This is a genomic window from Deltaproteobacteria bacterium (assembly GCA_029210625.1).
In the GTDB taxonomy this organism is placed as follows: domain Bacteria; phylum Myxococcota; class Myxococcia; order SLRQ01; family SLRQ01; genus JARGFU01.
Genome location: JARGFU010000017.1, coordinates 113,423 through 160,298, shown reverse-complemented (window position 1 = coordinate 160,298; position 46,876 = coordinate 113,423). Strand labels below are relative to the sequence as shown.

Below are 46,876 nucleotides of genomic sequence, written 5' to 3'. Positions count from 1 at the left end.
CGCGACCGGGTTGACCAACGGCCAGGACTACTGGTTCGAGGTCTTCAGCCGCGACAGCAACGGCAACTGGGCCGCCGGCGCCGCGACCGGTCCCCACCAGCCCTCCCTGGTCGACTCCGACGCGCCCTGCGCCGCCGCCGACCTGCGGATCACCATCCACAGCGAGACCAGCGTGCGGCTGGAGTTCACCGCGCCCTACGAGGACTGCTCGGGCAGCGCGGGCAACGTCTCGGCCTACATGATCCGCTACTCCCCGGCCCCCATCGACGCTGGCAACTGGGACTCGGCCCTGGTCTGGAACGACGCCTGGGACAACGGCGGCGGCGGCCTCTCGGCGGCGGGCGCCAACCAGCAGATCAACATCTCCGGCCTCGACTCCAACTCGCGCTTCTGGTTCCAGGTCAAGGCCCTCGACGACTGGCCCAACGCGGGGCCGCTGGCGGGCCTGTTGGCCACCGGTGGGATCTGCCAGACCGACTCCAACTGCGAGTCCACCCACCTCCACACCGGCTGGAACATCGCCGGTAACGAGGACCAGCTGCAGACCACCAACACCTGCCTCGGCGTCTTCGGCGTGACCTCCTGCATGTACTGGGTCTCCACCGGCGTGGGTGACTGGTCGGGCACCTACGCCGACACCACCGGCTCCGGCATCGTCGAGGAGGGCCGGGGCTACTGGCTCGGCGCGGCCGGCAACGAGGACCTGATCCCGCCCGGCGACGCCACCCCCTGGGGCGTCTCCTCGGTGGTGGAGGTGTCGCTGCAGCAGGGAATGAACCTCATCTCGAACCCCTTCCCCGACGCGGTGCCGATGACCAGCCTCCAGATCGTCCAGAACCCGGGCGGCGGCGAGACCGTCAACACCTGGGAGAACGCCGTCCTCGCCGGCTGGATCTACCCCTCCCTCTACGCCTACGACGGCTCCAACTACTACACCGAGCTCTGGGACTCCGGCGGGTGCATGCACTCCCGGCACGGGTACTGGTTCAAGCTCGCCGTCGACGACGCCAACACCTACGCCCTGCGCATCACCAAGCCCTAGGTCGTCGGGGGGGGATTGCGGGCCCGTCCCCCTGTCCCCCCCCGTCCATCTCCGCTACCGTCAGGGGCTGATGTCCGCGCGCCTGCCCACCGGGCCGAGCCCCACCCCGCCTCCCGCTGTGGCCGATCCGGCCGGAGCCTCGGCGAGGATCCGCCGGCGAGCCCACCTGATCACCGCCGGCATCCTCGGCGGCACGGGCGCCTTCATCTGGCTGATCTGGGCCCACCCCATGGTCCTTCTCTACGGCGCCCTCCTGGTGGTCGCCGTCATGGCCTACGCCGCCGTCTACCTGATGGTCACCGCCCGGCTGGAGGACGACGAGTTCCCCCCGGACAACACCCTGGAGCCTCACGATGCGCTCGAGCACCCAGCCCTGGATCCCCCTGACGCTCCTCTTCGCCCTGCTGACGAGCGCGGCGATCCCCCGGCGAGCTGAAGCCGAGAACCCGAACTGGCCGAACCCCTCGGCCACCCGCGCCGAGATGCTCGATCCGGCGAACTGGCCCGACGATCCGAGCTACGGCTTCCACCTCACCGACATGGGCTCGGACCGCGGCCAGTGGAACCTCTGGTCCTTCGTCCCCCCGCAGGTGGACGGCCAGCTCCTCCCCGAGGACCAGGCCCTGGGCGTCGGCCTCCATGCCGACCGGGCCTGGCAGCTCACGACCGGCGACTGGGCGGTCACGGTCGCGGTGATGGACTCGGGCTTCATCTGGAACGAGCGGGACCTGGCGAACAAGTGGCGCCTGAACGCCGGGGAGCTCCCCGTGCCCGAGGGCGCGAGCGTGCACGACGCCAACGGTGACGGCCGCTTCAACGTGCAGGACTACACCAGCGCCACCGGCCACGAGCAGCCGAACGCCGCGACCATCACCGACAGCCGGGTGAGCGATCAGAACGGCAACGGCTTCCTGGACCCGCAGGACCTGATCCTCATCTTCTCGAACGGCGACGACGCGGACGGCAACGGCTACGTCGACGACATCTGTGGCTGGGACTTCCTCTGGGACGACAACGACGCCTACGACGACGTCGGCAACGGCGGGCAGGGCTACAGCCACGGCAACGGCGAGGCCAAGGACTCGTGCGCCGAGGGCAACAACGGCCTGGGCGGCATCGGGGTCTGCCCCGGCTGCTCGGTGATCCCCCTGCGCTCCTCGGACTCCTTCGTCGCCGACTCGAACCACTTCGCCGAGGCCACCCTCTACGCGGTGGACAACGGGGTCAGCGTGATCCAGGAGGCCCTCGGCTCGATCAACGGCACCTCCTTCATGCAGGCCGCCATCGACTACGCCTACGAGCGGGGCGTGCTCGTCGTGGCCTCGGCCGCCGACGAGACCAGCTACCACCACAACTACCCGGGCTCGGCGGAGAAGACCCTCTACGTCCACGCGACGGTCTTCGACTCGAACCCGGGCTCCTGGGTCGACGCCACCACCTTCCTGAACTTCAACAACTGCACCAACTACGGCGGCCACCTGGCCCTCTCCACCCCGGGCGAGGGCTGCTCCTCCGAGGCCACCGGCAAGAGCGCCGGCCACGCGGGCCTGCTCTACTCCATGGCGCGGCAGGTGGCCCTCGATCCGCCCCTCTCGGCGAACGAGGCCTACCAGCTGATGACCCTCTCCGCGGACGACATCGACGTCGCCGGCTCGGAGAGCGACGCCACCAAGTACCCCTCCCGGGAGGGCTGGGACCACCACTTCGGCTACGGCCGCAACAACGCCCGCACCACGGTGGAGTGGATCCGCGACGGCCTGATCCCCCCCGAGGCCTACCTCGCGTCCCCCCGCTGGTTCGAGACCCTCACCGGCGAGGAGGACCTCTCGGTGGAGGGCTACGCGGACGCCCGCCGGGGAGACGGGACCTTCGAGGTGATCCTCGAGCTGGCCGCCGGCGTCGCCCCCGCCGAGGCCGAGTTCAGCGAGGTGGGGCGCCTCTCGGGGCAGAGCGCGGCCCTCGACGGCCACCTCTTCACGGTGCCCGCCGCCACCCTCGCCGCCCTCGACCTGCCCCAGGGCGACGGCACGGGGGCCCACGACTTCTCGGCCACCCTGCGCCTGACGGTCACCACCCAGAACGGGGGCCAGCCGGTGAGGGGCGAGTACCGCAAGAGCTTCTTCGTCATGCGCGACCCCGACCTGCTCCCGGGCTACCCGCGCTTCCTCGGCCCCTCCATGGAGGCCTCCCCCCGGCTGGTCGACCTCGACGGCGACCAGGCCGACGAGCTGCTCTACATCACCTCCGACGGCACCATCCACCTGGAGGGCGGCGACGGCCAGGCCTGGCCCGGCTGGCCGGTGAAGGTCTCCACGCTCCTCGGCGCGGCGGCCCACCCCACCGCCCCGGGCTTCGCGGCGATGGCCGACCTGCCCAGCGCCTCGGTGGTCTCCGCCCCCTCCGTCGGTGACCTCGACGGCGACGGCACCCTCGAGATCGTCGTGACGACCCTCGACGGTGAGGTCCACGTCTACGACCTGCAGGGCCAGGAGCGCGGTGGGTTCCCGGTGCGGATGAATCCCATCTTCTCGGAGTTCACCGGCACCCGCGAGGCAGCGGACAGCACCCCCACCCAGCCCATCGAGGAGATCTTCGTCCTCGACTTCGGCATCTTCGGCTCGGCCGTGCTCCACGACCTCGACGGTAACGGCGATCTCGAGATCGTCGCCGGCGCGATGGACGGCTACCTCTACGTCTGGGACCAGGACGGCAGCGACCACCCCGGCTTCCCGCTGGAGGTCACCGACGGCGACGGCGCTCGCTACCAGGGCACCCTCGAGCGGCGCCGCGAGCGGATCATCGGCACGCCGGCGGTGGGTGATCTCGACGGCGACGGGAGCCCCGAGATCGTCGTGGGCACCGGCGAGGTCTACCAGGGCGGCTTCGGCAACGCCGCCCGGGCCTACGCCATCCACGCCGACGGCAACGACCACCCCGGCGGCCCCTTCCTGCCGGGCTGGCCGGTGGGCCTCTGCTGCTACGCCGACGTGCTGCCCTACGTGGGGCGGGGCGCCACGGCCTCTCCCGTGCTGGCCGACCTCGACGGCACCCCCGGCCTGGAGGTGATCCTCCACGGCGCCCTCTCCCCCTTCAACGTCTTCACCTACGAGGGCGTCTCGATCCTCTCCGGCACCAGCTTCGTCGACGGCACGGGCAACAGCACGGGCAACCTCGCCCTGATCCCGTTGAACTCGGGCTCCCTCGGCGACCTCACCGGTGACGACTTCCCCGAGTACATCAACGGCTGCATCTCGGTGGAGGCCGCGGCGGGGATGAGCGGCGGCGAGCGCGCCCCCTTCGACCACATGGTCTGCGCCTGGAGCCTCGACACCGGTGAGTTCCTCCCGGGCTTCCCGGCGGTGGTGGAGGACTACCAGTTCCTCCACAACTACGCGGTGGGCGACCTCGACGCGGACGGCTTCGCCGAGAGCGTCAGCGGCAGCGGCGGCTACCTGGTCCACGCCTTCGATCAGAACGGCGCCGAGCCCGCGGGCTGGCCCAAGAACACCGGCGGCTGGATCTTCGCCACCCCGGCCCTCGGCGATCTCGACGGCGACGGCGCCCTCGACGTGGTGGTGGGCACGCGCGACGGCTGGCTCTTCGCCTGGCGCACCGCCGGCTCGGCCGACAGCATCCAGTGGGAGGGCCGTCACCACGACGCCCGCTCCACCAGCAACTTCGAGATCCCCCTGCCCACCCGCAAGGGCCTGGAGACCGGCGGCGGCGGCGACGGCGGCGGCGACGAGAAGTGTGGGTGTGATTCGACGGGCGACCAGCTGCCCGGTGCCGTCGCGGCCCTGCTCCTCGTGCTCTTCGCCTGGCGGCCTCGGCAACGGGTGTAGCCGTCGGCTGTGAGCTGCGAGCTTCGAGCTGTGAGCAATAATTGCTCCGGTCGGTGAAGTCGGGTGCCGTGGGCCTCGGCTCACAGCTCGCAGCTCATGGCTCGTAGCCGCGCCCGAAGGGCGCTCAGTCGTCCAGGCCGTGCTTCTTCAAGAGCTCCTTGAAGTGCTTGCGGTCGATGCCCGCCTCCCGGGCCGCCCCGGAGATGTTCCCGCGGTTCCGGCGCAGGACGTCCTCGAGGTACTCGCGCTCGAAGGCGTCGACCATCTCCTGCTTCGCCTCCTTGAAGGCGGCGGGCTTGCCCCCCTCCCCCACCGCCGCCGCGGCGCCGAGGCCCCGGGCCGAGGTGGTGTCCAGACCCGGATCGGTGTCGAGCTCGCCGTCACCCAGGTCGTGGAGGAAGCGGGAGATGTCGACCTCGGGTCCCCGCGCGAGGTGGAAGGCCCGCTCGATCAGGTTGCGCAGCTCGCGCACGTTGCCCGGCCAGCGGTGGGTGCGCAGCACCTTGAGGTTCGCCTCGGAGAGGAGGAGGGCGACCTTCTCCTCGTCGGCGCCGAGCTTCTCGAGGAAGGAGCGCGCGAGGAGGTCGAGATCGTCCAGGCGTGAGCGCAGGGGCGGCACCACGATCTTCACCACCGCCAGGCGATAGTAGAGGTCCTCGCGGAAGGCCCCCTTCTTCACCTCGGCCCGCAGGGAGCGGTTGGTGGCCGCCACCACCCGGACGTCCACCGGCACGTAGGCGTCGCCGCCGACCTTCTGCACCTGCCGGGCCTCGAGGACGCGCAGCAGCTTGGGCTGGAGGGAGAGATCGAGCTCCCCGATCTCGTCGAGGAAGACGGTGCCGCCGGAGGCGCGCTCGAAGACGCCCGCCCGGGTCTGGGTGGCGCCGGTGAAGGAGCCCTTCACGTGACCGAAGAGCGCCGACTCGATGAGATCCTCGGGGATCGACGAGCAGTCGAAGACCTCGAGGGGACCGTCGCGGCGGTCGGAGTGGGCGTGGATGGCGTGGGCGACCAGCTCCTTGCCGGTGCCGGTCTCCCCCTCGATGATCACCGTGGCCTCGGTGGGGGCCACGTCTCCCAGGAGGGTGAAGATCTCCCGCATCTTCCGGTCCTGGCCCAGCAGCCGGCCGAAGGCGGCCTCGGCCGAGGGCTGGATGCTCACCTGCTCCTCGGCGGGGACGAAGCGCAGGCGGGTGCGCCCCACCCGGAGCTCGGCGCCGAAGCCCACCCGGATCTCCGTGATCCGGGCCTCACCGTAGAAGGTGCCGTTGGTCGAGCCCAGATCCTCGAGCACCGCCTCGTTGCCCTCGCGCCGCACCGAGAGGTGCTGGCGAGAGACGGCGGGATCCGAGAGCACCAGCGCGCACTCGGGGTCGCTGCCGACGGCCACCGCCCGCTCCCCGACCTCCACGGATCGCCCCTTGTCCGCCCCGCTGCTCACCACAAGGCGAGCCACGGAGGGGTTCATCCGGGTGTGGGGTGAGCTGTCGGCGAGGATCTCCGTCGGTCCCCGGGCGCTGCGGTCACTCATGGGCGGGGCGAAGATAGCACGAGATCCACGAAGACTCGCGTCTCCTGCCCGGGGCGGACCTCCACCTCGAGCTGCCGGGGCGGCAGGGGCGCGGCCTCGACCTCGAGCCGGTGTGCCCCCACCGGGAGCTCGAGCGCGACGCCCCGCGGCCCGGTCTCCACGATCCGGCCGCCCACCCGCGCGGTGGCCGGTGGGTAGCTCTCGAGCCGCAGCGTCCCCGTCCCCCCCTTCTCGGGGAGGGTCAGGAGGAGCCGCTCTTCCCCGGGGGCCTCGCCGCCCGGCGGCGAGAGCGGGATCTCGATGTCCGCCCGGGCCATCTGCAGGCCCCGCTTGCGCGCCAGGATCCGGTGGCGCCCCGGCTCGAGGGTCAGGGTGTGGGGGCTCTTGCCGACGGCCTTGCCGTTCACGTTGAGGGTCGCCTTGCTCGGCCGGGTCCGGATCCTCACGGTGGCCTGGCGGGGAGGCAACGCGGCCTCCAGCACCGTGATCACCTCGTCGGCCGGCGCCGGCGCGCTGCCGGTGAAGGCGCGGCGCCCCGCCTTCCGCAGCACCACCTGCTGCCCCTCGTCACCGGCCTCCCACTGCAGCAGGGCCGGGGTGGCGCGCGCTCGCGTCGCGTCCCCGAGCACGACGGTCGCGCCGGCGGGGCGGGAGTCGATCAGGAGGTAGCGGGGCGCCGTCGCCGCCGGCAGGCTCACCGCACCTCCCACCGGCAGGCGCGCCGCCGCCTCCGAGCGGCCCCAGGGCCAGAGGAGGGCCAGCCCCAGGAGGAAGGCCAGGCCCGCCACCCCCAGGGTAGCCAGCCCCCGGGCCCAGGGGGGCAGGGGCGGGAGGATCCGGGTCAGCCCGCTGGAGGCCGCGGGGGGGGAGGCCTCCAGGCGGCGCGCCGGCTGCACCGAGACGGTCGCGGGCCGCGCCGGGCCCTCCGGGCCGTGGGCGCCGGGCGTCGGCGCGAGGGGAAGGTCGTCGTCCCAGTCTCCCGCGCGGCCCACGCCGTCGGTGCCGGGCGCGGAGTCGAGCCCCCCCACGGGCAGCGCCTGCAGGTCGATCACCCGGGTGGCGCCGGGCTCGCCGGGCTTCGACGAGGGGCGCCCGTAGACGCGCTCCATCAAGGCGGCCAGGTCCCCCGCGCTCATCACCAGGCTGGTCTCGAAGGAGAGGCGGGCCAGGGCCTTGTCGAGCTCGGCGGCGCTCTGGAAGCGGTCGCCGGCCCCGGGCGCCAGGGCGCGGTGGACGATGCTCACCAGCCGCTCGGGCAGATCGGCGCACAGGCGCTCGATGGGGACCATCTCCACGTTGCGCATCTGGTTGAGGGTGGAGAAGTCGTTGCTGCCCTGGAAGAGGCGCTCGCCGGCGAGCATCTCGTAGAGCAGGATGCCTACGTTGAAGAGGTCCGAGCGCTGATCGAGGTGCTCGCCCCGCGCCTGCTCCGGGGACATGTAGCCGTACTTGCCCTTGAGGAAGCCCACCTGGGTCTGCTGGGTCCGGCTGCGCGCCTTGGCGATGCCGAAGTCGGTGAGCTTCACCTCCCCCTCGAAGGAGAGGAGCACGTTCTGGGGCGAGACGTCCCGGTGGATGATCCGCAGCGAGCGCCCCTCGGCGTCGAGCTTGCGGTGGGCGTAGTCGAGGCCGGCGCAGACCTGCCGGGCGATGTAGATGGCCTCCCCCAGGCCGATGGAGAGCCCCTGCCGGGTGGCGTCGTGGAGGAGGTCGCCGAGGTCGTGCCCGTGGACCAGCTCCATCACGATGAAGTACTCGCCCGAGGCCGTGGTCCCCAGATCGAAGACGTGGACGATGTTGCCGTGGTGCAGCTCGGCGGCGAGCTTCGCCTCCTCGATGAACATCCGGACGAACTCGGGATCGGAGGTGAAGTTCGGGAGGATCTTCTTGACCACCACCGGCTTCTCGAAGCCGCCGGCGCCGATGCTGCGGGCCCGGTAGATCTCGGCCATCCCTCCGGTGGCCAGCAGATCGAGTATCTCGTAGCGCTTGGACATGGTCGCTGCAGGAGCAGTCTATCCCGATCCGAAGGTGAACCTCTGGTAGGCTCGGTCTGCGATGGCCGGCTCGGACGAGGGAGGCTCGAGGGCGAAGGAGGGCGCCCGGGTTCAGCGAGGTGTTCGCACGACCCTCGCCATGGCGAAGGAGCGCCTCGCGCGGGGTGACGCCCGGAGCGCCGAGGCCCTCTGCCGCGAGGCCCACGGGGAGCACGGCTCCGACGCCGAGCTGCTCGCCACCCTCGGCCGGGCCCTGACCGAGCAGGGGCGCTTCGCCGAGGCGGCGCCCTTCCTGGCGCAGGCGATCTCCCTGGACCGCAAGAACGCCGGCGCCCATCGCGATCTCGGCGAGGCCCTGCTCCACGGCGGGCGGGCCGAGGTGGCCCTGGTCATGCTCCAGCGCGCCTTCCGCCTCTCGGATCGCCCGCTGCCCGGCCTCGACGCCCTCATCCAGCGGGCGAGGGAGACGACCGAGCGCGAGGGGCTCACGGTGATCGTCGATCCCACGGACGAGGCGGGCGAGCGCACGCTCATCCTGCGCTCCACCGATCCCTCGCTGCGGGCGCTGAAGACCGATCCGGGTGAGCCCGAGCCCGACGAGACCCAGGTCCTCGACGGGCTGCCCACCTTCGGGGCGAGCGGCGCCGAGCCGGACCTGACCGATCCCGCCGGGCTGAGCCTGGCCGCTCGCCTGGAGGAAGAGGAGGAGGCGCCCGCCCCCACCGCCCCGGACACCCCCCGGGCCCTGACCGAGGACGAGGAGAAGAGCGTCCTCTACCTCGGGCCGGCCCCGGGGCTCGGGCACCGCCGCCAGCGGCCAGCGCCCGAGGCCGCCCCGCCGGTGCTGGAGGGCGAGCCCGACCTGCCGCTGCTGGGGGCCCAGGCGGCGGCCGAGGCGAAGCCGGCCCCGGGGCTACCTCACTTCGAGTTCTCCGAGCTCTCGGACGGGAGCGAGGACGACGCCGCCGCGGGCGAGGTCCTGGCCGGCCTCGCGGCGGCGATGCCCGAGGCGCACGCCCGGGGCGGAGGCCAGCTGGACGTCGGCGTGGACGACGTGCTCAACGCCGTCCTCGGCGGCCGCCTCCTGGCCGGGCCCGGCCGCGGCGTCACCGGGAGGGGCAGGCCCGACCGCCGGCGCCTCGCCCTCGGCGCCACCCTCGCCCTCCTGCTCGGGCTGGGCCTGGGCGCCCTCGTCCGTCTCGGCGACGGGGGGAGCGGCGCGCTGCCAGTGGAGGGCAGCCCCGGCGCGCGCCTCGCGAGGGACACCCGGGTGGAGCTCTCGCGCCTCGCCGACGCGCTGGCCCCGAGCGAGGACGAGGCGGACCGGCTCCTGCGGGCTCAGGCCCTCGCGCTGCGCCTGGCCCACCACGGCGGCACCTCCGAGGACGCGGCGGCGGCGCTGGGCCTGCTCGAGCGCCTCTCCCCCGAGGCCGGCGGCTCGCCGCTGGCCCTCGCCACCCTCGCCGAGCTGCAGGCGGCCGAGGGCCGCCTCTCCTCCGAGCTGCGGGAGCGCCTGGCCCGGCTCACCCCCCGGGGAGCGACCCTCATCGAGGCCCTGGGCCGGGTGGCCGCCGACCCGGCCGGCGAGCAGCCGCCCCGGGCGAGGGCGCTGGCCCACCGGAGCCTGGCGCGCCTGGCCCTCGCCCGCGGGGACCTCCCCGCGGCGGCCCGGGAGCTCTCGGCCACCCTGGCCCTGGCGCCGGAAGACGCGGGCACCCACCGCAGCCTGCTGCGCCTGGCCGGCCAGGCCGGGGCCGCCCGGGAGGTGAGCGCCGCCCTGGCCGCCCTGCGCCGGATCGATCCCTCGGACCTCCAGGCCCACGCCGACGAGCTGCTCTGGTACCTCGCTCGGGGGGAGGAGGAGCTCGCCGCCGGGCGCGCCGCCCTGGCCTCGGCGCTGGCCGCCGTGAACGATCCGGTGCTGGTCGGCCGCACCGAGCTGGTGCTCGCGGTGGCCTCCCTGCGCGAGGGGGAGCTCGCGGAGGGCGGCAAGCACCGGGAGGCGGCCGGCGCTCACCCCGAGGCGGCGCACCTCGCCCGCCTGCTGGGTATCCTCGCGGCGGGGAGCGGCGCCGCGCCCGACCGCGAGGCGGCGACGATCACGCTGGCCCTCGGCCGGATCGTGCCCACCCCGGGCGAGGTCTGGCCCTTCCGCCTCGAGAGCGAGCGCCTCGGCGCCCTCCCCGGCGCGGGGGCTCCGGACACCGAGCTCGACCTCCTCGAGCGGCGGGCGCGTGAGCTGGATCTGCTGACCCGCCTCGCGGCGTCGGCCGGTCCGGGGGACACCCCCGGGCCGGAGGTGCAGGCGCTCGCCGAGGGCGGCCCCGAGGACCGGCTCCTCGCCGCCCACCTCCACCTGCGCAGGGGCGAGCACGAGGCGGCGCTGGCGGTGCTGCCCGCGCCCCGGGAGCTGCCGGAGGGCGAGTCGAGCCCGGCCGCGCTGGCCAGCCAGCTGGTGCGGGGCCTCGCCCTCGAGCGCGCGGGCCAGCCGGAGGCCGCCGAGGTCGCCCTCGATGCCCTGGAGCGGGCCGGTCACCACTCCCTGCCCGCCCTCGAGGTCCTCGCTCGCCTGCGCCTCGCGCGGGGAGAGGCCGAGGGCTGCCTGGAGACCCTGGACACCGCCTTGATCTTCGCCCCGCGGCGCCGCGACCTGGGGCTCCTGCGCGTCGTCGCCCTGCACCGGACGGGCCGCCCGGACGCAGCCACCAAGGCGATGAGCAGCCTGCGCGCGCTGCAGGGGCCACCCCTGGCCGAGGCGATGGACGCCCTCCCGGCGCGGGAGCGAGCGACCCTCGATCTCTACCTGGCCCTGAGCGAGCCCGAGCCGCCGCCGGGCGAGGTGGAGAAGCTCCTGCGCGCCGCGCTGAAGGCCGACCCCGAGCTGGTCGACGTCCACTTCCACCTCGGCCGCCTCCTGGCCCGCCTCGATCGCAAGGCCCCCGCCCGCCGCTCGATCGCCCGCTACCTGAAGCTCGCCGGCGAGGGCTTCTACGCCGAGACGGCGCGGGCGCTCCAGGCCGAGCTGCGCTGAAGGTTCAGGCGGCCTCGTCCTCCCGGTCCTCCGGCCGGGTGAGGAAGCACATCGCCGCCTCGACCACCGCGCTGTCCCGCAGGATGCGCCGGTGTCCGAGGCCGTGGGTGATCTTCAGCTCGGCGCCGGGCCAGGCGGCGACCACCTCCATGCCCTCGGCCAGCGGCACCTCCTCGTCTCCCGAGTCGTGGATGACCAGGAGGTTGGCCGCGATCCGGGGCGCGAGGCGCTCGATGCGGGCGTCGTCGAAGTCGACGCCGAAGGACTCCTCGATCCGCGAGCGCGCCCCCGCGGCGACCCGCGGGCTGAAGCCGAGGAGTTCGGCGGCGCGCTGGAGGTAGGCGCCGGGGTTCGAGGGCGGCGCGAGGAAGACGAGGCGCCGGGCCTCCAGCCCCCGGGCGAGGGCCAGGGAGGCCGCCGCGCAGCCCAGGGAGTGCGCGACCACCCCCTCGATCGGACCGACGAGCTCCACGACCTTCTCGATGGCCTGCGCCAGCTCCGGCAGGGCCGAGCGATCTCCGTCCGCGGCCCCGTGCCCCGGCGCGTCGAAGGCGACCACCCGGTAGCCCGACTCGAGCAGGGGAGCGACCATGCTCCCGAGCTGGGAGCCCCGCCCGGACCAGCCGTGCACCAGCAGGATGGTCGGTCCCCGCCCCCAGAGGTAGACCGGCAGCTGCCGGGTCTCGTCGAAGCTCACCACGAGGCGCCGCGCCCCCCGCAGCCAGCCGAGCTCCCGCTCGGGGGTGCGGTGGCGGATGGGGGTGAGGAAGAGGCGCTGCAGCACCCTCGCGCCGAGCGGAGGCGAGACCGTGGAGAGGACCCGGGCGCCGGTCTGCATCATACGAACGGTCGTGCTATTTGCTGGCATGAGGTCACCCTCTGCTGGAGTTCGGGCGTGAAGATCGGTTCAAGCCGGCCGGGCGCGGCCGAGCTGCTCCTCGAACATCCGCCGGGCCCGCTGCCGGGCCTCCGCCGGATCGAAGAGCCGGTGATGGTGGTGGTAGGCGACCATGTTGGCCCAGAGCTCGTAGGCGAACTGCTTGGGCTCGAGGTCGGCGCGGAAGTCACCCTGCTCCACCGCGAGGCGGGCGGCGCGGGCGAGGGAGCCGTAGAGATCCCCGAGGTGGACGAGGAGCCGGTCTCTCACCGGTCCCGGGCGGTCGTCGAGCTCGGTCGCCGCGGCGATGATCGGGCAGCCTCCGCTGAAGGCCTGCTCCGGCCAGCGCAGCCAGCGCTCGAAGAGCGCCTCGATCCGCGGCACGCCGCGGGGCGCGCGGAAGGCCGGCCGCAGCACCACCTCGACGAAGCTCTCGGCGGCCGCGTCGAGGACCGCGCACTGCAGCTCCTCCTTGGAGCCGAAGTGGGCGAAGAGGCCGCTCTTGGACATCCCCACCCGGCTGGCCAGGCTGCCGATGGTCAGGCCCTCGAGGCCCACCTCGCTCACCAGGTCCAGGCCGCTGCCGAGGATGACCTGCCGTGTCTCTTCGCCCTTGCTCATGGCCCCCACAGAATAGAACGACCGTTCGTATCTGTCGAGCAACCACCGCTCCCGGCCTCCAGGAGGCCCTTCCTGGCACTTCAGGGCCGGATGGCGAAGCGCTTGCGCACCTGCTGCAGGTGCCGCGCGGCCCGGCTCTTCGCGGCGAGGTTGATCTGCTTCACGAAGTTCTTCTCGGCCGCGATGACCTTCGCCTCGCCGCAGACCACGGCGGCTTGCTCGAACTTGCGGTCCGACATCGTCTTCCCGGCGTGGCGGCCGCTCACGTAGACCAGCTCGTAGTCCTTGCCCCAGGTGGGATCGTTCTTGCGCATCCAGCTACCGACGCAGGCGTGGTACTTGTTCGCGACGGCGTTCATCCGGTCGACGATCTTCTGATCCGGCGGCCCCACGAGCTTCCAGGCGCCGTCGTAGTCCTTGGCGGGCTGGAAGGCGGGCTTCCTCGGGAGCGCGAGCTTCGCGGGCTTCTCCACCACCAGCTGATCGGGCGTGGCCTGGACCTCGGCGCCGTCGTAGCGCGCGAGCTGCAGCTTCCCGTTCCGGTCCCCGAGGACCAGGAGGGGCTCGCCCGCCAGCACCTTCTGCTCCCCGCTCGGGAAGGCGGCCGCGGCGTAGACGAAGAGGCGATCGGGGGCCTTGGGGAAGAGGTAGGCGTGGCTCATCCGCCCGAAGAAGGGGTAGTGGTCGGAGACCACCCGCTCCCCGATCGTCTCGAGGGTCTCGGGGATGGGCTTGAGGGTCTGCATGGGATCGACCTTGAGGTCCTTGCGCATCACCAGCAGGTCGTAGCTCGACGCCTCTGCCTTCGGCGCCGCGGCGAGCCAGACCGCGTACTTGCCGTCGAGGGTGCCGAAGGTGCGCCGGGTCTCGTCGCAGATCATCTGGCTGTAGGGCTTCACCGAGTCCATCGGACCGTAGAGGCGGAACGCGACCTTCTCCCGGTTCCGGAAGAGCGAGAGCTCGACCTGGGGCAGGGGCTCGGTCGTCTGGAAGTAGAAGTCCGGCGCCCGCGCCACGCTCCGGCCGGTGCAGGCGTTCCGCCGGGAGGGCCAGCGCTCCCCCGGCCGGGTGGTGCCCGAGATCAGCATCGGCTCGGCCAGCCCACCCAGCTCCTTCACCTCGGCCTCGCCGAAGAGCAGCGGCCGCTGGTCGTCGCCGGCCTGCAGGGTCAGGGTCCGCGGCTCCTCCTCGACGTGGGTCCAGAGCGAGTAGCTGCCCGGCGCCAGGGAGTACTGGGTGTTGTACATCGTGTTGTTGCGCCGGTAGGACTCCTCCTGCACGCAGCCCGTCGGCGAGGCGACCATCAGGGGCGCGCCCGGGACGACGAGGCGGTAGAGCCCCTGGGTCTTCACCTCGATCCGGGCGAGCGGCCGCACGGTGGTGGTGCCGGTCTTGGCGCAGCCGAACTCCAGCTCCCGGGCCATGGCACCGGGGGTGGGCGGCAGCTCGACGAACTGGGGGTTCGTCGTCGCGCTCTCGTCGAAGACGATCTGCGGAGTCTTGCCGAAGGCCTCGAAGACCTCTCGCTTGATCCGCTGGGGCTGCTCGATGCGCACCGGGGACGAGGCCCCGATCGCCGACGAGTGGTAGAAGACCTTGTAGGTGCCCGCCGGCCACTCGGGGAAGAGGAAGTTGCCCTGGTTGCTGCAGGCGTAGGCCCCGTTCGGGAAGACCACCACCACGCTGGGCGTGGTGAAGTAGAGGTTCAGGTCGGTGAACTTCTCCGTGAGCTCGAAGGTGAAGGCCGGCTCCTTCGTCGTGAAGTAGTTGCCGCACTTCGAGAAGCCCGCGTCCGACATGTAGACGCGGTCCATCTTCACCTTGATGACCTCGGAGACGTAGGGGTGGGGCGTGAAGCCGTTGGCGATCCGCACGAGGGGCTCGGCCCGGGCGGGCGCGGGCGCGAGGAGCGCGCCCAGGAGAGCGAGAGTGACGAGAGAGACGATCGCGTGACGGCTTCGACGCATGGCTTCCTCCAGCCGGTTGGGGAGCCGGGAGGATAGCGCAGCCCGCCGGCGGGATCGCCCCGCGGTGGGCGCCTACTGCACGTAGCCCAGGGCGCGCAGGGCCTCCTCGGTGTCGGCGTCGACCTTGGCGGCGCCGGCCTCGAAGCTGGGCCCGCCGGCCCGCAGCTTCTTCATCAGGGCCGTGAGCTCCGCCACCACCTTCGGGTTCGCCTTCGCGATGTTCTTCGTCTCGCCCGGATCCTTCTCCAGGTCGTAGAGCTCCACCCGGCCCCGCTCGATGGGGTAGGCCGCGTAGATGTCGGTCCGGGTCTTGCGGTGGAGGACGAGCTTGTAGCGAGGCGTCACCACGCCCTCGAGCTGGTTGCCGGTGTGCTGCAGGTAGGCCGCGCCGCCGGCCTTCACCTTGCCCTCGATCACCGGCCACAGATCCTCGCCGCGCAGCGAGCCGGGGGCCTCCAGGCCGAGGCGGCCGAGGACCGTGGGCACGATGTCGACGGTGTCGACGATGGTCTCGACCTGCGCGCCCGCGGGTCCGCCCGGGATGCGCAGGATCAGCGGGATGCGGGTCGTCGGCTCGAAGAGGCCCCCGTGGCAGAACCACAGGCCGTGCTCGCCGAGGGACTCGCCGTGGTCAGCGGTGAAGACCACCAGGGTGTCCTCCCACTGCCCGTTGGCCTTCAGGCGGTCGAAGATCTTCCCCATCCACCGGTCGAGCCAGGTCACGGAGCCCTTGTAGGCCCCCACCACGTAGTCGGCGTCGGCGATGTCGCCGATCCAGCGCTTCACGTAGACGTTGTCGATGTGGTCCTTCGGGAAGAGGGGCCAGATCTTCTGCAGGCTCCCGGGCAGGCCCGCCTTCGGATCCTTGTCCTTCGGATAGTAGAGGCGGTCGTGGCCCTCGGGCGCGTGGTAGGGGGTGTGGTTGTCGGTGAGGTGCACGAAGAGGAAGAAGGGCTCCTCGGCCTTCGCCTTGCGGCGGTCGAGGAAGTCGAGGACCCAGGGGACGGTCTTCTCCGCCTTGCGGATGTGGTCCCCGCGGGCGAGCTCGTCGATGCCCTGGGTCACGCCGGTCACGTCGGGGTTCAGCCAGGGCATGTTGACGATCCCCGCCGTGTGGTAGCCGGCCTTCTTCAGCCGCTCGGGCAGGGTCACGATCTCCGAGGAGATCTTCGACTGGTTGTCGTAGGCCCGGTGGTCCCGCGGGTAGAGGGAGGTCAGCATCGCCGCGTGGGAGGGCGTGGTGGTCGTGATGTTGGTGTAGGCCCGGCGGAAGTTCACGCCCTGCGAGGCCAGCTCGTCCAGGCGGGGGGTCTTCACCTCCCGGTTGCCGTTCACCCCGAGCATGTCGCCGCGGAGGGTGTCGGCCGAGATGAGGATGACGTTGAGGCGCCTCGCCTCGCCCGCCGGCTTCCCCTCCCCTGCCCTCGCGTGCAGGGGGAGGAAGAGGGCCATCAGCGTGAAGAGCGTGGTGATCGTTCGCATCGTTCTCTCGTTCCTCATTCCACCGTCGAGAAGATAGGGCTGGTCCAGACCACCTCCGCCTCACCCGCGCTCTGGCCCACGATGGCCCGCAGGTAGTGGAAGTGCTTGCCGGGCGCGAGGCCCTCGTCCTTCCAGTCCAGGTCGAAGGTGGGCGTGGAGGTCGTCGTCTCCCAGACCACCTGGCCGTCGCGCACCAGCTGCAGCAGGACCGGCGCCCGGCGGGCCCGCAGCGCGATGCGCACCGGCGCCGAGGCCGGGACCGTCCCGACCTCGCCCGGCGCCAGCCCGCCCACCTGCAGGTAGGCCTCCATCCGCACCCCGGAGGTCGCCACCGTCCGGCGGGCGAAGAGCCCGTCCCAGAGCGCGCCGCGATCCTCGGGGTCGGCCTCGACCCCGAGGCGCACGCCGGTCAGCCCCAGGGCCCAGGAGTCGGCCCGGCGGGCGATGCCGTGGTGCCAGAGCAGGCCGTGACCGTCCGAGCCGCCGAGGAAGCCGAAGACGTGCCCGGCCTTCAGGCCGTCGAGGGCGAAGAAGCCCTCGAGCTCTCCCCGCGGCGCGATGGGGCTCGTGTCCTTCCCCTCGAAGGCGCCGTGGGCGGAGACAACCTCGAAGTGCCGCTGGATCTCGGGCTGGTAGCCCTCCCAGTCGGTGCCCGTCCAGGCGGTGTGGTGGGGCGCGGTGAAGGCCTTCTCCTTCGCCAGCTTCGCGTTGAGGTCGGCGGTGGTCGGGGCCACGCCCTTCGAGCCGAAGACGGTCTCCGGGGGCGCGCCCCGGAAGTAGACGTTGCGGTGCCCGAAGCCCGTGGGCACCGGCGGGGTGGTCCACTCGTAGCCGTGGAGGGCCGCGAACTGCGGCAGGCGATCGAAGACATCGGTGAGCCAGGAGATCTCGTCGTGCTCCGAGAGCGCCATCTGGCTGCCCACCACGTAGTCGTGATCGGTGAGCACGGCGAAGTCGAGGCCGCGGGTGTGAGCTCGGGCGAGGACCTCGTCGGGCGCGCCGGTGCCGTCGCTGATGGCCGAGTGCATGTGCACGTCGCCGAAGAGGACCGGGCCGGGCTGCCAGGCGGGGGGGCTGGCGGTGGGCCGGGTGTAGGGCCAGGCGGAGCGCGGCGAGCGCGCGAGCCCGGTCTCCAGCTTCGGGGCGCCGCCGGGCGGGACGAGCAGGCGCTCGAGCACCACCTCGTGCCGGGCCCGCCGCAGGATCAGCACGCTGCCGTCGGGCGCGGCGGCGATGGCCATCCGGCGGCCCCGGGCACCCCAGCCCCGGCGGGTGAGATCGAGGATCGGCCGGCGGCCGCCCTCGTCGAAGCGGTGGAGGAAGGCACCCTGGGAGGGGCGGCTCACGGCCACGACCCTCCCGGAGGGCAGGGTCACCGCCGCGGGGAACTCGGCGCCCTGGCTCTCCCCCTCGTTCACCACGCCGCCGAGGGCGTCCTCGCCGGCGAGGGTCGTCGGGCCCTCCGGCCCGAGCGCGACCAGCCGCGTCGTCTTCACCAGCCCCGGCGGGACCGTCTGGTGGAAGACCATCCACGCCTCGCCGCCGGGCCCGGCGAAGAGGTGGGGCGCCGCCTCGATCCCCGGGTCGGCCAGGAGCTGCTCCGGCGCGGCCTCACCGCGCCGCAGCCAGATCTCGTAGGTGGGATCCCGGGAGCGCAGGTCGCGGTGATCGACCCAGCGGTCCCAGGCCAGCAGGACCTCGTCGCCGCGGACCAGGAGGGAGGGCCGGCGGTCGAGGGGGCCCGCGGAGGCGAAGCTCGCCGGGCCCCGCGCCTTGCCCTGCTCGTCGTAGCGCCGCCAGGCGATGCGCTCGCCGGCCTCCCAGGCCACCACCGGGCCGCCCTCTCCATCCACGGCGATCACCGGATCGCAGTGACGATCGTCGCTGGCCTCCAGGCCGGTCGAGACGGTGATGCGAGGCCTCGCCCGGTTCGGGGCGATGCGGCGCAGGTAGACCTCACGCCGGTGCTTGCCCCGCTCGGCCTTCGCGATCCCGCACCAGGTGAGCCAGACGGCCCCCTCCGGCCCGGTGGCCAGGCGCGGGTGCCAGGCCCGCTGGCCCTTCGTCGCCTTGGGGCTGACGACCTCGGTGGGAGCGAACTTCCCCTCGGGGGTGCGGGTGCGGAGGACGATGATCTCCTCGCCCTCCCCTCGACGGCGCACCACGGCCAGGGTTGCCCTCCCCCGCTCGTCGACGACCAGATCGCCCTCGTCGATCTCCTCCCCGGGGCGGACCACCCGCACCTCGTCCCTCTTCACGCCGTCGACGGCCTCGCCGCCGGGCACGAGCCGGGCGGGACCGCCCGCCTTCGCCGCGGCGATGGCCTCGCTCGGCGTGGGCGCGTGGGGATCGGCCGGGTCGGCCGGGTCGGCGGCCCGGGCCTCGGGCGGGCGGGCCAGCGCGAACCCGGCGAAGAGGAGCAGGCCTCCGATCGACAGCGACGATGCGGCCCTCATCCTGCGGGCCTCAGGATCCGGCCGTCCTTGGCCACTCGCACGCCGCGCTCGCCGAAGTCCTCCCGGGAGAGCTTGCGGATCAGCTGGGCGGCCTCGCCGTGCTCGTCGAGGACGGGCACGCCCTTGCCCTCCTGGCGGGTCGAGAAGATCCGGCCGCCCTCGAAGCGGCCGTCCGAGGCCAGCTCGACCTCCAGGACGTAGCCCAGCGCCAGGGGCCCCGACAGGTTGAAGCGACCGTAGGTGGCGAAGTTGCCCAGGGAGTAGGCGATGAGGCGGTCCTGGTAGAGCTCCATCCCCCGGGGCACGTGCGGCCCGTGCCCGAGGACCAGATCGGCGCCGGCGTCGATCACCGCCCGGGCGAACTTGCGCAGGTCACCGCGGTTCTCTCCGTAGAAGCTCTCCCCACCCTCGGGGACGTGGAGCGCCTTCTTGCCCTCGGCCCCGCCGTGGAAGGAGACGATCACCAGATCGTGGCCGCGCTGGGCTCGCTTCACCAGCGCCTGGGCTGTCTGGTGATCGTTCACGTTGTTGGTCGCGCCCGAGGTGTGGAAGGCGATCATCGCCACCCGCAGGCCCCCGGCGTCGGCGGTGGCGATGCTCCCCGGCGGCCCCGACCAGGCGATGCCCAGCCCGTCGAGGGTGGCCTCGGTCTCGCGGCGGCACTCCTCCCCGAAGTCCCCGCTGTGGTTGTTGGCCGTCGAGGCCAGGTCGGCGCCGGCGGCCTTCAGGAACTTGCCGTAGCGGGTGGGGGTCCGGAAGGCGTAGCAGTTGCCCCCCTTGGCGCACTTCCGGGTCTCGCCCGAGTCGCAGAGGGGGCCCTCGAGGTTGATGAAGGTGAGGTCCGCGTCGCGCATCAGGGCCTCGACGGCCGTGAGCATCCGGGCCCCGTCCTCGGGGGGGAGGTGACCCGCCGGGAAGTCGGTGCCGAGCATGACGTCCCCCACCGCCCGCAGGCGCAGCTTCATCGGCAGGGGCGAGTCGAGGGCCCCGGCGGCCGGCCCGCCCGGCGCGGCGGCGGCCGGTGGCAGGGTGGGCGCGGCGGCCTCCTCGGCCTTCAGCTCGGCGCGGAGCTTCTGCTGGCCGCGGGCCTCGCCCAGGTAGCGCTCGAGCTCCGGGTGGTCCGGCGCCAGGCGCTCGACCACCTCCCAGCTCTCGACGGTGGCGTCCCAGTCCCGGGAGAGCCAGTGGGCCCAGCCCAGCTCCCAGTGGCAGTCGACGCTCTCGGGGGCGGCCGTGACGCAGCGCTGCAGGGCGGCCTTCGCGGCGTCCGGATCCTTGGCGCGCAGGGCGGCCTTGCCTGCGGCCAGGTCGGCGGAGGGGTTCAGGGCGAGCAGGGCGAGGAGGATCGAGGTCATGGGAGGCCGTAGGAGATCACGAGCGGCGCCGGATGCGAAGGGGAGCGGAGGGAAGGTGCGCCCGGTGGGACGAACCGTCGACCGGGAGATTCCATTCGGGGCCGATCGGGATTCCCGGGGCAGGGGTGTCGTTCGAAGCCCTCGAAAGGGTGTAGAACCTCCCATCGTGAAGACCCGACGCACCCTGCCCCTGCTCGCCCTGTCCCTCCTCCTCGCGACCGGCTGCGCGACCCGCAGCGCGATCACCGAGCTGAAGCTCGACGATCCCACCCGGGTGGGGCTGGCGGTCCCACCCCCGGACGCCGATCCCGCGAAGTGGCTGGCCCCCCCGGCCGCCGGCCCCTCCGAGGCCCGGGCGCGGCTGGTCTCCCCGGCCACCGGCATCAGCGAGGCCCCCGAGGTGGAGGTGCGCCGGGCGAGCAGCGGCTCCCTCACCCTCCTCTGCCGCCCCTGCGATCGCGGCTGGATCGACGTCGTCGACGACCGGGGGCTGATGTCCTTCCCCGGCAGCCTCGATCAGCTCGAGGAGAAGGAGGGCCAGCTGCACCTGCCCCTGCGGGTGGTCACCGCCCGGGAGCTCAAGGGGGCCCCCGAGGGCGACCTGGCCCTGGAGAAGAAGACCTACGCCGACCTGGTCGCCATCTTCCCGCGGGAGGCCGTCCGGGGGGCCACCGAGCGGGTGGTCCACACCCGCCCCCGCTCCTGGACCACCACCGGGGTCCTCTCCGGCTCGGGCCTCCTGGTCGGAGGCGCGGGGGTGCTGATGCTGGCCACCGAGCAGGAGGGGCGGCGCTGGCCCGGCGGCGTCCTCCTCGGGGCGGGCCTCTCGATGATCGTCGGCGCCGCCGTCGAGGCCCTCCTGCCGCGGCGCAGCGAGGCCGTCCGGGAAGTGAGCTTTTGAGCTTCCCCGCCGGCTCGGTCACGGTGGTCCTCCACCAGACGCGCTCGCCGGTGAACGTGGGCTCGGCCGCCCGCGCCTGCGCCAACTTCGGCCTCACCCGGATCCTGCTGGCCGACCCCTCCGGCTTCGACCTGGCCCACGCCCGGCGGGTGGCCGCCGGCGCCGCCGAGGTCCTGGAGCAGGCCATGGTCTCGCCGGCCCTCGAGGAGGCCTGGGGCAACTTCAGCCGGGTGGTGGCGACCACCGCCCGCGTGCGCCACGGGGATCGCAGCGTCGGCCCCACCGAGGCGGCCCGCTACATCCTCGAGCAGCAGGCCGCGGGTGAGCGCGTCGCCCTCCTCTTCGGCAACGAGAGCAGCGGGCTGCCCGGCTGGGCGATCCGCAAGGCGCACCTGGTCTCCCGGATCGAGACCCACGAGGCCGCGCCCGCCCTCAACCTGGCCCAGGCCGTGCTCCTCCACGGCTGGGAGCTGGCCCGCCTGCGGGCGGAGGCCGAGGCCCCCGCCCCTCCGCCGGAGGCGAGCGAGGCCGGGACCGAGCCCCTCGACCCCCGGGTCCTCGAGCGCATCCGCACCGAGGCCCGGGCCCTCCTGCTGGAGGTCGACTTCCTCGATCCCCAGAGCCCCGACCGCATCCTGAACGAGCTGGAGCGGGTGCTGCTCCACGGCCACCCCAACCAGCGGGAGGGGGGGATGATCGTCTCCCTCCTGCGCCGCCTGCAGTACCGGATCGGCGCTGGTTGACGATTCGTACGGGAGTAGGGACCCGGCGGGGCGGGGGTGCGCGGCACCCCCGTAAAAAAGAACCGCCCCTGCACCATGCAGAGGCGGCCAGGTTGATCCGGGGCGGGTCGCGGGCTACCCCGGCTCGATCTGTTTGACTCTTCGAACCGCCCACCCTCCCCCGATGGGGGCTGGCGGCCGCTTCGCACCCCAGGCTCTTTCAACAAGCGGGCCAAGCGCCGCGAGGCGTCCGAGCGCGCGATCCGCGGGCGCTGCGGCGCACCGGGCGTCCGGGGGTGGGGTCCGGCTGGGGAGTCGAAGCCTCAGACCCGGGGAGGCCTCCCCTCAGCCGGTCAGCGGAAGGCCTCGCCGGTGAGGAGGTTCTCCACCAGCTCGATCAGATCCATCCCCTTGAAGGGCTTCTCGACGTAGGCGTCGGCGCCGGCGGCCTCGGCGTCCTGGTGATCGCGGGCGCTCGCCCTGGCGGTGAGCATGCAGACCCGGGTGTGGCCCAGGGCGGGATCGGCATTGATCAGGCGGCAGACCGCGATGCCGTCCAGGCTCGGGAGGACGATGTCCAGCAGGACCAGGTCGGGCAGCATCCGCTTCGCCGCCGGTACGGCCTCGGCGCCGTTCGCCACGACCCTCAGCTCGACGTTGCGACCGCGGATCTCGCCCCCCAGCATGCTGGAGACCAGCTCCTGGATCACAGGCTCGTCCTCCACCAGGAGGATCCGGTAGCTCTCGGTGTCCATACTAGGGAGAGTGTAACCCCGCACGGCCGATGGGCTCCACGTCCGTTCGTCGCACCCAGCCCTCGAGGCCGTTGGCCAGCTGCACCCGCAGGTAGGGGCCGTCGGCCTCCAGCGCGCGCACCACCAGCCCCTGGTGGATCTCGAAGGCCGTCTCGAAGCGGGGCGCCGGCCCCTTGCGCACGCTCACCGCGGGCGCGGTGACCACCGCCCGGTGCACGGTCTCGCGGTACCAGTAGAGATCGGCCAGCGCCGCGCCCAGGAGGAGGGAGGCCACCCCCCCCAGGACGGCGGCGGTGGTGGCCAGGCCGCGCAGCCGCTGGAGGCGCCGCAGGAGCAGCCCGCCGAAGAGGAGCACCCAGGCCCCGGCGAAGCCCCAGGCGATGGGCGCCACCGGCAGGCGCCGGGCCAGGCGCTCGAAGAAGGGCGGCCCCTCGTCGGCGCCCACCACCTCGTCGACGTTCCGCTCCAGCGCCGCCTCCAGGTTGGCCCGGGCGTCCTCGTGCCCCGGGTCCGCCCGCAGCGCCCGCTCGAAGGCCAGGACGGCGACCCCCAGATCCCCCGCCTTCAGGGCGGCGGTGCCGAGGTTGTAGTGCACGTCGGCGCTGCCGAAGCCCGCCTCGACCAGCAGGGTGTAGAGGCGGGCGGCCTCCGCCGGAGCGCCGGAGAGGAAGGTGTCGTTGGCGCGCCGGAAGAGCAGCTCGGCCTCGGCCGGTGTCCGGGGAGAGGTGGCCGCCGCCGCCCCGCCGCCCGGGGCCTCGGCCGGCGCCTCGCCCTGTGCCCACGCCAGGGGCTGGACCGCCAGGAGGGCAGCGGCGAGCGGCGCCGCGAGCGCGGCCCGATTCCGGAGGGTCATCGCGCCACCTCCCCCGAGGGGCCGTCGGCGAGGGCCGCCAGCACCTCGGCGGCCTTCTCCAGCAGGCTGTCCACCTGCTCGGCGGTGGGCTCGCCAGGCGAGTAGCGGGCCGTCTCGGCGCGCTCGAGGACGGTGCAGAGGGCGTCGACCGCCTCGGGCTCGAAGCCCAGCTCCAGCAGCCGCGAGGAGAGCTCGGGGCGGGGCATGCCGCGGGCGGGGATGCGGCTCTTCTCCGCGACGTAGTCGAGGAGCGCCCGCTCGGTCTCGGCGAAGGCCTCACCCCAGGCCCCCTTCTTCCGGAGCTTGCGGGCGGCCTTCAGCTTGGCGCGGGCCAGCCCCTGGGCCTTGCGCCCCGGGTCCGCCCCGGCGCGGCGCTGGAGGTGGTCCCGGACGCGATCGCCCAGGAGGAAGGCCAGGAAGAGCCCGAGGGGCAGCGCGAGCACCCAGGCGAAGACCGGCCCGTGCCAGGGCTCGGGCTGGACGCGCCGCAGATCGGAGGAGTAGCGGATGGTGCGCAGGCCCTCGGGGTCGAGGAGGTTGGTGGGCCCCTTGGGGGCGCCGTTCCCGGCGGCGGCTCCGCCGGCCAGGGCCGCCTGACCCCCGGCGCCGGCGCTCACCTCGATCTCGATGGGATCGCTGCGGCGCACGAAGTACTGCCCCCGCTCGGGATCGAAGTGGGCCAGCGAGAGGCGGGGGATGCGCAGGGTGCCGCTGCGCTGCGGCACCAGCACCACCTCGGAGACCTTGGTGCCGCCGAAGCGCGTGCCCTGGATCTTCGGCGTCACCTTCTCGGTGGGCTCGTAGACCTTGAAGCCGTCGACCTCCTCCAGGGTGGGCAGCACCAGGGAGTCGAGGTTGCCCTCGCCGCTGGCCCGCAGCCGCAGGGTGAGGGTCTGGCCGAGGGGGACCCGGTCGGCGGAGGCCGAGGCGTCGAAGCTCCACTCCCCGACGTTCATCGAGGGGAAGCCCTCGGGGCGGCCCTCGGTGGGGAGGGGCAGCACCTCGATCTCGATGGGCTTCGAGCGGCGGGTCACCGTCCGGCCGCTGCGCAGGAAGCCGAGGCCGGTGGCGATCTCCACCTCCACCGGGTCGATGGTCACCTTGCCGGTCTGCACCGGGAAGAGCGCCTTGCGGCGGATGAGGTACGAGCGGTAGGGGACGCCCTTGATGTACTTCACGGTGGGCGTGATCCGCTTGGGGCTCGCGAGGTCCTCGACCCAGAACCCGTCGAGCTTGGGCAGGTTGAAGGTGGGGAAGTCCGCGATGTCGAAGCGGGTCAGCACCTGCACGTAGAAGGTGATCTGCTCCCCGAGGAGCACCTTCTTCTTGTCCACGGTGGCCCGCAGGACGATGTCGTCGTCGCCTGCCGCGACGCCTCCCCCCCGGAGCATGTCGAAGGGGTTGAATCCCGCGAAGGGATCGTAGGGGTCGGGCTGGCCGCTCCCGCCGCCGCCGAAGCCCGGCCCGAAGGGGCTGGCGCCGCCGCCCGGGGGCTGCGCCGGTGGCTTCGGCCCCTGCCCCACCTTCAGCACGGTCACCACCAGGGAGCGGGTGTTGTAGGTCTTGCCGTCGTAGACGAGCACCCCCGGGGTGATCGTGAGCGCGCCGGTCTTCGTCGGCCGCAGCACCAGGGTGTGGACCTCGGTCTGCTGCAGGCTCTGTCCGCCGGAGCCGAAGCTGAAGCTCATCTGGCTCGACTTGGTCGAGGAGATCCGCTCGAAGCCCTCGTGGCCCGGCAGGGTGATCTGCGAGATCTTGTTGCGATCCTCGACGGTGAGGGTGACCTCGAGGGTGAGGGTCTCGCCCACCTCGAGCTTGTCCCGGCTCACGCTGGCCGAGAAGGACGCGCCCTTCGCCTCGGCGAGGCCGGGCCAGAGCAGCCCGGCGACGATCACGCCCGAGAGCAGGCTCGTGAGCAGGCGCCGCATCACCAGTCCTTCCCCCCGGGCAGGGGCTCCTCTTCCTCGTACTCGCCGACCCGGAAGAGCTGCATCTGGAGGGGCTTCTCGCCCCGGGAGAGAGCGTCGAGGATCCGCTCGGCCTCCTCGGAGGCGATGGCCCCCTTCGCCGGCGCCTTCTGGTCGCCCCCCTCCTCGCCGGCCTGGGCCTCCTTCACCTCCATGGGCTCCCCCTCCTGCTCCTCGGGGTCGGGGCGCGGGCTCTCGCCCTGCTGCTCCTCCTGCTGCTGCTGGCGGGCGCTCTCCTCCTGACCGCCGCCCTGCTCGGGCTGGCCCTTCTCCTGCTGCTCGCCCTCCCCCTGCTGCTCTTGCTGCTGCTGGTCGCCCTGCTCGCCTTCCTGCTGCTCCCGGCTCTGGTCGTCCTGGCCCTCTTGCTCGGCGTCCTGCTCCTGCTCCTTCGACTGGCCCTCGGACTCGTCCTGCTGCTCCCCCTGCGAGTCCTGCTCGTCCTGCTGCTCCTGGCCCTCGCCCTCCTGCTCCTCCTTCTGCTCGGCCTGCTCCTTCTCCTGCTGCTGGTCGGACTCGTCCTGGGACTGCTCGCTCTCTTGCTGCTCCTTCTGGTCGGAGGACTCGTCTTGCTTCTCGGGCGGCTGCTCCTCCTTTTTCAGGGCGCGCAGCGCGAGCTCGAGGTTGTGCCGGGCGGCGGCGTTGGCCGGATCGATCTGCAGGCTGCGGATGAAGGCGTCGGCGGCCCCCTTCGGATCACCGGTGGTGAGCAGCCCCGTGCCGAGGTTGTAGAAGTCGGTGGCCTTCAGGCCGTCGTCGGCGCCGGCGAGGGCCGCCTGCAGCTCCTTGCGGGCCGAGTCCATCTCCCCCTTGGCCGCCAGCGCCGTGCCCTTGTTGAACTGCACCCGCGCCCGCGCCTCGCCCTCCTCGGGGCGGGAGAGCCGGCCGAGGGCGTCGTCGTAGGCCTTCACCGCGTCGTCGTAGTCGCCCCGGGCGTAGGCCTGGTTGCCGGCCTCCACCGCGGGGTCCTCCGACTCGAGGAGGCGCCAGCCGCCGAGGAGCGGCGCCGACGCCAGCAGGAGGAAGGGCAGCAGCGCGGCGGCCTTCGCCCCCCTCGCCGCCGGCTTCGCGGCCTGCCCGCCGCGAGCGGCCACCGGCGGCCGCGGGCGGCTGCCCGGGCGGATGATCATGGAGAGGACGAGGAAGAGGAACGCCGGCACCAGGAAGACGGCGCTCTGATCCTCGTAGCGGGTCGTCAGCCGCGCCTCGAACTCGGTCTTCTCCATCTCCTCCATCCGCTCGATGACCTGGTCGATGCCCGCGCCGGCCGTCCCCGCCGCGACATAGACCCCCTTGCCGGCCTCGGCCAGCGCCTTCAGCCCCTCCTCGTCCAGGCGGGAGAGGATCGTGTTGCCGGCGTCGTCCTTCTTGTAGCCGATGATATCGCCGTGCTTGGAGACGATGGGGATGGGCTCGCCGCCGGGCGAGCCGATGCCCACCGTGAAGATCCGCGCGCCCGTCTCCGCCAGCGTCTTCGCCGCCTCCAGGGCCCGGCCGCTGTGGTCCTCGCCGTCGGTCAGGAGGATCACCACCTTCCCCCTCGCCCCCTCCCGGGAGGAGAGGAGCTGGGCCGCCGCGCCGAGGGCCGCCGAGAGGTTGGTGCCCTGGGTGGGCATCTGGGAGGCGTCCACCGCCCGGAGGAAGAGCTTGGCCGCGGCGTAGTCCGTGGTCATCGGGCACTGCACGAAGGCCGTGCCGGCGAAGATCACCAGGCCGAAGCGATCCCCGTCGAGGTGGTCGATGAGGTCGGTGAGCTCCAGCCGGGCCCGGTCGAGGCGGGAGGGCTTCACGTCCCGGGCGAGCATCGAGCGGGAGACGTCGAGGGCCACCACCACGTCGATGCCCACCTTGCGGGCCAGCTCGCTGCCGCTGCCGCACTGCGGCTGCATGAGGGCCAGGGAGATCAGCACCCCGGAGAAGAGCCCGGAGCCCAGGCGCAGGTAGCGCCGGGCCGGGGAGTAGCCGGGCAGCACCCTGGGCATCAGGCGCGTCGGGATGATCCGCCGCACCCGCGCGGCGTGGCCCACCGCCGCCAGGAAGAGGGCGATGCCGCCGAAGACGACGGCGGCCAGCAGCAGGCCGTACTCCGGGTGGAGCAGGCGCGCCTTGTAGCCCAGCAGGGTGAAGGTCCAGCCGTCGAGCATGGTCGTCTAGGGGAAGGTGCGCAGCCGGGTGGCCGCGAGGAGGTAGGAGAAGAAGAGCAGGAGCACCGCCGGCAGGGCCAGGAGGGGGAAGACCTCGGTGTAGTTCACGTACACCCCGCCCTCCATCAGCTTGCTCTTCTCGAGGTCGTCGAGGATGGCCTGGAAGTTCTCCTCCAGGGACTTCTTGTCGGTGGCCCGGTAGTAGCTGCCGCCGGTGGCCGCCGCGATCTCCTTGAGCAGCTCGGGGTTCACCGGGATGCGGACGTTCTGGTAGGCGACCCGCCCCCAGGCGTCGCGGCCCGCGGGATAGGGCACCTCGCCCCCCTTGCCCACCATGATCGGGTAGACCCGGATGCCCAGCTCGGCGGCGATGGCCGCGGCCTGGGTCGGGGAGATGTTGCCCGCGTTCGAGTCACCGTCGGTGACCAGGATGATGACCTTGCTCTTGGCCTCGGAGCTCCGCAGCCGGTTCACCGCCGTCGCCAGGGCGTTGCCGATGGCGGTCCCGTCCTGGATGACGCCCATCCGCACCGCGTCGAGGACGTCGAGGAGCACGGGATAGTCGAGGGTGAGGGGCGCCTGGGTGAAGGCCTCACCGGCGAAGACCACCAGGCCGATCCGGTCGTTCACCCGCTTCTCGATGAAGTCGGCCATCACCCGCTTGGCGACCGCGAGGCGGTTCACCGGCTTGAAGTCGGCGGCCTTCATCGAGGTGGAGACGTCGAGGACCAGCACCACGTCGATGCCCTCGACGCTGACGTCCTCGTTCTTCGAGCTGCGCACCTGCGGCCGGGCCAGGGCCCCCACCACGAGCAGGAGGGCCAGGGCCTTGAAGAGGGCCGGCAGCCCGCGCAGCAGCGAGGCCAGGGTGGGACGGGTGTTCGCGTAGAGGGCCGCCGAGGGCAGGCGCAGCACCGGCCGGCTCTTGCGGCCGCGGGCGACCCAGAGCCAGACGAAGGGCAGGAGCGCCAGGAGCAGCAGCGCCCAGGGGCGGGCGAACTGGAAGGAGGAGATCCACATGGCGTCAGGCGGCCGCCCCCTTCCCGGCGCTCGCCCCACCGGTGTGGGCCACGAGGTTCGCCTCGGCGGCCCGGGCGGCCGCGGTGGTGGTGTGGATCACCTCGACCGCCTGGGAGAGCGCGTCGGAGCACTCGGCGTCGGTGGGCGGGTAGCGGGCGAACTTCGCCATGTCGGCCAGGGCCAGCCACTCCTCGAACTCGGCGCTCTTCAGGCCGGGGGTGGGCCGATCCCGCAGGGCCGCGCGCAGCTCCTCGGTGGTGCACTCCAGGGCGTCGAAGCCGAAGCGCTCGCCGAGGTAGGCCCGCAGGATCTCGGAGAGAGCGAAGAAGTAGAGCCGCTGCTTCCCGGCGGCGACCAGCCCCTCCTGCTGCAGGGCCTCGAGGGCCGCGAGGGCCCGCTGATCGAGGGGGAGCGGGGGCGCCACCGGCGCCGGCCGGGCGCGCCGCCGGGCGAGGTAGCCGGCGACGAGCCGCCAGAGCACGAGGGCCAGCAGCACCGTCCCGAGGGCGACGCCCCCCACCCAGAGGAGGGTGTGGTCGGCCATCCAGACCGCGACCGGGGGGGCCAGGGCCTTGGCCTCGGCGCCCTCCTCGGCGGTGGCGGTCTTCACCGTGAGCTTCGGGCCGGCCACCGCCAGCTCCGCCGGCCCCTCGGCGGTCTCCACCTGGAGCGAGATGGGCGGGATCGGGCCGCTCTCCAGGGTGTAGATGCCCAGGTCCAGCTCGAAGCGCTCGACCACCAGGCCGCCGGCATCCGGGGTAGCCGGCTCCACCTCGCGGCGGACGGCGTTCAGGACGTAGGGGTCGAGGGTGAGCTGGGTGGGCAGCTTCACCGAGACGTCCGGAGGGTGCCCCACCCGGATCTCGTAGCGGACGGTCTCGCCGACGAAGGGCGCGTCGTTCGAGACCTTCGTCTCGAAGAGGGGCGGCTCCCAGGCCCTGGGCGCGGCGTCGCTCATGCCGCGCGGCCCCTCGCTGCCCGGTGGCGGAAGAAGCGCACCAGCGGCACGACGTAGTCCTCGTCCGTGCGGATCCAGATCGGCTCGACGTCCATCCGGCTGAAGTCGGTCTTGAGCTTCTCGCGGCGGGCCGCGGTGGCCGCCGAGAGCTGCGAGCGCACCGCGGCGCTCGAGGTGTCGATGACGATGGGCGCGCCGGTCTCGGCGTCCTCGCCCCGGATGAGCCCGAGGGCGGGGAGCTGCTCCTCCCAGGGATCGAAGAGCACGACCGGCACCAGGTCGTGGCGCCGACCGGCGATCTGCATCGGCTTGTGGTGGGCGTCGTCGGCGATGAAGTCCGAGATCAGGAAGGTGACCGCCGAGCGCCGGATCAGGCGGGAGTAGTACTGCAGGGCGCCGGAGATGTCGGTGCCCCTCCCCTCCGGCTGGAAGCCGAGGATCTCGGAGATCACCCGCAGCACGTGCGAGCGCCCCTTCTTCGGGGGGATGAACTTCTCGATCCGGTCGGTGAAGAGGAGCAGGCCCACCCGGTCGTTGTTCCGCACCGCCGAGAAGGCCAGCAGCGCCGCGATCTCGGCGGCCACCTCGGCCTTGGCCTTCTCGGTCGAGCCGAAGTCGCCGCTGGCCGAGAGATCGACCAGGAGCATCACGGTGAGCTCACGCTCCTCGACGAAGACCTTCACGTGGGGCTCCCTCGCCCGGGCGGTGACGTTCCAGTCGATCGTCCGGATCTCGTCGCCGGGCTCGTACTGCCGCACCTCGGAGAAGGCCATGCCCCGGCCCTTGAAGACGGAGTGGTACTGGCCGGCCAGCGCCTGGTTCACCGCGCGCCGGGTCTGGATCTCGATCCGCCGGATCCTTCTTACGAGATCGCGTGGCAGCATCTCTGGTGCTCCTCAACCCTCGAGAAGGTCAGCATCTTCCCCCGTTTTCCGGTGCCTAGCCCTCACAGAGGGCGTAGGTCACGTCGCCGGCGGCGGAGGCCTGGGCGCAGAGCCCGGCCGCCGGATCGCAGAAGGTCGAGTCGCACTGCTCGCCGTAGGTGCAGGCGGCGCCGTCGGCCCGCCGCGGGGCGCAGACCGCGGGATCCGGCTCGGCGTCGCAGAGCTCCGAGACGCACTCCTGGTTGAAGATGCAGGTCTCCCCGTCGGCCTTCTTCGCCTCGCAGCTGCCACCCGCTCCGCAGATGCCGCTCTCGCACTCGCCGGGGTCGTAGCAGGGCTGGCCGTCGGCCTTGAGCGCGGCGCAGATCGGGCTGGCGCCGCTCTGGTCGCAGAAGGCGCCGACGGAGCAGACCCCGCCCGGGCAGGCCTCGCCGACCACCGGCGGCCCCTCGCAGACGCCCCGGGCGGTGACCACGTCGGTGTCGGTGGGCGGCTCCTCGGGGACGCAGGTGGCGTCCGGGTCGGCGCACTCGAGGTCGTAGTAGCAGGTCTCCCCGCGGGGGACCTTGCCGGTGATCAGCGCCTCGAGGCCGCACTCGGGCTCGTCCATGATCCCGAAGAGGTACTTGGCCGCGTCGCAGGCCTTGGCCGACTCCTCGACGAAGCCGAAGCAGCGGCGCGCCTCGCTGGCGTTCCAGCTCGCCCGCCCCTCCTGCTTCGAGTCGGTCAGCGGCGCGAAGATGGCGCAATAGATCTCCTCGTATTGCTCCTCGCACTGGGCCTTGGTGCCGTGGGGCCCCACGGTCGGCGACCAGTTGTCGAGGCCGGAGACGGTGTCGCGCTCGACGGCGTTGCAGCAGTCGTAGAGGAAGCGGCACTGCTGCTTCGCCATGGTCTTGCAGGTCTCGGCCGGCCCGTAGTCGCCCTTGCAGGAGACGAGGGTGAGCGCCGACACCGCGGCGAGCAGAGCCAGGGGGGCGCGCATCAGGGCACCTCGACCGCGTCGAAGATCTTCCGGATGATCGTCTCGGAGGTCTCCTCGTCGGCCTCGGCCTCGTAGGTGAGGATGACCCGGTGGCGCAGCACGTCGAGGCCGATGGCCTTGATGTCCTCGGGGGTGACGAAGCCCCGCTGGCGCAGGAAGGCGTGGGAGCGCGCGGCCAGGTTCAGGGCGATGGTCGCCCGGGGGGAGGCCCCGTACTCGATGTAGCGGGAGAGATCCTTGAGGCCGAAGCGGGCCGGCTCGCGGGTCGCCTGGACCAGGTCGACGATGTAGTCGAGGAGCTTCTGGTCGACGTAGATCTCCCGCACCAGCTCCCGGGCCCGGAGGATGTCGTCCGGCCCGCAGACCTTGGCCAGGTCCGGCCTCTCCTCCACGGTCTGGCGGGCCATGATCTGCAGCTCCTCGGCGCGGGTGGGGTAGCCCACCTTCACCTTGAGGAGGAAGCGATCGACCTGCGCCTCGGGCAGGGGGTAGGTGCCCTCCTGCTCGACCGGGTTCTGGGTCGCCATGACCAGGAAGGGGTGCGGCAGGGGGTAGGTGGTGTCCCCGATGGTGACCTGCCGCTCCTGCATGGCCTCGAGCAGGGCGCTCTGGACCTTGGCCGGCGCCCGGTTCACCTCGTCCGCCAGGATGATGTTGGCGAAGACGGGCCCCTTCTTCACCGCGAACTCCCCGGTGTTCTGCCGGTAGATGAGCGTCCCGATGAGGTCGGCGGGGAGCAGGTCCGGCGTGAACTGGATCCGCTTGAAGGAGGCCTGGAGGGCCCGGGCCAGGGTGCTGACCGTCAGGGTCTTGGCCAGGCCGGGGACGCCCTCGAGCAGGACGTGGCCGTCCGAGAAGAGCCCGATGAGGACCCGCTCGACCATGTGCCGCTGACCGACGATGACCTTGCCGATCTCCGAGAAGAGGAGCTCGACGAAGGCCGCCTCGGCCCTCACCTTGTCGTTGATCGCCTTGACGTCCTGACGAAGACTCGCTTCCGCTTGCGCTTCCATCTTGCACCTGTCAATACGCGCCCCGGCAGGGTGGCGCAACTCTCCTCGCCCCCACTCCATTCCCGTGCGGAAGCAGGCCCCGATGACCACCGAGACCATGCCCCAGCCCCGCAAGAAGGTCCTCACCCTCGTCCTCGGCCTGGGCTTCTTCTGGTGGTTCCTCGATCAGCTCACCAAGTACCTGGCCGTCTCCCGCCTGACCCGGCTGATGCCCGAGGAGGCCGGCCTCTTCGAGCGGCTGAAGCTCTACCTGGGCACCAGCGACATCCAGTACCTGGCGAAGGCGCCGGTGACGGTCCTGGACCCGGTCTGGGAGCACCTCTACGTGCAGAACCCGGCCGGGGCCTTCTCCTTCCTGCTGGGCATGCCGCCGATGGTCCGGCGCTCGATCTTCCTCCTGGCCGGGGTGCTGGCGACGGCAGGCATCGTCTACCTGGCCCTGCGCAACCCCACGGCCTCCCGCTGGCGGGTGCTGGTCCCCCTGGGCGTCCTCCTGGGCGGGGCCCTCGGCAACTTCACCGACCGGGCCTTTCATGGGTACGTGATCGACTTCATCCACTGGCACTACGGGACCTACTCCTGGCCCCCCTTCAACATCGCCGACGCCTGCATCGTGATCGGGGTCGCCGTGCTGCTGATCTTCGGCGGGGACATCCTCGGCGCGGGGGACAAGGAGAAGGCCGGCAAGAAGGGCAAGGGAGGCAAGGCCCGGGCATGAGCACGCTGGATCGCGAGAGCCTGGACCGCCTCCGGGCCGAGTGGCGGGGCCTGCAGGAGGAGCACCGCCGGATGCGGACCCGCTTCGCCACCGTGAGCGCCGCCCAGAACCGGGCCGAGGCCCTGGTCGCGGTGAACGACCTCCACCACAGCGTCTCCGAGCACTTCAGCCGGGAGGAGCGCTCCGGGGGGGTCTTCGCGATCATCGGCCCGAAGACCGAGGAGGCGGCCAGCCTGCTGCGCGAGCACGGCCACCTGCGCCGCAAGGTGATCGAAGCCCGCGCGATGATGGAGTCCTACGAAGAGACGACCATCGAGGCGCTCCAGGCGGCCTGCGACGCGCTCTGCGACGCGATGCGCGAGCACGAGGATCGCGAGGCCGCGCTCATCGAGTCCTACCTCTCCGAGGACTGACCCCTCGGGGGTCTACCGGCGGGATGGGGAGCGTGCTACCCACCCTGGTGGGCCCGTAGTTCAGCGGTCAGAACATCCGGCTCATAACCGGTTTGGTCCCGGGTTCGAATCCTGGCGGGCCCACTCACATCACGGAGTACCGTGGGTCTCTCGCGCATCACTGCGAGAGACGGATTCGGTCCCGTATCGAGGGCGGCTTTGCCGCCTCTTCCATACGGCGGGCTCGAATGCTGGCGGGCCCACTTATTTGAGATCGAGGGCGACCCGGGCGTCGGAGCGCATCGTGGGGTCGCCGGTCGGGCGGTAGTGGACCCGCTGCCAGACGATCGTCACCGGCTCGCCCCGGTGGGCCTCAGCTTCGTCGAGCAGCTCCCGGAGGCGGTGGCCGGCGGCGGGGTCGACGAAGAAGCTGTGCCGCTTGCCGCCCGCGGTCTCGATCTCGAAGACCTCGTCGTCGTAGTCGTCCGAGTGGCTCACCAGCTTCCCGGCAGTGGAGGCGCGCGGACCGAAGGGGTCGCCAACCCCCGACCAGGGCTCCTCGCCCTCCGCGAAGGCGACCACCGCGGCCTCCGGGAGCGCCGGCGGCTCCGCCACGATCTGGATCTCCCCGGTCGGCTGCTCGCCCTTGCCCTGCTCGAAGCCCTTCGTCAGATGGGCGCCGTGGACGGCCAGATCGCAGACCACCGCTCCCTCGAAGCCGTGCTCGCCGACCAGGCTCAGGGCGGCGATCCGGGGCTCGTGGGGGCTGCGGAGCACCCCGACGAAGTCGCAGCACTTCCGGTGGTACACGGTGGCGATGTCCTTGAAACCCCGCGCCCGCGAGTGGAGGCGGAAGGTCGCCCGGACGGGCGGCACGGGATGGTCCTCCAGGGCCGCGGCCTCCGCTTCGTCGAGGGGGCGGACCATCACGGTCAGCCCGTAGCGATCCTCCTCCTGCTCGAAGGAGTTCGGGAGCAGTTCCTCCCCCGGCGAGGGCACGATGCCGTGCTTCTCCAGGGCCTCCCGGATGGCCTCACCCCGGGCCTCGACGAAGTCGGCCAGCGCCGGCGTCTTCCCCTCCCCCCCCTCCAGGGAGACCTGGGCCAGGCGCCGGTCCTCGACCAGGTCCACGATCAACAGCCGCCAGAGCAGCATCGCGTCCTCGTCGGTGCGGATGAAGTAGGCGAAGGCACCCCTCTTCGAGAAGCCGATGGGGTGGATGGCGAGCTTCGAGGTGTCGCAGACCGTCATGGGCCCGAGGTCCAGGCCGGGGGCCACCAGGGTCTCCAGGGGCAGTGGCGAGGTGGTGGGCTCCGCCACCACCGGATCCGGCGTCGGCTGCTCTGGTGTCGTCGGCGCGGGGATCGGCGCCTCGACCCGTGGCGGCGGAGTCGGGTCTGCCGGCGCCGGCTCGTCGCAGCCGGAGAGGAGCAGCAGAGCGATCAGCGGGCAGGCCAGCGTGCGCATCGCGCGACGCTACCACGGCCCACCCGCGGGGCGATCGCTCAGCGCTGGGCGACGATGTAGGTCACCCAGGCCAGGCAGTTCTCGCCCAGGCGGCTGGGCTTGAAGACGCCGTTGCCACTCTCGCCGTCCTTGTCGGTGCCCTCCCAGTAGGTCTCCACCCGCGTGAAGCCGGCGTCGGCGAGCACCTCGAGGGTCTCGGTGAGGTTCCAGAGGCGCCAGTCGTAGCGGAAGGCGTTGCGGATCTCGGTGCCGTCGGGGAAGCGGAAGTGGATCTTCGTCTCGTACTCGCTGGTCACGGGGTGGAAGGCGTCCTGATCCCAGACGTAGGTCCAGTCCCCGTGATCGATCTCCTCCTCCATCTCTTCCTGGGCCTCACGGCCGCCCTGGATGTCCATCACGAAGACGCCGTCCTCGGGCAGATCGTCGTGGACCTTGCGGAAGTAGCCGAGCAGCTCGTCGCGAGTCTTGAAGACGAACCAGGAGAAGTTCTGGGCGCAGCGCACGTCGGGCTTCCGCTCGCTGGGCTCCCGCACGTCCGCGAGGTGGACGAGGTAGCGCCCGGCGGCGGCGCCGAGCCGGGCGAAGTTGTGGTCCAGGCCCCAGGCGACGGGATCGGGATCGAGATCGAAGCCCTCGGCGGTGAAGCCCTCGCCCTGGCCGACCCAGGTGGCCGAGAGCAGGCCGGTGCCGCAGAAGTCCTCGCGGAAGTGCTCGGGCTCGCGGCCGTCGTTGAGCTTCTTGTAGAGCCGCCGCAGGAACTTGATGTCGGTCACGGGGCTCTGCACGCTGCGCTGGTAGAGCTCGTGGTGGTCGGCGGTCTTGGCGGAGAACTCCACCTTCTTCGCCGACTTCCCCTTCTTGCCCCTCGCGGCCTCGGCCTTCTTGGCCCGGCGCTTCTCGAGCTTCGCGCGGCGCGCCCGGACCTTCGCCAGGGCGTCCAGCACGGCGGCCTCGTCGCCGAGGCGGACGGGAGGACGGTCGAGGGGCTTGGTCTTCTGCTCTTCCATGTCGAGGGTCTCCTTGCGCGGGCGGGGTTGCTAGCACGCGTTCCGGCCGATGACGAGGTTCTCTGAAATGCACGGGTCGTCGGCGCGTAGTCGAGAGGGAATGCCCCTGGAGGTCCCCCATGCCCCTCGTCATCCTCTGGTGTCTCCTGCTCGTCGTCTCCTGGCCCCTGGCCCTGCTCTGCCTGGTGGCCTGGCCCCTCTACTGGGCCTTCTTCGCCCCCGACGTGAGCCACGTCGCCCCGCGCCACCCGCGCTACCTGATGCCGCGCACCTGAAGCCGGGCCGGGATCGGCACCCTTGCCTCGAATCTCCCGGGTCCACTAAGTACCCCCGGAGTCTCACTGGGGTGTCGTCTAACGGCAGGACATCAGCCTTTGGAGCTGACTATTCAGGTTCGAATCCTGGCACCCCAACATGGAGGGCGTCCCGGGTCTCCGGGGCGCCCTCTTCTGGTGCTAGCGAGGTCGAACCTGCTCGAGCTCGGCCTTCACCCGGCGGAGGAAGTCGAAGCCGACCTCGTGCTTCACGATGAAGCCATCGGCCCGGCTGCGGCGGGCCAGCTCACGCAGCTCCTCCAGCCCCTTGCTGGAGTAGAGCACCACCCGCATCCCCTCGTGCTTGCCGATGATCTCGACCACCTTGTCGCCCTCGAGGCCCGGCATCTCCACGTCCACCAGGACCAACTGCGGACGGTGCTGGCGGATCAAGGTCCCGACCGTGATCGGGTTGTCGGAGACGAAGACCTCCATCCCGGCCTTGCCCAGGGTGTACTGCACCGCCGCCAGCAGACTCTTGCTGTCGTCGATCACCAGGATGCGCGGACGCGCTTCGGCTACGGGCCGGGTCATTGCCATTCTTGGATGCCGCATCGGGGTGGGAACACACCGCTGGCTCCCACAGCGATGGGCAAGCCGCCAGGCTCGCCTGACGACAGGAGGACCCTATCAAAGGGCGGCACGGATCCGGAAACCGCCGGCCCGTTTTTCCCCTGCTGGCCTCGGCGCGATCTCCTGGCGTAGGGTCGAAGCACCGTGCGCTACCTCCTCTGGCCGACCCTCCCGATCCTCCTGCTCCTCGCGGCCCCCGGCTGCGGCGAGAAGGGGGGCGAAGCGGACGAGCGCCCCCTCTCGGTGCTCACCTTCAACGTCATGTGCTCCTTCTGCCCCTCCCCGGGGCTGGACGACTGGCAGACCCGCCTGCCCCACCTCCACGAGGCCATCGACCGCTTCGACGCCGATCTGATCGGCCTGCAGGAGCTCTTCACCGAGGAGGACGTCGACCTCTTCCTCGACGCCCTGCCCGGTCACGACGCCTTCTACTACGTCGATCCGGACCCCGGCTCGGCGCCGCTGGCCGCCTCCCCGGACGCCACCGTCTTCTGGCGGCGGGACCGCTTCCGGCGGGTCGATGCCGGCGTGTACTGGCTCTCCCCCACCCCCGACGAGGCCTGGAGCGGAGGCTTCGCCGACAACCAGATCTGGCGCCTCCTGACCTGGGTCGAGCTCGAGCAGCTCACCGACGGCCGCCACCTCCTCTTCGCCACGACCCACTTCGACAACAACTCCCCCAGCCAGGAGCGGAGCGCGCCGGTGGTCGTCGAGCGCACCGGCGGCCGCCTGGCCGAGCTGCCGGTGATCCTCACCGGCGACTTCAACTCCCAGCCCGCGGACGAGGCCTTCCAGATCCTCGACGGCACCTTCGATGAGACCCACGCGCTCGCCGCCGAGCGGACGCAGCTCACCACCGAGGATCCGCCTCCCCCCTGGGACCCCGCCAACCGGATCGATCACCTCTTCGTCGATCCCGCCCGCCACGAGGTCCTCGAGCACATCGTCGATCTCTCCCGCTACGCCGATCCGCCCCGCTTCCCCTCCGACCACTGGCCGGTGGGCGCCCGGCTGACCTGGCCGGCCGGTTGATCTCCGCGCCACCGGGCGCATCGTCCCGGGCGAAGGAGAGACGACCATGTACATCGCGATGAACCGCTTCACCGTCGCCGAGGGGCGCGAAGAGGACTTCGAGCGCGTCTGGCGCGAGCGCGACAGCCACCTCGCGGGGGTGCCGGGCTTCGAGGCCTTCAACCTCCTGCGCGGCGCGACCGCCGAGGGCAAGACCCTCTTCGCCTCCCACTCGGTGTGGACCTCGCACGAGGCCTTCGTCGCGTGGACCGAGTCCGAGGCCTTCCGCAAGGCCCACTCCGGCGCCCGCACCCCCGAGGGCATCCTCCTCGGCCCCCCTCGCTTCGAGGGCTTCGAGCAGGTCCTCTGAACCCGGCCCTAGCGTCGCTTCTTGCGCTTGTCGGGCAGCGGGATGTCGAGATCGTCGATCCGCTTGCGTAGGGTGTTGCGGTTCATGCCCAGGCGGCGCGCGGCCTCGAGCTGGTTGCCGCCGGCGCGATCGATCACGAGGGTCAGCAGGGTCCGCTCGAAGAGCGCCATCACGGTGGCGTGGAGCTTCGGCGGCGGCTGGTCGCCCATCCGGTCGAGGTAGGAGGCCAGGCGCCGGCGCACCAGCACCTCGAGGGGCATGGCGTCCACCGAGACGACCGGCCCGGCCTCGAGGGCCTCGGCCTCCACCTCCGCGCCCTCCTCCGCGGGCCTCGGGACGCTCGCCCCGCCGAGATCGGCGAGCTCGAGGGCCGGGCCGCGCCCCTCGATCAGGGCGCGCTTGATGACGTTCTCCAGCTCGCGGACGTTGCCCGGCCAGGGGTGGACGCGCAGCGCCTCCATCGCCGCCGGGTCGATCTGCACGGCGTGGCCGCGCAGCTCGGGCCCCCAGCGCCCGGCGAAGGTGCCGGCCAGGAGATCGAGATCGTCCCCCCGCTCCCGCAGGGGCGGCAGCCGCAGCCGCGCCACGTCCAGGCGGTAGAAGAGATCCTCGCGGAAGCGCCCCTCGCGCACCATCCGGCGCAGGTCGCGGTGGGTGGCCGCCACGATCCGCGCGTCCACCGCCAGCGGGGCGCCGCCCCCGACCCGCTCGATCTGCCGCTCTTGCAGGACCCGCAGCAGCTTGGCCTGCAGGGGGGTCGGCAGCTCGCCCACCTCGTCGAGGAAGATCGTCCCCCCGCCGGCGAGCTCGAACTTGCCCTTGCGCCGGGCGGTCGCGCCGGTGAAGGAGCCCCGCTCGTGTCCGAAGAGCTCGCTCTCCATCAGGTCGAGGGGGATGGCGGCGCAGTTGACGGTGACGAAGGGTCCCTCGGCGCGGCTGGAGTGATCGTGGATCGCCCGGGCCACCAGCTCCTTGCCGGTGCCGGACTCGCCCTCGACCAGCACCGTCTCGTCGGTGGGCGCGATGCGGCCGATGGCCTTGAAGACCTCGACCATCGCCGGGCTCGCCCCCAGCAGCCGCCCGATGCGCCCGCCGCCCGCCTGCGGGCTCGAGCTCTCCTCGCGCGCGGCGCCGGCGAGCTCGCCGGCCAGGGCCACCACCGCGTCGAGATCGAAGGGCTTCACCACGAAGTCCCGGGCGCCGCCCTTCATCGCCTCGACGGTGACCTCCATCGAGCTCCTGGCAGTCATCACGACCACCTCCGGCCTCGGCGGCGGCGCGGCCTGGATCTCCCGCAGCAGCTCCAGCCCGTTACCATCGGGGAGCCACGCGTCGAGGAGGACGACCTCCGGGGTCTCCAGCAGCGCCTCGCGGGCCGCGTCCAGGCTCTCGGCGCAGCGCACCTCCAGCCCGGCCGCCCGCAGGCCCCGCTCCAGCACCAGGCGGATCGAGGGCTCGTCGTCCACGACCAGCACCCGGGCCGCGCTCTTCTGTCCCGTCTCCGTCACGGCCCTAGCTCTCGTCCGGCAGGAGGGCGCGGTGGAGGACGCCCTCGAGCTCGGCGACCCGCTCGGAGTCCTCGGTCAGCACGAAGGCCAGGCGCTGGGGAGAGGCGACGATCAGCTCGGGCCGGACCCCCTCGGCCTCGAGGAGGCCGAGGACCCGGGCGCAGAGAGCCGGCGCCCGGTCGAAGGCCGAGCCCACCACCGAGAGGGCCACCCGGTCGTCGTGCACCACGAGGCGTCCGGCGGCCCGCGCCGCCTCCACCGCCGCCGGCAAGGCGCCGTGGAGATCGTCGGGCGAGAGGACGAGGGAGCAGGCGCCTCCTTCGTGAGCGACCAGATCCGGCATGGTGCCGCCGGTCTCGGCGACCCCGTCGATCAGCCCGGCGAGCCCGACCCCGGCCTCGCCCTCGAGGTGGAGCACCTTGCGAGAGGTGACGGCGACCACCCGGGGATCCTCGCTCCGGGCGCCGACCCGCACCAGGGTGCCCTCGCCCTTCGCCGTGGGATCGCTGGCGGTGGCCCTCACCCAGAGCGCGATGCCGGCCGAGCGGGCGTAGTCCACGGCCGCGCGGTGGAGGACCTTCCCACCCCCGGCGGCCAGCGCGAGCATCTCCTCCTGGCCGATGCTCTCGATCCGGCGCGCCTCGGGCACCCGCCGCGGGTCCGCCGAGTAGACGCCGTCGACGTCGGTGCAGATCTCGCAGTACTCGGCACCGAGGGCCGCGGCGAGGGCCACGGCGGTGGTGTCCGAGCCACCCCGGCCGAGGGTGGTGATCTCCTTCTTGTACGAGACGCCCTGGAAGCCGGCGACGATCACCACCCGGCCGCGCTCCAGCTCGTCCTGGATCCGGTAGGGGCGCACCTCGAGGATGCGGGCGCCGGCGTGGGCGTCGTTGGTGATGATCCCCGACTGCGAGCCGGTGAAGGAGATGGCGTCCACGCTCCGGGCCTGCAGGGCCATGGAGAGCACGGCCATGCTGATCCGCTCTCCGGCGGTGAGGAGCATGTCCAGCTCTCGCCGCGGGGGCGCGTCGCTCACCTGGTGGGCCAGCTCGAGGAGGCCGTCGGTGGTGTCGCCCATGGCGGAGACCACCACCACCACCCGCTTGCCGGACGCGGCGGTGGCCGCGACCCGGGCGGCGACCTTCTTCATCCGCTCGGGATCGGCGACCGACGAGCCGCCGTACTTCTGGACGACGATGGGGAGCTGTTCGGGGGTGCTCACTTCTTGCCGAGCAGCCGGTCGAGGAGGCTGCCCTTCTCCTGCGCGGTCTGGAGGTTCCGGAGGCCGGAGGCCGCGAGCTCCGACTCGGGGTTCACCGAGAGGGCCTTGCGATAGAGCTTGCGGGCCAGCTCCGGCTCCTTGCGGATCTCGGCCACCCGGCCGATGTAGACCCAGGGCAGATCGAGGGCGGGGTCGAGGGCGACGGCCTTGCGCAGCATCTTCACCGCCTCCTCCTGGAGGTCGGCCTTGCCGCCGCCGCGCAGGCGATCGACCAGGAGGATGCCCAGGCCCAGCCAGAGGGCGGCCTCCTCGGGCACCTTCTTCAGGGCCTCGCGCAGGATGGCCTCCGCCTCCTCGGTCTCGCCCCGCTCCCGGGCCCGGCGCGCCTTCTGCTGGGCGACGCCGGCGGTGATCAGCCCCTCGTTGCCCTCGAGGGTGCGGGCGCCTCCCGAGGCGCGCTGCTCGAGGTAGCTGCGGCGGCTCTCGGGATCGGTGAGCACCGTGAGGGCCTCGGTGCCCCGATCGAGGAGCACTCCCGCCGCCACCCGGGCCTTCTCCGGCCAGTCCTCGGGGATGTGCTCGAGCCTCCACTTCCGCAGGAAGCCACCGTAGGCGATCTTCACGTCGGAGACGGTGGCCTTCACCGGGATCTCGAGGAGCTGGAAGTAGTCGAGGCGGGGCAGGCGCAGGTAGAGGGCCATCACCCGATCGGGCAGGCTCGGCGCGGGCCGCGGCGCCTCCTTCGGCGGGCGCCGGGGGGCCTCCGCCTTCGCGCCGGCGGGCGGCGAGGCCGGCTGCGCCGGCGTCGAGCCCGTCGGCTGGCGGGAGCGCTTCTTGTAGCGCTCGAGGAGCTGCCGCCGGAGGGCGGCCCGCCGCGGATCGTGGGCCTCCTCGACCTCGAGCTGGATCTTGCGGCCCGCCTCCTCGGCGGGCTCCGCCTCCGGCTCCGCCTCCGGCTCCGGCTCCGGCTCGGGCTCGGGCTCGGGCTCCGGTTCCGGCTCGGGCAGGGGCTCCTCCTCGGGCTCGGGGACGACGACCTCGAGGAGGCGCAGGCACCAGAGAGCGAAGAGGAAGCGCAGGAGCTTCAGGTAGGAGTACTCGCCGCCCTCGATGAGCCGCTCGACGGTGGCCGGCTCGCTCACCGCCTGGAGCAGGCGCAGCTCCCGGGGACCGAGGTGGAGCCGCTCGGCGGTGTCCGCCGCGTCCTTGGTCGCCCGCACCAGGGTGTCCTCGGTGAGGGAGAGCTCGTCCATGATCCGGTCGACCGAGAAGCAGACCCCGACCCCCTCGACCACCAGCTCCGAGACCGGCAGGCGCACCTGGAAGTGCAGCTCGGGCAGGGGGCCCGCGTCGAAGACGTGCTCGTATTCGGTGACCCGGAAGAGGTTGAAGACCCGCAGCTTGATCTGCTCGGTGAGCGCGTCGACGACCTGCTGCGGGGTGAGGATGCCGGTGGAGACGAGGCAGTCGCCCAGCTGCATCCCCTGCGCCGCGGCCTTCATCAGGGCCTCGTCGAGCTGCTCCTCCGTGACCCAGCCCTGATCGATCAGGACCCGGCCGAGGGCCTCCTTCATGGTGCGCGAGCGCGCCTGGATGACCTTCCCCTTCTTGAGGAAGATCTCACGCTCGACCGACCCAGCAGTGACCTTCAGACAACCCGTGGCCTTGCTAGCTGCGAGGTCTCCGATGATCCGGGGGAAGGGCTCGCGGGGGGGCACCCGTAGAGACTCCCGGATCGCCTCCCGCGGGTCAATCACCCCACGCGCCGCTTGACACGATCTGGGGCGAGGATAGGTTCGCACCGCGTGATCGGGGCCTCTCAGCTGACGAAGCGGTACCGGGATCACCTGGCGGTGGACGACCTCTCCTTCGAGGCGGAGCCCGGGGAGATCCTGGGCCTCCTCGGCCCCAACGGGGCCGGCAAGACGACCACCCTGCGGATGCTCACCGGCGCCCTCTCCCCGACCTCGGGCACGGTCCGCATCGGAGGGCACGATCTCTTCGAGGAGCCCCTCCTGGCCCGCGCCCGGGTGGGCTACCTCCCCGAGACCCCGCCGGTCCACCCCGACCTGCGGGTGGAGGAGACCCTGCGGCACGCCGCCGCCCTCCGGGGGCTGGCGGGCGGCGAGGCCCGCGCGGCCCTCGAGGCCAGCCTCGAGCGGACCGCCCTGCGCGAGGTGCGCCGGGATCTGGTGGCCACCCTCTCCCGGGGCTTCCGCCAGCGCCTGGGCCTGGCGATCGCGCTGCTCGGCGCGCCGCCGGTGCTCGTCCTCGACGAGCCCACCCTGGGCCTCGACCCCCTCCAGGTGGTCGAGCTGCGCGAGCTGATCCAGAGCCTGGCCGGAGACCACACGATCCTCCTCTCCAGCCACATCCTCACCGAGGTGGAGAAGGTCTGCGACCGGGTGCTGGTCCTGAAGGCCGGCAAGGTCGTGGCCTTCGACCGCCTCGAGGTGCTCTCGAAGGCCTGGGAGGGCGAGGGCGGGCGCCCCGACCTCGAGGCCCTCTTCCGGGAGCTGACCGCCGCATGAGCCTCCTGCGTCAGACGGTGGCGATCTATCGCCGGGAGCTCCTCCTCCTCTTCGGCACGCCCCTGGCCTGGCTGCTCCTGGCCCTGCTCACCTTCGTCTGCGGCTGGCTCTTCGTCGGGAGGGTCGAGCTCTTCATCGCGCTCTCCACCCAGTACCGGGCGGCCGGCGCCGCCGAGGCCCTCGAGGCCCTCAACCTCACCGAGGTCGTGCTGGTGCCGATGGTGGGCACCCGCGGCACCCTCCTGCTCTTCGCCGCCCCCCTGATGACCATGCGGCTGATCGCGGACGAGCGCAGCCGGGGCACCTTCGAGCTGCTCCTGACCTCGCCGGTGCGGCCGGCGGCCATCGTGCTGGGCAAGTATCTCGCCGTGCTCACCCTGGTGCTCTGCTTCCTCGCCCTCTCCCTGGTCGAGCCCCTCCTCCTCGCCGCCATCGGCACCGGGCAGGCCGGGGCGGTCGCCTGGCCCACGATCCTCTCGGGGCTGCTGGGCGTCTGCCTCACCGGCGCCGCCCTCACGGCCGTGGGGCTCTTCTTCTCCGCCCTCTCCCGCTCCCAGGCCGTCGCGGCGCTGACCACCCTGGTCTTCTCCCTCCTCCTCTTCCTCGCGGCCCAGGCCGCGCCCTTGATGGAGGGCAGCTCCCGCGAGCTCCTGATGGTGCTCTCGGCCGGACACCACCTGCGGCTGCTGGCCCAGGGCCTCCTGGACGTGGCGAGCCTGGCCTACTTCGGCGCCTGGATCGTCCTGGGCCTCTTCCTCTCGCACCGCGCCATCGAGTGGCACCGGTGGGCCGGCTGATGAAGGGCGACTCCCTCCCCCGCCTCGCCGGAGGCCTCGGCGCCGCGCTCCTGGGCATGGCCCTGCTCTCGGGCATCGCCCTGGGCGGCCGCTGGCCCCTCCTGCTCGGGCTGCAGGCCGCGCTGGGCGCCGCCGGGATCGCCTACCTGGTCTGGGCCTCGGGCCGGAGCCTCGGGCACCTGGCCCGGGGCCGGGGCACGACCTTCGCCCTGACCACCACGATCTCCACCCTCGCGGTCGTCTTCCTCTGCGTCGCGACCGTGCGGGCGGCGGCCCGGGCCGACCTGCGCCACGATCTGACCCGGGAGCAGGTCTTCACCCTGGCCCCCGACTCCATCGCCACCGCGCGGGGGCTCTCGGCGCCGGTGACCCTGCTGGCCTTCCTCGCCCCCGGCGGCAACCCCGCGGCCCGCCTCGAGACCCTGGTGCAGCGCTACCGCGAGCACACCGACCGGCTCACCCTGCGCCTCCTCGATCCCGCGCAGCACCCGGACCTCGTCGCCCGCTACGGCGTGAACCTCGCCGGCCCCCGGATGGTCCTCGAGCAGGGCGAGCGGACGGTGCGGCTCGAGGTCGTCGGCGAGGCCGCCCTGACCACCGCCCTGCGGCGCCTCACCACCGAGCGCAGCACGCTGCTCTACTTCGTCACCGGCCACGGTGAGGCGGCGCTGGACGACGCCGCCAGCCCCCGGGGCCTCGCGGCCCTGAAGGGGGCCCTGGAGAGTGAGGGCTACCTCCCCCGGGAGCTGGAGCTCTCCCGGGAGGTTGGTGTCCCCGCGGACGCCGCCGCCGTGATCGTCGCCGGCCCGCGCCGCCCCCTCCTGCCCGCCGAGGCCGACACCCTCGAGCGCTACCTCGATCGGGGCGGCCGCCTGCTGGTCCTCCTGGATCCCGCCATCGACGCCGGCCTCTCCAGCCTCCTGGAGCGGCGCGGGATCGCCGCGGGCGACGACCTGGTCGTCGATCCCCAGGGCGTCGGGCAGCGGCTGGGCACCGGCCCGAGCGTCGTGGTCGCCTCCCGCTACGCCAAGCACGCCATCACCGAGCGCTTCGATCTGGCGGTCATCCTGCCGACCGCCCGCTCCCTCCTTCCCCTCGGGGTGCCCGGCCTGCCCCGCCCCACCCCGCTGGCCCTCTCGGCGGACTCCGCCTGGGCCGAGGGCCTGCCGGCCGGAGAGCCCCTGCAGCGGGACGAGGACGAGCGGGGCGGTCCCCTGCCCCTGCTGGTGGTCGCCGGGGGCGAGCCCGGCGAGGACGGCGAGCCCGACACCGAGGCGTTCCGCCTGGCGGTGGTCGGCGACAGCGAGTGGGTCGGCGGGCAGTGGCTCGAGCAGCTCGGCAACCGGGATCTCGCCCTGAACACCCTGGCCTGGCTCACCGAGCGAGGCGAGCGGATCACCATCCGGCCCCGGCGCCGGGCCTCCTCCTCCCTCTTCCTCACGGTGGCTCAGGGTCGCTTCCTGCGCCTGGCCACCGTCGACGGCCTGCCCCTGCTCCTGCTCTGTCTGGGGATCGCGGTGGCCTGGCGGAGACGACGTCCATGAAGCGGCAGCTGCGCGCCTGGATCCTGACCGGCGCCCTCGTCCTGGGGGCCCTCTTCTTCTGGCTGCGGCAGGACGCGCGGCCACCGGAGGCCGCGGGCCCGCCCCTCCTCTCCTCCCCCGAGGTGGTCCGCGCCTTTCGCCTGCTGCCCCCCGGCGCCCCGGCCCTGGTCCTCGAGCGGGAGGGCGCGGCCTTCCGCCTGACCGCCCCGGTGGAGACCGCCGCGGACGGGGAACGGGTGCGCACCCTCCTCGAGCAGCTCTGCGCCCTCGGCCCCGGTGAGGCGGTCGAGCGCGGAGAGAAGCCCCTCTCGGTCTTCGGCCTCGATCCGGCGGCCTTCGAGCTCGAGCTGACGACCGACGCCGGCCCCCTGCGGCTGGCCCTCGGCGGCGAGAGCCCCTTCGACGGCCGCAGCTACCTCCTGGTCGACGGGGAGGGGCTCCTGCTGGTGAGCTCCGCCCTGCGCCACCGCCTCGACCCGCGCCTGCTGCACTGGCGGGAGAAGCGGGTCGTGACCACCCCGCCGGAGCAGCTCGATCTCCTCCACTGGAAGGAAGGCGAGGTGGAGATCGCCCTCGAGAAGCTCGAGGCCGGCTGGACCGTCGTGGACCCCGCGGGCGGCACGTCGGCGCCCGCCGGGGATCTGCCCCGCCGGGCCCTGATCCGGGACCTCGGGGAGCTGCGGGCGGTGGCCTTCGAGGTGGAGGGGCCCGCGCTGCCCGCCGCGGACGCCGAGCCCGAGGCCGTCCTCTCCCTCGGCCTCCGGGGCGAGGGCGGCGGACGCTCCCAGCGCCGCACCCTGGAGCTCTTCGCCCTGGCCGCGGACGGCGAGCCGGGGGTGCTCCTCCGGGGCAGCGAGCTCTCCCCCTGGGTCCGGCTGCGGCCGGGGGCCCTCGCCGACCTCCGGGAGCGCTTCGGCGCCCTCCGGCCGGCCCCCGAGCCCGCCGCGCCGGGGCCCTCCGATTGACACCCTGGCATCCGTGGCATAGACATTCGGGTTCCATCCTCGTCGCCCTGAGCAGGG

The 46,876-nt window shown here is 72.6% G+C and carries 38 protein-coding genes and 2 tRNA genes; 17 read left to right on the top strand and 23 right to left on the bottom strand.

Annotated elements, in window-relative coordinates; all coding sequences use genetic code 11:
* The 3 genes from P1V51_16925 to P1V51_16915 form a co-directional block, all read left to right on the top strand.
* Window positions 1-1,042: hypothetical protein (locus P1V51_16925; protein ID MDF1564727.1), on the top strand; the 1,042-nt coding region annotated here is incomplete at its 5' end.
* Window positions 1,043-1,112: 70 nt separating this feature from the next.
* Window positions 1,113-1,478 (top strand): hypothetical protein, encoded by a 366-nt coding sequence (locus P1V51_16920; protein MDF1564726.1) that lies wholly within the window; start codon window positions 1,113-1,115, stop codon window positions 1,476-1,478.
* Window positions 1,396-4,884, top strand: a complete 3,489-nt coding sequence (locus P1V51_16915; protein MDF1564725.1) for a S8 family serine peptidase — start codon at window positions 1,396-1,398, stop codon at window positions 4,882-4,884. The genes P1V51_16920 and P1V51_16915 overlap by 83 nt, the downstream gene beginning before the upstream one ends.
* 124 nt (window positions 4,885-5,008) lie before the next feature.
* On the opposite strand, the gene P1V51_16910 is transcribed toward P1V51_16915, so the two are convergent.
* The gene (locus tag P1V51_16910) at window positions 5,009-6,415 is read right to left on the bottom strand and encodes a sigma 54-interacting transcriptional regulator (protein ID MDF1564724.1); all 1,407 of its coding nucleotides are present in this window, start codon (window positions 6,413-6,415) and stop codon (window positions 5,009-5,011) included.
* On the bottom strand, window positions 6,412-8,412 hold the full coding sequence (locus tag P1V51_16905; GenBank protein ID MDF1564723.1) for a protein kinase: 2,001 nt from the start codon (window positions 8,410-8,412) through the stop codon (window positions 6,412-6,414). The genes P1V51_16910 and P1V51_16905 overlap by 4 nt, the downstream gene beginning before the upstream one ends.
* A 61-nt stretch (window positions 8,413-8,473) precedes the next feature.
* On the opposite strand from P1V51_16905, the gene P1V51_16900 reads away from it, so the two are divergent.
* On the top strand, window positions 8,474-11,443 hold the full coding sequence (locus P1V51_16900; protein ID MDF1564722.1) for a tetratricopeptide repeat protein: 2,970 nt from the start codon (window positions 8,474-8,476) through the stop codon (window positions 11,441-11,443).
* A gap of 4 nt (window positions 11,444-11,447) precedes the next feature.
* Here the strand turns inward: P1V51_16900 and P1V51_16895 are convergent, their stop codons facing one another.
* The 6 genes from P1V51_16895 to P1V51_16870 all read right to left on the bottom strand — a co-directional run bounded on the left by P1V51_16895 (window position 11,448) and on the right by P1V51_16870 (window position 20,201).
* The gene (locus tag P1V51_16895; protein ID MDF1564721.1) at window positions 11,448-12,311 is read right to left on the bottom strand and encodes an alpha/beta hydrolase; all 864 of its coding nucleotides are present in this window, start codon (window positions 12,309-12,311) and stop codon (window positions 11,448-11,450) included.
* A gap of 39 nt (window positions 12,312-12,350) precedes the next feature.
* Window positions 12,351-12,941: a TetR/AcrR family transcriptional regulator gene (locus P1V51_16890; protein MDF1564720.1), complete on the bottom strand. Its 591-nt coding sequence runs from the start codon at window positions 12,939-12,941 to the stop codon at window positions 12,351-12,353.
* 80 nt (window positions 12,942-13,021) lie between these two features.
* Entirely contained in the window at window positions 13,022-14,908 is a 1,887-nt protein-coding gene (locus P1V51_16885) for a hypothetical protein (GenBank protein MDF1564719.1), read from the bottom strand.
* 72 nt (window positions 14,909-14,980) lie between these two features.
* Entirely contained in the window at window positions 14,981-16,390 is a 1,410-nt protein-coding gene (locus P1V51_16880; protein ID MDF1564718.1) for a sulfatase, read from the bottom strand.
* 14 nt (window positions 16,391-16,404) lie between these two features.
* Window positions 16,405-18,846, bottom strand: a complete 2,442-nt coding sequence (locus P1V51_16875) for a hypothetical protein (GenBank protein MDF1564717.1) — start codon at window positions 18,844-18,846, stop codon at window positions 16,405-16,407.
* Window positions 18,843-20,201: a CapA family protein gene (locus P1V51_16870; protein ID MDF1564716.1), complete on the bottom strand. Its 1,359-nt coding sequence runs from the start codon at window positions 20,199-20,201 to the stop codon at window positions 18,843-18,845. The genes P1V51_16875 and P1V51_16870 overlap by 4 nt, the downstream gene beginning before the upstream one ends.
* Before the next feature lie 166 nt (window positions 20,202-20,367).
* Between P1V51_16870 and P1V51_16865 the strand changes: the two genes are divergently transcribed.
* Window positions 20,368-21,102 (top strand): hypothetical protein, encoded by a 735-nt coding sequence (locus P1V51_16865; protein ID MDF1564715.1) that lies wholly within the window; start codon window positions 20,368-20,370, stop codon window positions 21,100-21,102.
* Window positions 21,099-21,845, top strand: coding sequence for an RNA methyltransferase (locus P1V51_16860; GenBank protein ID MDF1564714.1), 747 nt, complete (start codon window positions 21,099-21,101; stop codon window positions 21,843-21,845). Before P1V51_16865 ends, P1V51_16860 begins: the two co-directional genes overlap by 4 nt.
* Before the next feature lie 332 nt (window positions 21,846-22,177).
* On the opposite strand, the gene P1V51_16855 is transcribed toward P1V51_16860, so the two are convergent.
* The 9 genes from P1V51_16855 to P1V51_16815 are packed head-to-tail and all read right to left on the bottom strand — an operon-like array spanning window position 22,178 to window position 32,400.
* A complete protein-coding gene (locus P1V51_16855) occupies window positions 22,178-22,579 on the bottom strand; it encodes a response regulator (protein MDF1564713.1) in 402 nt (133 codons plus the stop codon).
* 1 nt (window position 22,580) lies between these two features.
* Window positions 22,581-23,432 (bottom strand): tetratricopeptide repeat protein, encoded by an 852-nt coding sequence (locus P1V51_16850; protein ID MDF1564712.1) that lies wholly within the window; start codon window positions 23,430-23,432, stop codon window positions 22,581-22,583.
* Window positions 23,429-25,360: a BatD family protein gene (locus P1V51_16845; protein MDF1564711.1), complete on the bottom strand. Its 1,932-nt coding sequence runs from the start codon at window positions 25,358-25,360 to the stop codon at window positions 23,429-23,431. Before P1V51_16845 ends, P1V51_16850 begins: the two co-directional genes overlap by 4 nt.
* A complete protein-coding gene (locus tag P1V51_16840; protein MDF1564710.1) occupies window positions 25,360-27,540 on the bottom strand; it encodes a VWA domain-containing protein in 2,181 nt (726 codons plus the stop codon). Before P1V51_16840 ends, P1V51_16845 begins: the two co-directional genes overlap by 1 nt.
* Window positions 27,541-27,546: 6 nt before the next feature.
* The gene (locus P1V51_16835) at window positions 27,547-28,560 is read right to left on the bottom strand and encodes a VWA domain-containing protein (GenBank protein ID MDF1564709.1); all 1,014 of its coding nucleotides are present in this window, start codon (window positions 28,558-28,560) and stop codon (window positions 27,547-27,549) included.
* 4 nt (window positions 28,561-28,564) lie between these two features.
* Entirely contained in the window at window positions 28,565-29,518 is a 954-nt protein-coding gene (locus P1V51_16830) for a hypothetical protein (GenBank protein MDF1564708.1), read from the bottom strand.
* The gene (locus tag P1V51_16825; GenBank protein MDF1564707.1) at window positions 29,515-30,402 is read right to left on the bottom strand and encodes a DUF58 domain-containing protein; all 888 of its coding nucleotides are present in this window, start codon (window positions 30,400-30,402) and stop codon (window positions 29,515-29,517) included. Before P1V51_16825 ends, P1V51_16830 begins: the two co-directional genes overlap by 4 nt.
* Window positions 30,403-30,457: 55 nt before the next feature.
* Entirely contained in the window at window positions 30,458-31,387 is a 930-nt protein-coding gene (locus tag P1V51_16820) for a hypothetical protein (GenBank protein MDF1564706.1), read from the bottom strand.
* Window positions 31,387-32,400 (bottom strand): MoxR family ATPase, encoded by a 1,014-nt coding sequence (locus P1V51_16815; protein MDF1564705.1) that lies wholly within the window; start codon window positions 32,398-32,400, stop codon window positions 31,387-31,389. Before P1V51_16815 ends, P1V51_16820 begins: the two co-directional genes overlap by 1 nt.
* Before the next feature lie 82 nt (window positions 32,401-32,482).
* On the opposite strand from P1V51_16815, the gene lspA reads away from it, so the two are divergent.
* The 3 genes from lspA (at window position 32,483) to P1V51_16800 (ending at window position 33,654) form a co-directional block, all read left to right on the top strand.
* A complete protein-coding gene (gene lspA / locus P1V51_16810; GenBank protein ID MDF1564704.1) occupies window positions 32,483-33,118 on the top strand; it encodes a signal peptidase II in 636 nt (211 codons plus the stop codon).
* The gene (locus P1V51_16805) at window positions 33,115-33,531 is read left to right on the top strand and encodes a hemerythrin domain-containing protein (GenBank protein MDF1564703.1); all 417 of its coding nucleotides are present in this window, start codon (window positions 33,115-33,117) and stop codon (window positions 33,529-33,531) included. The genes lspA and P1V51_16805 overlap by 4 nt, the downstream gene beginning before the upstream one ends.
* Window positions 33,532-33,580: 49 nt before the next feature.
* A tRNA-Ile gene (locus P1V51_16800) sits at window positions 33,581-33,654 on the top strand.
* Between the two features lie 120 nt (window positions 33,655-33,774).
* Here P1V51_16800 and P1V51_16795 read toward each other — a convergent pair.
* Together P1V51_16795 and P1V51_16790 are read right to left on the bottom strand one after the other, a co-directional pair.
* Window positions 33,775-34,977, bottom strand: a complete 1,203-nt coding sequence (locus P1V51_16795; protein ID MDF1564702.1) for a hypothetical protein — start codon at window positions 34,975-34,977, stop codon at window positions 33,775-33,777.
* A 38-nt stretch (window positions 34,978-35,015) separates the two neighbouring features.
* Window positions 35,016-35,984, bottom strand: a complete 969-nt coding sequence (locus P1V51_16790; protein MDF1564701.1) for a class I SAM-dependent methyltransferase — start codon at window positions 35,982-35,984, stop codon at window positions 35,016-35,018.
* Window positions 35,985-36,103: 119 nt separating this feature from the next.
* Between P1V51_16790 and P1V51_16785 the strand changes: the two genes are divergently transcribed.
* Together P1V51_16785 and P1V51_16780 are read left to right on the top strand one after the other, a co-directional pair.
* Entirely contained in the window at window positions 36,104-36,259 is a 156-nt protein-coding gene (locus P1V51_16785) for a hypothetical protein (GenBank protein MDF1564700.1), read from the top strand.
* A gap of 67 nt (window positions 36,260-36,326) precedes the next feature.
* Window positions 36,327-36,397: transfer RNA gene (locus P1V51_16780), tRNA-Gln, on the top strand.
* 42 nt (window positions 36,398-36,439) lie between these two features.
* On the opposite strand, the gene P1V51_16775 is transcribed toward P1V51_16780, so the two are convergent.
* The gene (locus P1V51_16775) at window positions 36,440-36,832 is read right to left on the bottom strand and encodes a response regulator (protein MDF1564699.1); all 393 of its coding nucleotides are present in this window, start codon (window positions 36,830-36,832) and stop codon (window positions 36,440-36,442) included.
* A gap of 183 nt (window positions 36,833-37,015) precedes the next feature.
* On the opposite strand from P1V51_16775, the gene P1V51_16770 reads away from it, so the two are divergent.
* Together P1V51_16770 and P1V51_16765 are read left to right on the top strand one after the other, a co-directional pair.
* Complete coding sequence (locus P1V51_16770; GenBank protein MDF1564698.1) at window positions 37,016-37,903, top strand: endonuclease/exonuclease/phosphatase family protein; 888 nt, start codon at window positions 37,016-37,018, stop codon at window positions 37,901-37,903.
* A 46-nt stretch (window positions 37,904-37,949) separates the two neighbouring features.
* On the top strand, window positions 37,950-38,252 hold the full coding sequence (locus P1V51_16765; GenBank protein MDF1564697.1) for an antibiotic biosynthesis monooxygenase: 303 nt from the start codon (window positions 37,950-37,952) through the stop codon (window positions 38,250-38,252).
* Between the two features lie 8 nt (window positions 38,253-38,260).
* Here the strand turns inward: P1V51_16765 and P1V51_16760 are convergent, their stop codons facing one another.
* The 3 genes from P1V51_16760 to P1V51_16750 are packed head-to-tail and all read right to left on the bottom strand — an operon-like array spanning window position 38,261 to window position 42,700.
* Window positions 38,261-39,760 carry a sigma-54 dependent transcriptional regulator gene (locus P1V51_16760; protein MDF1564696.1) on the bottom strand — a complete coding sequence of 500 codons (1,500 nt, stop codon included), beginning with the start codon at window positions 39,758-39,760 and terminating at the stop codon, window positions 38,261-38,263.
* A gap of 4 nt (window positions 39,761-39,764) precedes the next feature.
* Complete coding sequence (locus P1V51_16755; GenBank protein ID MDF1564695.1) at window positions 39,765-40,982, bottom strand: aspartate kinase; 1,218 nt, start codon at window positions 40,980-40,982, stop codon at window positions 39,765-39,767.
* On the bottom strand, window positions 40,979-42,700 hold the full coding sequence (locus tag P1V51_16750) for a tetratricopeptide repeat protein (protein MDF1564694.1): 1,722 nt from the start codon (window positions 42,698-42,700) through the stop codon (window positions 40,979-40,981). The genes P1V51_16755 and P1V51_16750 overlap by 4 nt, the downstream gene beginning before the upstream one ends.
* 87 nt (window positions 42,701-42,787) lie before the next feature.
* Between P1V51_16750 and P1V51_16745 the strand changes: the two genes are divergently transcribed.
* From P1V51_16745 to P1V51_16730, 4 genes are read left to right on the top strand one after another with little or no spacing between them, the layout of a single operon-like run.
* Complete coding sequence (locus tag P1V51_16745) at window positions 42,788-43,513, top strand: ABC transporter ATP-binding protein (protein ID MDF1564693.1); 726 nt, start codon at window positions 42,788-42,790, stop codon at window positions 43,511-43,513.
* Window positions 43,510-44,310, top strand: coding sequence for an ABC transporter permease subunit (locus P1V51_16740; protein ID MDF1564692.1), 801 nt, complete (start codon window positions 43,510-43,512; stop codon window positions 44,308-44,310). Before P1V51_16745 ends, P1V51_16740 begins: the two co-directional genes overlap by 4 nt.
* Window positions 44,310-45,854 carry a GldG family protein gene (locus tag P1V51_16735; protein ID MDF1564691.1) on the top strand — a complete coding sequence of 515 codons (1,545 nt, stop codon included), beginning with the start codon at window positions 44,310-44,312 and terminating at the stop codon, window positions 45,852-45,854. Before P1V51_16740 ends, P1V51_16735 begins: the two co-directional genes overlap by 1 nt.
* On the top strand, window positions 45,851-46,819 hold the full coding sequence (locus P1V51_16730) for a DUF4340 domain-containing protein (protein ID MDF1564690.1): 969 nt from the start codon (window positions 45,851-45,853) through the stop codon (window positions 46,817-46,819). Before P1V51_16735 ends, P1V51_16730 begins: the two co-directional genes overlap by 4 nt.
* The last annotated feature ends 57 nt before the right edge of the window (window positions 46,820-46,876 follow it).

What these genes read in the sequence shown, in the direction of transcription:
- P1V51_16765 (MDF1564697.1), top strand. Translation starts at nt 37,950, where the DNA reads ATGTACATCGCGATGAACCGCTTCACCGTCGCCGAGGGGCGCGAAGAG.
- P1V51_16785 (MDF1564700.1), top strand. Translation starts at nt 36,104, where the DNA reads ATGCCCCTCGTCATCCTCTGGTGTCTCCTGCTCGTCGTCTCCTGGCCC.
- P1V51_16875 (MDF1564717.1), bottom strand. Translation starts at nt 18,846, where the DNA reads ATGAGGGCCGCATCGTCGCTGTCGATCGGAGGCCTGCTCCTCTTCGCC.
- P1V51_16920 (MDF1564726.1), top strand. Translation starts at nt 1,113, where the DNA reads ATGTCCGCGCGCCTGCCCACCGGGCCGAGCCCCACCCCGCCTCCCGCT.
- P1V51_16840 (MDF1564710.1), bottom strand. Translation starts at nt 27,540, where the DNA reads ATGCTCGACGGCTGGACCTTCACCCTGCTGGGCTACAAGGCGCGCCTG.
- P1V51_16880 (MDF1564718.1), bottom strand. Translation starts at nt 16,390, where the DNA reads ATGCGAACGATCACCACGCTCTTCACGCTGATGGCCCTCTTCCTCCCC.
- P1V51_16795 (MDF1564702.1), bottom strand. Translation starts at nt 34,977, where the DNA reads ATGCGCACGCTGGCCTGCCCGCTGATCGCTCTGCTGCTCCTCTCCGGC.
- P1V51_16890 (MDF1564720.1), bottom strand. Translation starts at nt 12,941, where the DNA reads ATGAGCAAGGGCGAAGAGACACGGCAGGTCATCCTCGGCAGCGGCCTG.
- P1V51_16815 (MDF1564705.1), bottom strand. Translation starts at nt 32,400, where the DNA reads ATGGAAGCGCAAGCGGAAGCGAGTCTTCGTCAGGACGTCAAGGCGATC.
- P1V51_16900 (MDF1564722.1), top strand. Translation starts at nt 8,474, where the DNA reads ATGGCCGGCTCGGACGAGGGAGGCTCGAGGGCGAAGGAGGGCGCCCGG.
- P1V51_16820 (MDF1564706.1), bottom strand. Translation starts at nt 31,387, where the DNA reads ATGCGCGCCCCCCTGGCTCTGCTCGCCGCGGTGTCGGCGCTCACCCTC.
- P1V51_16740 (MDF1564692.1), top strand. Translation starts at nt 43,510, where the DNA reads ATGAGCCTCCTGCGTCAGACGGTGGCGATCTATCGCCGGGAGCTCCTC.
- P1V51_16730 (MDF1564690.1), top strand. Translation starts at nt 45,851, where the DNA reads ATGAAGCGGCAGCTGCGCGCCTGGATCCTGACCGGCGCCCTCGTCCTG.
- P1V51_16885 (MDF1564719.1), bottom strand. Translation starts at nt 14,908, where the DNA reads ATGCGTCGAAGCCGTCACGCGATCGTCTCTCTCGTCACTCTCGCTCTC.
- P1V51_16910 (MDF1564724.1), bottom strand. Translation starts at nt 6,415, where the DNA reads ATGAGTGACCGCAGCGCCCGGGGACCGACGGAGATCCTCGCCGACAGC.
- P1V51_16915 (MDF1564725.1), top strand. Translation starts at nt 1,396, where the DNA reads ATGCGCTCGAGCACCCAGCCCTGGATCCCCCTGACGCTCCTCTTCGCC.
- P1V51_16895 (MDF1564721.1), bottom strand. Translation starts at nt 12,311, where the DNA reads ATGCCAGCAAATAGCACGACCGTTCGTATGATGCAGACCGGCGCCCGG.
- P1V51_16845 (MDF1564711.1), bottom strand. Translation starts at nt 25,360, where the DNA reads ATGCGGCGCCTGCTCACGAGCCTGCTCTCGGGCGTGATCGTCGCCGGG.
- lspA (MDF1564704.1), top strand. Translation starts at nt 32,483, where the DNA reads ATGACCACCGAGACCATGCCCCAGCCCCGCAAGAAGGTCCTCACCCTC.
- P1V51_16830 (MDF1564708.1), bottom strand. Translation starts at nt 29,518, where the DNA reads ATGAGCGACGCCGCGCCCAGGGCCTGGGAGCCGCCCCTCTTCGAGACG.
- P1V51_16905 (MDF1564723.1), bottom strand. Translation starts at nt 8,412, where the DNA reads ATGTCCAAGCGCTACGAGATACTCGATCTGCTGGCCACCGGAGGGATG.
- P1V51_16790 (MDF1564701.1), bottom strand. Translation starts at nt 35,984, where the DNA reads ATGGAAGAGCAGAAGACCAAGCCCCTCGACCGTCCTCCCGTCCGCCTC.
- P1V51_16835 (MDF1564709.1), bottom strand. Translation starts at nt 28,560, where the DNA reads ATGTGGATCTCCTCCTTCCAGTTCGCCCGCCCCTGGGCGCTGCTGCTC.
- P1V51_16850 (MDF1564712.1), bottom strand. Translation starts at nt 23,432, where the DNA reads ATGACCCTCCGGAATCGGGCCGCGCTCGCGGCGCCGCTCGCCGCTGCC.
- P1V51_16775 (MDF1564699.1), bottom strand. Translation starts at nt 36,832, where the DNA reads ATGACCCGGCCCGTAGCCGAAGCGCGTCCGCGCATCCTGGTGATCGAC.
- P1V51_16870 (MDF1564716.1), bottom strand. Translation starts at nt 20,201, where the DNA reads ATGACCTCGATCCTCCTCGCCCTGCTCGCCCTGAACCCCTCCGCCGAC.
- P1V51_16855 (MDF1564713.1), bottom strand. Translation starts at nt 22,579, where the DNA reads ATGGACACCGAGAGCTACCGGATCCTCCTGGTGGAGGACGAGCCTGTG.
- P1V51_16825 (MDF1564707.1), bottom strand. Translation starts at nt 30,402, where the DNA reads ATGCTGCCACGCGATCTCGTAAGAAGGATCCGGCGGATCGAGATCCAG.
- P1V51_16735 (MDF1564691.1), top strand. Translation starts at nt 44,310, where the DNA reads ATGAAGGGCGACTCCCTCCCCCGCCTCGCCGGAGGCCTCGGCGCCGCG.
- P1V51_16805 (MDF1564703.1), top strand. Translation starts at nt 33,115, where the DNA reads ATGAGCACGCTGGATCGCGAGAGCCTGGACCGCCTCCGGGCCGAGTGG.